The sequence below is a fragment of the Actinoplanes sp. NPDC051388 genome, assembly GCF_055586225.1.
In genome coordinates this window covers 414,523-470,756 of sequence record NZ_JBVJIP010000003.1, presented here as the reverse complement: position 1 = coordinate 470,756, position 56,234 = coordinate 414,523, and the positions used below count along the sequence as shown (strand labels likewise).

Below are 56,234 nucleotides of genomic sequence, written 5' to 3'. Positions count from 1 at the left end.
CTGCAAGCCCTGCGCGATGACCTCCATGCCGAGCCGCCGGCCCAGCGTGACCGTCACGTCCATGATCGCGCCGAGCTGCGCGGACGCGTCGGCCGGCTGCCCGAACACGTCCCGGTCGATCTTCAGCAGGTCCACCGGCAGGATCCGCAGCCGGCTCAGCGAGGTCGGGCCGGTGCCGAAGTTGTCCACCGCGGTGCGGATGCCCGCCGCCCGGTGCCGGCCCAGCTGACCGGCCACGTCGGCGAGGGCCGGCCGCTGCGCGTCGGGCGCCTGCAGCAGGTCGTGCTCGGCGATCTCCAGGACCAGCGCGGACGGCGGAATCTGATAGGTCTCCAGCGCGGTGTCCAGATTGGCCTGGAAGACCGGGTCGGCCAGTTCGCTCGGGCGCACGTCGACGGAGAGCCAGAGATCCTCGTGCCCGCGCCGCCAGCGGGACAGCTGCCGGCAGGCCCGGTGCAGCACGAAGTGGCTGACGTCGCCGAGCAGGTTCAGGTCCTCGGCCAGGGTCAGCAGTTCGGCGGCGGGCACCGGGCCGAGCGACGGATGCCGCCACCCCAGCACCGCCTCGACACCGACCGGACGCCGCCCGGCCAGTTCGACGATCGGCTGGTAGGTCAGATCGAGCTCGCCCCGGGCGACGACTCCCGGCAGGTCCTGTTCCAGAGTGGACCGGCGCAGGAGGCGGTTCTCCATCTCCTCCTCGTACCACTCGACCGCGCCCGGCGGCCCGGATCGGACCGCGCGCACCGCCAGGGCCGCGCGGCGCAGCACCTCGTCGATGCCGGCCGCGTCGGCGGCCAGATCGATCAGCCCGGCCCAGGCGGACAGATGGGCCACCGTGCCGGTCGCGTTGTAGGGCGCGGTCAGCACGTTGACCACCTGGCTGGCCAGCATGTGCGCGCGCACGGCGCCGCTGCGGGTCAGCACCGCGAACCTGTTCTCCCCCACCCGGGCCGGCACATCCGTGGCGTCCACCCGGGCGCGCAACCGGCGGGCCGCCTCGACCAGCACCGCCTCGGCGAGATCGGGGCCGTGCACGTCGGCGATCGAGGTGAGGCCGCCGACCTCGATCACGATCAGCGCGCCCGAGTCCGGCACCGGGTCACCGGCCCGGCGCAGGCCCGCCCGGTTGGCCAGCCCGGTCTCCGGATCGAGATAGGCCTCCTGCCGCAGCGCCTGCTGCAGGTCACGCTGGTCGCTGACGTCGCGGACGTGCACCACCAGGTTGCGCCCGGGCTCGGCCGGGTCGGCGCCGTTCGTGGTCCACTCGGTGTCCCGCCACCGGCCGAAGCCGTCGCGCAGCCGCACCGGCAGCCCGCCCGCGGTGGCCGGCTCGTCCGGCCGGCCCAGTCGCCCGGTCAGATAGGCGTGCACCGCCTCGGCCTGCTCGGGATCCACCAGTGCGGTCGCCGGCCGGCCCAGGACGTCCTGATCGGACAGCCCGAAGTGCCGCGCCGAGGCCGGCGACTGCCAGCGCACGGCCAGATCCGCGTCCAGCACCATGGCCACGTCGGACGAGCCGAAGACCAGGCTGCGCAGCTTGTTGCCCTGGTCGGTGAGGTGGTTGGCGTGCCGGCGCAGCGCGACCGCCGCGGTGTACTCCCGCGCCGCCACGGCCATGATCGCGGTGGTGGCCAGGATGATCGCCACCGTGTCGATGTCCCGGCCGTTCATCAGGTGATAGGCCGTGACCAGCGCGGAGCCGAGCACCGGCAGCGCGAAGAGCGGGAAGCCGGCGGTCGGCTCGCTGCCCACCGGCGGCAGCGGGCCGGCGTCCGGATGCACCCGCACCGTGCCGTGCCAGAGCAGCCCGGCCGCGACGGTGGCGGCGACCGCGGCGGCCAGCGTGGCGATCGCGGCGTTGTCGTTCTCCGGGTGGTCCATGCCGACGGTCAGCGCGGTCAGGCTGACCAGCGAGAACGCGGCGGCGGGACCGCACCAGAGCAGCGCCGCGCGGTGCCGCACGGCGTGCACTCCGGCGACCGCCAGGGCGGCCGCGGCGCCGCAACCGAAGAGCAGCGCGGTGATCGTCGCGCCGCGCTTCTCGCCGTTGTTGCTGAAGATCAGCAGCCAGGGCAGGTAGATCAGGCAGGAGGTCACGCCGAGCATGTCCAGGCAGACCCGCACCCGGGACAGCGGATCGCGGACCTGATGCGGGCGGGCCACGCTGGGCAGATAGACCAGCGCGACCAGGAAGATGGCGACCAGCGGGATCTCGGCGGCCAGCGGAACACCGTTGGGCAGCAGCGCGCCCGGCTCCAGCAGCAGCGAGATGCCGCTGCCCAGCCCGGCGAGCGCGACGAGCAGCACGCCGGCGGCCATGGTCACGGTGCGCAGACGCGGCCCGGCGGAGCGGCCCCGGATCGACGCCCGGATCATCGCCACGGCGAAACCGGCCGAGCCGGCCGTGAGGAGACCGGCGACCGCGGGGACGAGGGAGTTGTGCGGCACCACTTCTGCACGGTACCGGTCTACAAGTGACCCTCGTCAGGGTGGTCGGTCAGTTACTGCGCGTCAATCTGTCCGACATGAACGTGATCCCCCACAACACGATGCCGATCACCAGCAGGATGCCGGCCACCCGGTAGTCGTCGGCCGCCCGGCCGGACAGCGGACTGGCCAGGTAGGCGCAGACCACGGCGCCGATGACCGGGATCGCGGTGGGCGCCTTGAAGTGCTTGTGCTCGACCCGGTCGCGGCGCAGCACGAGCACCGCGATGTTCACCACGGTGAAGACGCAGAGCAACAACAGACTCGTCGTGCCGCCCAGCGCGGTGAGATCGGCGAACCAGATCAGGCCGAAGGCGATCAGGGTCGTGAAAACAATTCCCACCCATGGGGTACGCCGCGTCGGGTGCACCTTGCCGAGGATCTTGGGAAGCACCCGCTCGTTCGCCATGCCGTAGAGCAGGCGGCTCGCCATCAGCATGTTGATCAACGCGGAGTTGGCGACCGCGAACATCGTGATGAACGCGAAGATCCACAGCGGGAAGCCGGCAGCACCGGCCTCGACCACTTTGAGCAGTGGCGCGTCGCCCTCACCGAGCTCACTCGGCGCCACCAGGGCCACCGAGGAGATGGAGACGAGCACGTAGATCACGCCGGTGATGCACAGGCCGGTGAGCATCACCTTGGGGAAGATGCGTACCGGATCCTTGGTCTCCTCGGCCATGTTGACCGAGTCCTCGAAGCCGACCATCGCGAAGAACGCCAGCGCGGTCGCCGCGGTCACCGAGAAGAACGCACTCTCCCCCTCGGCCGCGGTGAAGTCGGTGAGCCGGGACAGATCGCCGTTGCCGCCGCCGATCGCCCACGCCCCGATGCAGATCACGATCAGCAGGCCGGTCAGCTCCACGCAGGTGAGCAGCACGTTGAGCTTGACGCTCTCGCCGACGCCGCGAAAGTTGATCAGCGCGACCAGGGTCATGAAGCCGAGCGCGACCGCGGTCAGCCCGGCGCCCTCGCCCAGCGTCAGGTCGAACGCCTCGGCGAAGTTGCCGGCGAAGGCCTTGGACGCGCTGGACGCGGAGGTGAGCCCGGAGCACATCACCGCGAACGTGACGATGAACGTCAGGAAGTGGATGCCGAAGGCCTTGTGCGTGTAGAGCGCGGCGCCGGCCGCCCGCGGATATTTGGTGACCAGTTCCAGGTAGCTGAACGCGGTCAGCAGCGCGACCACGAACGCGCACAGGAACGGCAGCCAGACCGCGCCGCCCACCTCGGCGGCCACCCGCCCGGTCAGCGCATAGACCCCGGTGCCGAGAATGTCGCCGACCACGAAGAGCAGCAGCAACCCCGGGCCCATGACCCGCTTGAGCGCAGGTTCACCCTGCTCGGTGGTGTCCTCGACCGGGGTTTCCGCATCCGCCATAACCGCGAGAGTGGTACAAAAGACTGGTGTTGTCGAGACTTGCTATCGACGGAATGCGATCGAGCGGGTAGAAATTCGTGACATGCGCATCGTGGTAGCGGCAAAGCCCGACGCCGAGCAGCCGTGGGTCGCCGACGCGGTCATCGGTCTGGCGAAACAGACCGGCGCCTCGGTCGCGGTGGTCTCGGTGGATCAGGTCGAGCTGGAGCGCCTGGCGGCGGCCCCGCGCAGCGTCTTCACCCAGGCCGCCGAGCAGGCCGCGGCCGCCATGTCCCGGCGCATCGCCGAGGCCGGCGTCGAGGTCACCCACGCGGTGGTCCCGGGCCGCCCGACGCAGGGCATCATCGACTACGCCGACCACCACGAGGCCGACCTGATCGTGGTCGGCGCGACCACCCGCCCGGCGGTCACCGAGCGACTGCTCGGCAGCGTCCCCCTGGCCCTGGTCAAGAAGTCCACCCGCCCAGTCCTGGTGATCACCCACCCCACCCAGGCCGGCTGACCACCTCCGCGATCCGGGCTCTGCTCTCCGCCAGCCAGGTAAGGTCGGCCGCCTGCCGGTCGGCCATGCCGAAGTCGTTCCACATCGCGACGAAAGAAGGCTCGCCCGCCTCCACCTTCGCTCGGACCCAGGCCTGGCCCTGCCGGGTCGCGGCGAGCAGGATGTCGGCGAAGTCCTCGCCGTCCGCGGCGCCATGTCCCCCGGCCAGCAGGCCGAGCCGGCGCCACACGTCCGGGCGGCCCGGCCACGACATGCTCGAGCCGGGCACCGCCATCGGCACCCACATCCGCGCGGTCCGGGCCAGGTCCCACAGCGGCCGGCCCGGCGCGCCCAGGTCGAAATCGAGCAGAGCGACCGCGCGGCCGTCGCGGAAGACCACGTTCTCCGGGCAGACGTCGTTGTGGCAGAACACGTCGCCGCCGTCCGGATCGGCCAGCTCCAGCGACCACAACGACCCGGCGTCGAAGCCCCGCATCGCCGCGTGGAAGTCGCGCAGCAGCGCACCCACCTCGCGGAGCAGTTCGTCGCGCCGAGCCCACGAAGGGTACGGCGCGACCGCCACGTCGCCCTCGATGAAGGTGAACACGTCGCGGCCCTCGTCGTCCGGCCCGAGAAAGCGCGGCGCCGCCTCGAAACCCACCTCGGCGAGGTGTGTCGCCACCGCGCGTACCAGTGGGTTGCCCGGGCGGCGCACCGTGTCGCCCACCCGGACCACCGCTCCGGCGTTGCCGACCCCGCCCGCCAGCGGGATCTCCGGATCGGGCATCAGCTCGTCTCGCCGGCCATGCTGAAGCTGCGCAGGCGGTCGACCGCCAGGATGGTGCAGCCGACCGTGAAGAGCACGGTCATCACGATCGCCAGCGGCAGCCCGACCTGGCCGGTGAGCAGATCGGTCGGGGCGATCCGGTCGGTGAAGGTGATCACGTACTGCTCGATGGAGAGCACCCGGGTGCCGCTCACGAAGCGGGCCAGCAGGCCCTCCCAGACCAGGATGTAGACCAGGCCGAGCAGCACCGGGCGACGGGTCAAAAGACTCAGGAGCAGGAAGAACGCCGAGTACGCGCACGCGCCCAGCGCCGCGCCCGCGGCCAGTCCGGCGCCCAGCCGCCAGGAGTCCGCCATCCACCCGGCCACGAACAGCGGCACCGCCGCGGTCACCGCGGTCACCACCACGGCGACGCCGAGCTTGGCCAGGATGATGTCGCGCCGCGGCAGCGGCTTGGTGAGGATGTGCACGATCGTGCCGTCGTCCACTTCGGACCCGAGCACGCCGGTGCCGACGATCAGCGCGATGACCGGCAGCACCACGGCCAGCCCGAGGCCGACCAGCACCGGCTGTCCCCACTCCGCGGGCTGCACATCATATGCCCGGCACAGCGCGGCCAGGCCGATCAGCAGAAGGGGCAACGGCAGCAGGAGCAGTGCCCGGCGGCGGCCGAACAGGCCGCGCGTGGTGATGTAGGCGACCGTGGACATCATGCCTCCAGCAGATAGGAGAAGACGCTCTCCAGCGACTCGTCGGAGGGCAGCAGCTTGCGCAGCCGGATCCCCTCCGCCAGGGCGATCCGGGGCAGTGCCCGGGTGAAGCTGCCATAGTCCGACGCGCGCACGGTCATCCCGGCGCCGTCGATCTCGACGCCGCTCACCGACTTCTCGCCGATCAGCGCGACGGCCAGCCGGCGGTCGTCCGAGGACTGCACCGCGAACACGTGCGGGCGGTTGGTCATCAGGCGGCGGATCTCGCGGTAGTCGCCGGAGGCCGCGAGCCGGCCCGCCACGATCACCTGCACCGTGCCGGAGACCTGCTCGACCTCCTCCAGGATGTGCGAGCTGAACAGGATCGTGTGGCCGCGGTCGCCGAGCGAGTGCAGCAGGGTCATCATGTGCATCCGCTGCCGCGGGTCCATGCCGTTGAACGGCTCGTCCAGCAGCAGCACCTGCGGGTCGTGCACCAGCGACGCGGCCACCCGGGTGCGCTGCCGCATGCCCTTGGAATAGGTGCCGATCCGCCGGTCCTGCGCGTCGGTCATCTCGACCAGCTCGAGCGCCCGCTTGGCCGCGCCGGCCGGGTCGGCGAGCTTGTGCATCTTGGCGCTGGCCAGCACGAATTCATATGCGCTGAGGAAGCCGTGCACCGCCTCGCGCTCGTTGACCAGGCCCAGCTGCCGATAGACCGACGGGTTGCGCCAGGTCGAGACGCCGTCCAGCTCGACCTTGCCCTTCGACGGCGACAGGAAGCCGGCCATCATGTGCAGCACGGTGGTCTTGCCGGCGCCGTTCGGGCCGAGCAGCCCGGTCACGCCGGGGCCGAGCGTCAAGCTGATGTCGTTGACCGCGACCACGTTGCCGTACCAGCGGGAGACGTTCTGCAGGTCGATGGTGCTCACAGCGAGGCCACCTTCCGGTATCGGGCGAGCAGCAGCAGGAGGCAGGCGGCCACGACGGTGACCGCTTCGATCGCGTAGACCGGGCCGAACCGGCCGACCACCAAGTCGCTCAACTGCCCGGGGAACAGCCAGATGCCGACGCCGCTGACCAGCGTCATCGGGCTGGCCAGGCCGGCCAGTTCCTGGGCGGTGCGGGACGGCAGCACGGAGAGCACGCCGAAGATCGGGGTGGTCATCAGGAACAGCGCCACGATGCCGCCGGCCGCGAACGCGCGCTTGCCGGTCAGCGAGGCGATCAGCAGGCTGATCGAGGCGAACAGCACGGCCCACATCAGCGAATATCCGAGCGCGGGCACCACGTCTCGCACCTCGTCCCACACCCCGGACATGCCGGTCTTGGTGGTGAACGCGGCGCCCAGGAACATCACCAGCTGCGGGACGCCGAGCACCATCCACACCGCGGTGGCCAGCGCGACGAACTTGGCGCCGATGTAGTCCACCGCGCGCAGCGGCCGGCTGAAATAGAGCGGCAGCACCCCGGAGCGCATGTCCCGGGAGACGAGCTCGGGCGCCACGATCGCGACGAAGAAGATCACCAGCCAGCTCATCGCGTCGGCGAACTCGAAGTAGTTGAGCGCGATGATGCCGGCCTGCGAGCGCACCGCGGCCAGGATCACCGCCACCAGCAGTGTGATGCCGAAGACGAGCCAGGGGAAGATCTTCGCCTTGGCGCTGCGGCCGAACCCGAAGGCGGAGCGCAGCCCGTGCACGTAGATCGCTCCGAGGACGGCGCGGCGGCCCAGGCGTGGCCCGGTGTACCGCTGGTAGCCGATGTCATGGATGACGCTGGCCTCAGACATCGGCCATCTCCCTCTGGGCGAAGAGCTCGGCGACGCGATGCCGTCGCAGGTCGAGGCGGTGCAGCGGCAGATCCAGGTCGGCCACGGCCTTCAGGATCCGGTCGTACGAGTCGTCCGACTCCAGTTCGACCAACAGCAGCCGGTCGTCACGGCGTACCGGAAGATTGAGGTTTTGGAGGGCGGCGAGGAGCTCGTCGGTGCCCTCGGACACCTCGACGGCCAGGATGTCGGACGCTTCCGTCATGGCCGAGATGCGATCGGCGCGCAGCAGGCGGCCACCCTCGATGGCGATCAGCGAGTCGCAGATCCGCTCGACCTCGCCGAGCAGGTGCGAGCAGACCACCACGGAGATGCCGAACTCGGTGCCGATCCGGTGGATCAGCGCGAGCATGGCGTCGCGCCCGGCCGGGTCGAGACCGTTGGTGGGCTCGTCCAGCAACAGCAGATCGGGGTCGTGCACGAGCGCCTGCGCCAGCTTGACGCGCTGCTTCATGCCGGTGGAGTAGCCGCCGATCTGCCGATAACGCTCCTCATAGAGCCCGACGTGCCGCAGCGCCTCGGAGGCCCGCTCCCGGGCGGCGGTGCGCGGCAGCCCGCTGATCCGGCCCAGATGGGTGACGAACTCGGCGGCCGACACGTCCGGCGGCAGGCTGTCGTGCTCGGGCATGTAACCCACCCGGGCGCGCACCCGGTCCGGATCGACGGTCGGGTCGGTGTCGAACACCCGGACGCTGCCACTGGTCGGCGCCAGCAGGCCCAGCATGATCTTGATGAAGGTCGACTTGCCGGCGCCGTTCGCCCCGACCAGGCCGATGACACCCGGCTCGATGTCGACGGTGAGATCGGAGAGGGCGGTCACCCGCCCCCCGTAAGTCTTGGTCAGTGCCTCTGTCGCGATGATTCCCACGAGCACAGCCTAGGAAGGCCGGACACCCCCGCCGATCCGGAATGACCCTGAGTGCCCCCTGACCCTCTCAGCCTCCTCTCAGCTTGCACCTGCGGCGGCCATCCCGGACTGCTATTGTCATGCGTCACCCGGGGGGTTTGAGGAAGTCAGGCTTACCAAAACCCGGGGGGTTTTAGTAAGATCGCATGGTGCGAGATGACGAGATCCGCGCCCGCCTGGGCCAGATAAACCCCTGGTGGCGGGCAGCCGCGGCGGGTGGCGATCCGGGCGCCTGGGCGGCCGAGGACCGGACACTCCGGGATCGTGCGCAGCACGACCTGGGCTACCGCTCGCCGGTTCTGTCGGATCTGACGTCGGCCCCGATCGATGACCGGCTGATCCTGCTGCGCGGTCCACGCCGGGTCGGAAAATCGGTCGTCCTCAAGGACACCGCACTGGCGCTGTGCCGGCGGCCGGACATCGACCCTCGGCAGATCATCTACCTGCCCGCTGACGCGATGAACGCACGCGACCTGACGCGGGCAATCGTGCTCGGCCGCGAGCTCACCCGGTCTGTCGATGTCGCGTCGCCGCAGGCCCGCCGGGTGTGGTTGCTGGACGAGGTGACCGGCATCGCCGACTGGACCAGCACCCTCAAATACCAGCGTGACAACACGCCATTCGGTGACGACACCGTCGTGTGCACCGGCTCGTCCTGGAGCGACACCGGCGACGTCGAGCGTGACCTGCTCGCCGGCCGATCGGGGTCCGGCTCGTCTCGACGAGTGCGGCTCCTGCATCCCATGCGGTTCCGCGACGTGCTTGCCGCGACACGTCCGGAAGTCCCCCGCCCGGCACGGATCGACGCGTGGCGGTTGCAGGACGAGTCCGCGCACAAGTTCGCCACCGATCTCGAACTCTTCGCCAACGACCTCGACCTGGCCTGGCAGTCATACCTGACCAGCGGTGGCTTTCCTCGCGCGGTCGCCGAACACACTCGCAACGGACTGGTCGGGCGGTCCTTCCTGGAAGATCTCGAAGCGTGGCTCCATCGCGACGTCGACCGCGACGGGCCGATCGACTCGATCCCGCGTCTGCTCGGGGAATTGCACGCGAGGTCGACCGCGCCGTTGAGCCGGGCGGCGGTGGCGAACACTCTGGGCTATGCGAGCCGGCAGAACTTCGACCTCCGGCTCAATCGGCTGGTGCGCAACTTCGCGGCAATCTGGTGCCACCAGATCACCGACACCGGCGAACGCGTGAGCGGCGCCCAGTCGAAGCTCTACCTCACCGACCCCCTGCTCTCCTGGCTCGGCTTTCATCTGCGGGCCGGCTCACCCCCACCGGACATGACGGCACTGACCGAGGCCGCCCTGGCGATCCACCTGGCCATCGCCGTCGACGACCGGCAACCCGGTCGCTGGATCAACGGCGACACCATCGGGCATGTCCGGACCGGCAAGGGCAACGAGATCGACTTCGGCCCGGTGCCGGTGCCGACCTCGGGCGGTGACGCACACACGACGCCGCTCGAGGCGAAGTGGGTGAGCCGCGGGTGGCGGTCGGAGGCGCTGGTGACCGAGAACAAGTTCGGTGGTGGCGTGCTGGCGACGAAGAACATCACCGATCTCGCCCATCCCGCCTGGGCCGTGCCGGCTCCGGTGGTGGCCCTGATGCTCGGTTGAGCCGTCAGGAGAGGCCGTTGGTCACCTCGACCTGGAAGATGGGCATGCCGCCGAGCTTTCGGTACGCCGTCAGGGACTCCTTCGTCGCGTCGACTCGCGAGTCCAGGCCCTTCTGGTTGTGCGGCGTGTCGAAGTGGACCATCGCGCGGACGTTGGGGAAGTTGTCGATCTGGCGGCCGACCTCGCGATAGAACTCGGCCTTGTGGCCCGGGTTCTTCTTCGACGACCAGACGCCCCACTCGGCCACCATCAGCGGCTTGTCGCGGTGTTTCGTGACCGCCCAGTTGTAGAAGCCGGGCCAGGACGGCCGGCTCTCCATCCGCCGGTTCAGCAGCTCGGCGAAGTCGCCGTGGCCGTAGCCGGGGTCGCTGTACGCGTAGGTGTCGAAGCCGATCCAGTCGACCACGTCGTTGCCCGGGTACATCTCGTCGAACCAGCTCTTCGTCGTGTGCGGCACGTAGGCCATGTGCACCAGCACGGTGACCAGGTTGTCCACGCCGTGCGCGCGCAGCCGCTTCACCACGTAGCGGTACATCGCGGAGTAGTTCTCGGCGGTGTAGCCCGAGCCGGCCTTCTCCTTGACGTTGTCCTCGGCCTCGTGGTGCACGGTGAAGAAGAACTCCTCCGGATAGTTCTTCTTGATGTGCGTGGCGAGCCGGTCCAGGAACGCGTCGGTCGGCCTGTCGCCGGCCGCGATCTCGGCCCAGGTCGCGCCGGCCGGCTTCCAGTTCAGGAACAGCAGGCGCTCGCGGCCGGACTGCCGGGCGATCGCCATCTCCTCCCTGGTGGGGAAGAGCTGCCGGTTCCCGCGGTGGTAGGCGTGGTAGATGTCCTGGTGCCGCTCGGTCTTCTGCTCGAACGAGGCGAGCGCCACCGAGCCGCGGTCGTCGGTGAACGCGCCCGGCGCCACGCCCCAGAGGATGCCGCAGGTGGGCACGAGCTTCTCGCCGGTGCGGCAGCGTCGCGGGCCGCCGCCGGGCTCGCCCGGCCCGACCGGTCGCGGGCCGAGGGCGGTCTTCTTCGGCCCGGGCGCGGCGGAGGTGGAGGGCTCGGCCGAGGCGCTCGGCTTCGGGTCGCCGGGGCTCCGGGTCTTTCCGGGTACGCCCGGCTCGGGCACCGTGACACCGCCGGGCGGGTCGATCATCACCGGGCGCTCGGCCGGTGGCCGGAAGGGCAGGCCGATCTGATCGACACCGCCGGTCCACGCCCAGGTCAGCGTCGTCACCACGGACAGCGCGAACACGGTGGTCACGGCCAGGAGGTGAAGTGTGCGGCGTCTCACGATCGCCCAGTATTAGACTTAAAGTCCGTTTTGTCTAATAACTGACCCGCGGGAGTGACCGCCGAGCCCGTCTCGACCCGTTGGGCCCATGCTGCGAAACTGTCTTCCAGTCTGCTGCAGGGGGATATGACGGTGAACGGTTCGATGCTGCCCGAGGACGTGTTGCGCGACGCGCCGTCGTTCACGCCGCGTCCACACGAGCTGGCTGATCTCGAGCTGTTGCTGTCGGGGGCGTATGCGCCTCTCACCGGCTTCCTCGGGCGGGCCGACCTGACCGCTCTGCGGCGCACCGGCAAGCTCGCGGACGGCACCTCGTGGCCGGTCGCGGTGACGCTGGAGATCCCGGCCGAGATGGCCGCCGGGCTGATCCTCGACGACCCGCTGCACCGCACGGTGGTGATCACCGACCCGGAGGGCGCGCCGGTCGCCGCGATCGAGGTCACCGACGCCTGGCCGACGTCCGACGGGCTGTCCGCGATCGGCGGCATGGTCCGCCGGATGGGCGACGGCGGGCACGGCCCTTTCCAGCGTCTGCGGCGCACTCCCGAGGAGGTCAAGGCGCTGCTCCCGCCGGGCCGTGTGCTCGGCGTCATCGCGGACCGTCCGCTGCACCGCCCGCAGCTCGCGCAGATCGCGCACGCGGCCCGCACCCTGGCCGCCCACCTGCTCATCTTCATCCCGGTGACCGGTCCCGGCCCGGACGGGTTGCCGCCCGAGTCGCTGGTGCGGTCGATCTTCGCGGCCCGCGACCGGATGCCACCGGCGACCATCGTGGCGGTGCCGCTGACCCCGCGCGGCGACGAGATGCGCGACGCGCTGCTGCGGGCCCGGGTGGCGCAGGCATACGGCGTCACGCACGTCCTGTCCACCGGCGACATGCTCTCCGGCGGCGGCCTGCGGGTGCTGGTGCCGCGCGAGCTGGCCTATGACAACCGCGACGGCCAGTGGCGCTGGCGCGACGACATCCCGCCGCGCAACCGCCGGCTCGCGATGACCACCGCAGAGATCGACGACACGCTCGACCGAGGCTTCCCCCTGCCGGAGTGGCACACTCCCCCGGCGGTCGCCAAGGAATTGGCCCGCATGCACCCCGCCCGCCGTTTCCGCGGCCTGGTCGTCTTCTTCACGGGCTTCTCCGGAAGCGGCAAGTCAACGATCGCCCGAGGCCTGGCCGACCGCCTCCGCGAAGACGGCGAACGCACGATCACCCTGCTGGACGGCGACGTGGTCCGCCGCGAACTTTCCGCGGGCCTCGGCTTCAGCAAGGCCGACCGAGACCGAAACGTCCGCCGAATCGGCTGGGTGGCAGCAGAGGTGGGCCGCCACCACGGCATGGCCATAGCCTGCCCCATCGCCCCCTACGAAACCGCAAGGTCAGACTCCCGAAGACTGGCAACGGAAGCAGGCGCCGGCTTCGTCCTGATCCACGTAAACACCCCCCTGGAAATCTGCGAACAACGAGACCGCAAGGGCCTGTATGCCCGCGCCCGAGCCGGCCAGTTGCGCGGCATGACCGGCATAGACGACCCCTACGAGGTCCCGACAGACGCCGAACTCACCCTCGACACCACCGCCATGTCAGTCCCCGAAGCAATCGACGCGGTCCTCGCCTACCTGGTAGAGAACGGCTGGGTAGAGCCCAAGCTCTAAGCCAGACCCACAATGGCCCGGACCGACGCTCGTCAGTCGCCACGGGTGCCCTGACGACTTCCACGTTCTCTGGGGACTCGGTCCGCACGGTTGCCCCGCGAATCGCCGCCGGTGACTCAGGGTCAAATTTCCACGTCAGCGGGGTGTGCTGCCGTGGAAATTTGGCCCTGAGTCACCGGTCATCAGGCGATTCGCCGGAGGAGCGGAGCGACGACCAGCCAGCTCAGCAGCCGTGTGCACCCGCCCAGCCCCGCGCGGGTCAAACCCCATGCAAAGGCCGGTCAACCTCAAAATCACCAACACCCAAACCCCAACCCCTCCCGGGTTGCGCCCTGAGCACGTGGCGATCCACCTCAAATCACCAACAGCTAAGCCCAACCATCTCGGGTTGAGTTCCAGGCAATGCGGTCAATCTCAAATCCCCAAATCCCAAGCTCAACCCTTGCGGATTGCGAGTGCCGGGTGCGGGTTGGCGGGTGCGGGTTAGCGGGCGGGGTCGCGGGCGCGGGGTCGCGGGCGCCGGGGCGCGGGCACGGGCACGGGGTCGCGCTAGACCATTCTCCAAGCTCAACTCACCACGGGTTGCGCCAGACCACTCCCCAAGCCCAAGCCACCACAAGTTGCCCTCCGACCACCAACAAACACCGACTTCGGCGCAAGTGAGTTACGTCCAGGCAACCCGGCCGTTTACCCCTCGTGGGGCGAAACGCCCGAATGCCGCAACTCACGAACACCCTCGAAAGGGCCGCCGAACCGATGGAAGCGCCTTCCGCCGACCTCACGCACTACGTCGGCATGTTCCGCCGCCACTGGTGGGTCGTTCTGGCGGCCACCGGCGCCGGCCTCGGCCTCGGCGTCGCGATCACCAGCACCATGCCCAAGGTGTACGAGTCGAGCACGTCGGTGCTGGTGCAGGCGGTGGAGCAGGACACCAACCAGTCGGGCGGCCGCACCAAGGGCTCGATCAACCTGGACACCGAGGCACAGCTGGTCGGCTCCGGCGCGGTCGCCGTGCGGGCCGCCGCGCTGCTGCGTTCGGCCACCAACCCGCTCGAGCTCGCCCACGACGTGTCGGTGGAGGTGCCGGCCAACACCACCGTGCTGGTGATCCGTTTCGAGGCGGACACTCCGGCCAAGGCGCAGGCCGGCTCGCACGCGTTCGCCGAGGCGTACCTGCGGAACCGGGAGGCGACCGCGCGGTCCGGCCTGGACCAGCAGATCAAGTCGCGGACTGTCAAGGTCAAGCAGCTCACCGCCATGCTGACCGGCATCAACGGCCGGCTGGCCAAGGCGAAGCCGGGCAGTTCGGACCGCAGCAACCTGGAGAGCCTGCGGAACAACTCGCAGAACCAGCTGAACGCGCTGACCGGCCGGCTGAACGAGCTGACCACGACCACTGTGGAGGCCGGCAGCATCATCAGCGACGCTCGGGTTCCGGAGGAGCCGACCAGCCCGAACGCGATGCTGAACCTGGCCACCGGCGCGATGCTCGGGCTGCTGGCGGGGCTGGCGCTGGCGTTCGCGCGGGAGCGGCTGGACCGCCGGCTGAAGACCGCCGCGGATGTGCGGGACCGGGCCCGGATGCCGGTCCTGGCTGTTCTCGACGAGCGCACCACGCCGCATTTCGACGACGTGCTGCAGCCGTACGGGCCGGGTGGGCGGGTGTTCAACCGGCTGCGCAACGAGGTGCTGGCCAGCCTGGAGACCGGTGACCAGATCATCGTGGTGACCGGGGCGAGCCGTGGCTCGGCGAGCACCCTGGTGGCGGCGAACCTGGCGGCGGCGCTGGCGCGTACCGGAAGTGATGTGGTTTTGATCGGGGCCCACCTGCCGGACAGCATGGTGGACGCGGCGCCGCTGGCCCGGATGCTCGGCGTGTCGGCCATGCCGGGGCTGTCCGACCTGCTGGCCGGCCGGGTCTCGCTGGCCCGGGCGATGCAGCGGACGCCGCGCATCCCCTCGCTGCGGGTGATCACCACCGGCGGCGCGGCGACGGCGGCCGGGCTGATGCAGTCGCAGCGGCTGCGGGACACTCTCGAGTCGCTGCGCCGGCAGACCGGTTACGTGGTGATCGAGGCGCCGTCCACCAGCAGCAGCGCCGACGCGCAGAGTCTGGCCAGCCTGGCCGACGCCGCGATCCTGGCGGTCGAGCTGCGCAAGGCGCGCCGGCCGATGCTGTCGGACGCGGCCGAGCAGCTGCGCCGGGTGGGCACTCCGCTGCTGGGCGCCGTGGTGTTGCCGCGTCTGGCCGGGCTGCGCAGCGACGAGGTGGATCTGCCCGCGGTGGCGCTGCAGCCGGTGAACACGAACAAGGGGCCGTCGCCCGAGGACACCGCCGTGCTGGACGCGGAGAAGACCATGCGCTTCCCGACCGGCACGTCGTCGCGGCCGGCGCCCCGGCAGGGCGGCGACAACGGCGACGAGGCGACCGCGGTGATCCAGCTCGCTCCCGCGGAGAAGGACGGCGAGAAGAAGAGCGACGACTCGTGACGCTGGTTGCCCCTCGGCCCGCACACACGACTTCCTCGCAGAAGCCACTCACGCTTCCGGCTTGGCCGATCACCGCGCTGCTCGCGCTCTATCCACTGTGGTGGGCGCTCGGCCTGGGCGTGCTGATCTTCCCGTTGATGGCGGCGCCGATGCTGGTGCTGCTGCTCCGGCGGCGCGCGGCCGGGCGGCCGTTGCGGTTGCCGCCGGGCTTCGGCTGGTGGGCGCTGTTCTTGGCCGCGGTGCTGGTCAGCGTGGCGGCGCTGGGGGTGGACCCGCCCGGCACGGTGGCCGAGCACGCGAGCGAACGGCTGGTCGCGGTCGGCTACCGGTTCGCGCTCTATCTGACGATGACCGTGCTGATGCTCTACGCCGGCAACCTGACCGCCGCCGAGCTGCCGGTCCGCCGGCTGGTCAAGCTGCTCGGCTGGCTGTTCGTGGTGACCGTGGCCGGTGGGCTGCTGGGCATGTTCGCCGGAAGTTTCGAGTTCACCTCGCCGGTGGAGTGGCTGCTTCCGGGCAGTGTGCGCAACAAGGGTTTCGTGCAGTCGCTGGTGCACCCCTATGCGGCGCAGATCATGGATCTGGTCGGCGGCGAGAAGCCCCGCCCGGCCGCGCCCTGGGGTTACACGAACACCTGGGGCAACAACTTCTGCCTGCTGGCCGGCTGGCTGGTGGTGGCCGCGTGGAGCTCGCGCCGGGCCGGCGCCAAGGCCTTCGCGGCGGTGGTGCTGGCCGTCTCGATCGCGCCCGCGGTGGTCTCCCTCAACCGCGGCCTGTGGATCGGCCTGGGCGTGCTGATCCTCTACGTCGCGTTCCGCTATGTGCTGCTGGGCCGGATCTGGATCCTCGGCGCCGTCGCGGTGGCCGCGGGTGGCCTGGTGGTGGCGCTGCTGGCCAGCCCGCTCGGCGACGTGGTGAACGCGCGGCTGGACAACGGCAAGTCGAACGGCGTGCGGTCGTTCCTGATCGAGCGCGCGGTGGACGGCTTCCGGGATTCGCCGGTGGTCGGCTACGGCTCGACGCGCAACACGATCGGCGGCCGCAACTCGATCGCCGTCGGCGAGAGTGAGGGCTGCGAGCGCTGCGGCAACTTCACCGTCGGCGGCAACGGGCAGCTGTGGCAGTTGCTCTACGCGCACGGCGCCGCGGGCACGCTCGGCTACCTCGGCTTCTTCGGGTACGGGTTGTGGCGCTTCCGCCGGGACCGCAGCGCGATCGGCATCGCCGCCGCCGCCGCGATCGTCACGTCGTTCAGCGCGATGCTCTGGTACAACTCGCTGGCCACCCCTCTTGCCTTCATGGTTCTGGCCTTCGCGCTGCTCTGGCGCAACGACCTCGAGGGGGATGCATGAGTCCAGTCAAGACCGCGCCGGCGGAGCTGACCGCGGGTGATTCCGCGCTCCGCACGCAGTACCTGCGCGAGGTCGTCGCTCTGCTGTATCCCACAGAGCTGCCAGACGAGGCGAGCGAATCCACGGAGTACTACGTCATCCCGGATGCTCGCCGCCCGCGGCTGCTCGTTCCCGCCGGTTCCCGCCGGGTGGCCGCGGCGGCGGTCCGGCGCTATGCCGAGCCGCAGTCCCGGGCCGCGAAGCTCAAGCGGGACGCGGTGGTCGCGGCGTTGCGCACCGGGGCTTCCGGCGTGCTGCTGCGCGACCGCATCCACGTGGGCCGGGCGGGCAGCATCGACGAGCACCTCAGCGAGGCGCTCGGCCGCGAGCTCGCGGTCAGCATCCACATCGGACCGGCGCGGGCCAACCGCAAGCCGGTGCTGCAGCTGATCAGCCCGGACGGCGAGACGTTCGGCTTCGCCAAGCTGGGCACCGGGCCGCTCACCCAGCGCCTGGTGCGGGCCGAGACGAACGCGCTGATCGCGCTCGGCCGCTCCGGACTCACCAGGCTGACCGTGCCGTCGGTGCTGCACGCCGGGCAGTGGCGCGGCCTGCAGGTGCTGGTGCAGTCGGCGCTGCCGGTGTGGCTGCCGCGGGCGCCGCTGACCCCGCGCCGGTTGGCCGCCGCGATGGTCGACATCGCCGGGTGCTGCGGTTACACCGCCGGGCCGCTGGTCGGCAGCCCGTACTGGACCGAGCTGCGGGGGCGGCTGGGCTCGGTGCAGGACCGGCCCGAGGGGGTCGCGCTGGGCGCGGCCGCCGAGCTGCTCGTGCAGCACGCCGGGAGCACCACCTTCCGGTACGGGGCGTGGCACGGCGATTGGGCCCCGTGGAACATGGCGAACCTGACCGACGCCCTGCTGGTCTGGGACTGGGAGCGGTTCGCCCAGGGCGTACCGGTCGGCTTCGACGCGGTGCACCACGATCTGCAGCGGCGCATCCAGTCCTCCGGCGACGCGTCCGCCGCGGTGGAGGCGACCGTGCGGCAGGCCGCCGAGCTGCTCGCGCCGTTCGCGGTGACGCCCGAAGCGCGCGAGCTGACCGCGCTGCTCTACCTGGTCGATCTGGCCGCCCGTTATCTGACCGATCGCCAGGCCGAAGCCGGCGCCCGCCTGGGCGTGCTCGGCACCTGGCTGCTGCCGGTGCTGATCCGCCGGGTCGAGGAGCTGTGAACATGGACGTCCGCAAGATGCCCGCACCGGTGAAGCGCATGGTGCACCTGGGCTCCCGTTCCTACGGCCGGATCACCGCGCCGGCCCGGATGACCCCGTCCTTCCTGATCTGCGGGGGGCAGCGCTGCGGCACCACGTCGCTCTACCGCGCGCTCGCCGCCCACCCGGTGGTGCTGAAGGCGGTGCTGCACAAGGGCGTGCACTACTTCGACACGTCCTATCGCCGCGGCATGGCCTGGTATCGCGCGCACTTCCCGTTGCAGCGCAGCGGCGACAAGATCCAGCAGAAGTACGGCGTGCCCGCGCAGACCTTCGAGTCCAGCCCGTACTACATGTACCACCCGCAGGCGGCGTCCCGGATCGCCCAGGATCTGCCGGACACCAAGCTGGTGGTGCTGGTCCGCGACCCGGTCGAGCGGGCCTATTCGCAGCACGCGCACGAGGTGGCCCGCGGCTTCGAGCAGGAGCGCGACTTCGGCAACGCGCTCGCCCTCGAGCCGGCCCGGCTGCACCGCCAGGAGGAGAAGCTCGCCCAGGACCCGGCGTACTACAGCTTCGCGCACCAGCACCACGCCTATCGCGGCCGCGGCGAGTATGCCCGCTACCTCGGCGGGATGGCCCAGCACGTCGGCCGCGACCGGATCCACGTGGTGGAGAGCGAGCGCTTCTTCAGCCGCCCCGAAGAGGTGTACGACGAGGTGCTCGACTTCCTCGGCCTGCCGACGAACCTCGGGCACCCGCCGTTCGAGCGGCACAACGCCCGGCCCCGCCCGGCCGGCATGGATCCGGGCCTGCGCGCCGAGCTGAGCGCCCACTACGCGCCGCACGACGAGGCGCTGGCGATGTGGCTCGGCCGGCTGCCGATGTGGCGCCGGGGGTGACCACGACCACCACCGCCGGCCCGCACCGGGGCACGCGCGGCGCGGCCCGCGGCGGACTGGCCAACATGGCCGGTTCGGCGCTGGCCGGCGGCACCGGCGTGATCGTCACCTGGGTCGTCGCGCGGGCGCTGGGCGCCGAGCAGGCCGGCGCGTTCTTCGCCGCCACGGCCGCCTTCGTGCTGGTCGGCGGCATCGCGAAGCTCGGCACACAGACCGGTCTGGTCTTCTGGCTGTCCCGGCTGCGGGCCACCGGCGACCACCACCTGCTGGGCGCCTGCCTGCGCACCGCGCTGACCCCGGTGATCGTGCTGTCCGGCGGGCTGGCCGTCGCCATGTGGCTGACCGCGCCGCAGATCGCGCATCTCACCGCGGACGAGACGCCGCACGTGATCGCCGAGCACACCGCCGGGCTGCGGGTGCTCGCACTCTTCCTGCCGCTGCTCGTGCTGACCGACGCGATGCTCACCGCCACCCGCGGCTACAAATCCATGCGCCCGACCGTGATGCTCGACCGGGTCCTCCGCAGCGCGCTGCAGTTGCTGCTGGTGGGCGCCGTCGGCGTGGCGACACTGTGGACCGCCGCCCGGCTGCCGGCCTTCGCGCTGGCCTGGGCGCTGCCCTACCTGCCGGTGACGGTCCTGGCCTGGTACGCGCTGCGGCGCACGTACCGGGCGGCCCGGCCGGAGGGCGCGCGCAGCCGGCGGGTCGAGCGGCGGGCGCTGCGCCGGAAGTTCTGGCGGTTCACCGGGCCGCGGGCGGTGGCCAGCGTCGCCCAGCTCGCGTTGCAGCGGGTGGACGTGCTGCTGGTCGCCGCGCTGGGCGGTCTCGCCGCGGCCGCGGTCTACGCCGTGGCCGGCCGGTTCGTGATCGCCATCCAGTTCGCCAACCAGGGCATCTCGCAGTCGGTGCAGCCGCGGCTGGCCGAGGCGCTGGCCACCGGCGACCGGGCCGGAGCGAACCACCTCTACCGCACCGCGACCGGCTGGCTGGTGCTGATCACCTGGCCGATCAACCTGCTGGTGATCCTGTTCGCCCCGATCTATCTGGGCCTGTTCGGCGACTCCTATCGGGCCGGCGCGCCGGTGGTCGTGGTGCTGGCCTGCGCGATGCTGGTGGCGACCGGATGCGGGATGGTCGACATGGTGCTCGCGATGGCCGGGCGTACCTCATGGAATCTTTTGAACGTGCTGCTCGCCCTGGGCGTGATGGTGGGGCTGGACGTGCTGCTCATCCCCCGTCTCGGAGCCCTGGGCGCGGCGATCGGCCTGGCCTGTGCGGTGGTGGTGAACAACCTGCTGCCGCTGCTGCAGGTGGCCCGGCACGCCCGGCTGCACCCGTTCGGACCCGGCACCTTCGCGGCCGCGATGGTCTCGCTGGCCTGCTTCGGCGTGCTGCCGCGGCTGGTCACCGCCGTGCTCGGCACCGGGCCGGCCGGGCTCTCCCTGGCGCTCGCCGTCTCGGTGCCCGCCTTCTGCTTCGGGGCGTGGCTGCTGCGTGAGCGGCTCGCTCTCAACGCCTTCCAGATCCGCCGTAATCCTTCAAAGGGGGAACGTTGACCGCCGACTACACCAAGGTGTTCCAGGATGCCGACGCCGTCGAGAAGTACGAGACCGTCACCTACGCGCCGGACACCTACGCGTCCCGCATCAACGAGCGCCAGCGGGCCTACCTGCGCGGGCTGGTGACCCGCGAGTTCGGTGACCGGGCGCCGGTGCAGCACGACTTCGCCTGCGGCACCGGCCGGGCGATCCGCACACTGCACGGGCTGGTCCGGGCCGCGCACGGCTACGACACCTCGGCCGAGATGATGGCCAAGGCCGCCGAGGTCGGGTCGCAGGCCGAGTTCCACCAGGTGCCGATGGACGGTCCGGTGCCCGAGCCGGTGCCGGCCGGGCTGCCGGCGATCGTCACCATGTTCCGCCTGCTGCTCAATGTGGACGGCGCGGTCCGGGATCGGGCGCTGGCCTTCGCGGCCAAGGCGCTGCCCACGCCGGAGGCCGGGATGCTGGTGGTGGAGAACCACGGCAACGCCCGCTCGGTGCGGCACCTGCGGGCGCGGCGGCACTCCGGGCAGCGCTGGTTCGCCGAGCTCTCCCACGACCAGGTGGCCGAACTGCTCGGCCGGCACGGCTTCGAGGTGGTCGAGCGGCGGGGCTTCTCCATGCTCACGCCGTCGCTGCACACCAATCCGCTGGCCCGGGCGGCCGACGCGGCGGCCCGCAAGCTGCCGGGCTCGGACGCGTACGCGGTGAACGTGCTGTACGCCGCGCGCCGGGCATGATCCGGCGCCGCCTGGCGCTGCTGACCGCCGCGGCGCTGGTGCTCACCGGATGCACCGCGCCGCGACGGGACGCGCCCGAGCCGACGCCGTCTCCGGACCTGACCAGCGCCCCCTCCGGCGTCGCGGTGAACCGGGGGCCGTTCCGGGCCGGGCCGTTCGAGCCGCCGTCCGAGGGCGCCTACCTGGGCGCCTGGATCAAACCGGACGAGCTCACCCACGTCGGGCGGGTGGCCGCGGTCGGCGGGCTCGAGCAGGAACTCGGCCGCCCGCTGGACATCCTCAACACCTATCGGCGCTTCGAGCAGATGGTCGGCACGAAGAGCGATCGCGAGTTCCTCGATCAGGGTCAGCGGCTGATGATCAGCTGGGCCACCGGTGACAACCGGTCCATCACCACGGGGGCGCACGACCGGGTGATCCGGCAGCAGGCGCGGGCGATCCGCAAGGTCGGCGATCCGGTGCTGCTGCGGATGCGCTGGGAGATGGACCGGCCCAACCTGCGCGCCACCATGTGGTCCGGCCCGGACTACATCGCGGCCTGGAAGTACGTGCGCGCCATCTTCGCCGAGGAGAAGGCGACGAACGTGTCCTGGGTGTTCTGCCCGACCGCGGAAGGCTTCATCCGGGGCGACGCGCCGGCCTTCTATCCGGGCGACGACCAGGTGGACTGGACGTGTGTGGACGTCTACGCCGGCAACCTGTTCCAGCCGATCGGCACGCTGATGGGCCCGTTCCTGCAATGGGCCGCGGCCCGGCCCAAGCCGATCATCATCGGCGAGTTCGGCGTGGCCAGGGCGTGGGGCTCGACCGGCCGGGCCGCGTGGCTGCGCGACGCCCAGCGCACCTTCAAGGCGAACCCGCAGATCAAGGGCGTCGTCTATTTCGAGTCCGATCCCGAGGGCAACGGGCCGAAGCAGCAGTTCCAGCTGGCCACCGACCGGAACGCCTTCAAGGCGTTCCGGAAGATGACCAGGGATCCGTACTTCAACCCGGAGCCTTCCGAGGAGACCGGCAAGAAGAGGTCAGCGGCGGGTCGCGGACGAGGTGAGTAGCCGGAGCGCGTAGGGCGCATCGTGCTTGAGGTAGCGGCCGGCCAACCGGCGCGGCTCGCTGCCCAGCCGGTGCGCCCACTCCAGCCCGGTGCGCTGCATCCAGCGCGGCGCCCGGTCGATGTCGCCGGCCACGAAGTTGACCGCCGCGCCACAGCCGATGAACCAGGTGCCCGGCAGCTCGGTGCGCAGCCGGGTGATGACCTTCTCCTGCTTGGGGAAGCCGATGCCGACGAAGACCAGGTCCGGTTTGGCCTCGGTGACGGCGGCGCAGAACTCGGCGTAGACGGCACGGTCGCGCTCGAACCCGTACTCCGGGCAGAGCGTGCCGGCGATCCGCAGGCCCGGACACTCGTCGGCGAGCCGGCGTGCCGCGCGGGTCGCGCCGTCCGCGGCCGTCGGCGTCGCGGCGTTGCCGCCGATCACGAAGATGGACCGGCCGTCGCGGCCCAGGCCCTCGGAGAGCGACCAGATCAGGCTGCTGCCGGCCACCCGCTCGGGCAGCGGCGCGCCGCTCAGCTTGCTCGCCCAGACCAGCGGCATGCCGTCGGCGACGATCAGGTCGGCGTCGTCGAGGTACGCCCGCACCCGCTTGTTCACCTGCGCCTGCCGCAGGATGTCGATGTTCGGCGTGATGATCCGTCCACCTCGGCCGGACGCGATCGCCTCGCGGACGACGGCGACCACCTCGCCCTCGGTGATCCGGTCGAATCCCGTTCCGTCGAGGTGCACGCGGTCGAAAGCTTCGGCTGTCACTCAACGCCTCCTTCAGGCTCGTTCGCTCGTTATACGAACGAAACGAGCGAAGGCGGGACAAAGTGGCACGAGTGCTCTACCTCGGGGGTTTGGGACGAAGCGGGACAACGCTCGTCGAGCGCCTCCTCGGCGAGCTGCCATCGGTGTGCGCGCTCGGCGAGGTCGTGCATCTGTGGCAGCGCGACATTCTGGACAACGAGCGGTGCGGGTGCGGCTCGCGGTTCTCCGGCTGCGCGTTCTGGAAGCGGGTCGGCGAGAAGGCGTTCGGCGGCTGGGGCAATGTGGACGTGCTCCGCGTGCACGCGCTGCGTGACCTGGTCGAGCGCACCCGGCACATCCCCCGGCTGGCGGCCGGCCGGATGCCGATGGACCAGGTACGGGAGTACGCGAACTTCTACGCCCGGATCTATGCGGCGGCGGCCGAGGTGTCCGGCGCCGCGGTGGTCGTCGACTCGTCCAAGCACAGCGCGCTGGCACACGTGTTGCGCTGGGCGGACGACCTGGATCTGCGGGTCGTGCACGTGGTCCGGGACGCGCGCGGGGTCGCGTACTCGTGGACCAAGACCATCGCCCGGCCGGAGACCGACGGCGAGGAGGAGATGACCCGCTACTCCCCCGGCCGCTCGGCGATGCTGTGGAACGCGCACAACGCCGCCTTCGGGCTGCTCGCCCGGCGCGGCGTGCCGGTGCGCCGGGTCCGCTACGAGGAGTTCCTCACCGACCCGCGGGCCGCGCTGATCCACCTCGCCGACTTCGCCGGGCTCTCGCTGCAGCAGACCGACCTCGGCTTCCTGCAGAACGGCCACGCCGACCTGGGCGTCGGGCACAGCGCGGCGGGCAACCCGATGCGATTCACCGTGGGCCGGCTGACGTTGCGCCAGGACGACGCCTGGCTGCAGAAACTGCCGCCCGCCCAGCGCCGGCTGGTCGGTGCGGTCTGCGCGCCGCTGCTGCGGGCGTATGGCTACCCGGTTTTGAAGGAGGCGTGATGAACTGGCCGTCCGTCGGTGTCGTGATCCCCACCCGCAACCGTCCCGAGCTGGTCCGCAAGGCCATCGCGGCGGTCCGCGAGCAGCGCTACCCGGGCGAGATCAAGGTGGTCGTGGTCTATGACCAGACCGAGCCCGACTACCTGCTCGCCCGCACCGAGGCGACCCAGGTGCTGGTGCTGACCAACTGGCGCACGCCCGGCCTGGCCGGCGCCCGCAACACCGGCATCCTGTCGCTGGAGACCGAACTGATCGCCTTCTGCGACGACGACGACCAGTGGCGGCCGGACAAGCTGCGCCGCCAGGTCGCCGCGCTGCTCGCCGAGCCGGACGCCGAGTTCGCCACCTGCGCGATCGAGGTGGAGTTCGAGGGCAAGACCACGCCGCGGCTGGCCGGCCGCAGCCGGGTCACCACCGACGAGCTGGCCCGGTCGCGGATGGCCATGCTGCACTCGTCGTCCTTCCTGGTCCGCCGCGAGGCGCTCACCGAGGACGCCATCGGCCTGGTCGCCGAGGACGCGCCGGGCAGCCAGAACGAGGACTGGGACCTGCTGCTGCGAGCCGCCCGCCGCACCCCGATCGTGCACCTGGACGAGCCGCTGGTCCGCGTCTTGTGGGGCCGCAGCAGCCATTACGCGTACGAGTACGCCACCAAGATCTCGTCGCTGCGCTGGATGATGCAACGGCATCCGGAGATCAGCGGATGCCGGCCGGGCGCCGCGCGGGTCTATGGTCAGTTGGCCTGCTGGTCGGCCGCGTCGGGCAACCGCAGCGCCGCCTGGCAGTTCAGCAAGGAGGCGGTGCGGGCCAACTGGAAGGAGCCGCGGACCGCCATCGCGTTGGCCGCTATGACCGGAGCTGTCAAGGTAGAGAACGTTCTCTCGGCTCTGCACAAGCGCGGCCGGGGAATCTAGCCACACAAGGGCAAAGGTCACTCTTTTCCGCACAGCCGATCGCCAGGTAGTGTTCACCTGTGTTCGAAATAGTTCGGAACCTTACCTGGGTGTGTGGCTGATGCTCGCGCAGCAGCGGCAGGCCGCGATCCTCGACCGGGTCCGCGCCGCAGGTGGCGTGCGGGTCAGTGAGCTCGCTTCGGAGTACGGCGTCTCCGACATGACGATCCGCCGCGACCTCGAGTCGCTCGCGGACCGCGGTCTGCTGGCGAAAGTACACGGCGGCGCGACCACGGTCAGTCCGGGCTCGGCGCACGAGCCCGGCTTCGCCGCCAAGTCCGTGCGGCAGCGGGAAGAGAAGGCCGCGATGGCGGTCCGGGCCGCGGCCCTGGTCTCGCCGGGCGATGCGATCGCTCTTTCCGCGGGTACGACCACAGCAGGCCTCGCCCAGCGACTGGTCGACGTGCCCTCCCTGACCGTCGTCACCAACTCGATCCCGGTGGCGGACATCTTCTACCGCACCGGCCGTCCCGATCAGACCGTGGTGCTGACCGGCGGCACGCGCACCCCGTCCGACGCGCTCGTCGGGCCGGTGGCGGTGGCCGCGATCGGCACGCTGCACCTGGACATCCTCTTCCTCGGCGTGCACGGCATGAGCGAGCGCGCCGGCTACACCACCCCCAACCTGATGGAGGCCGACGTCAACCGCGCCCTAGTGGAGGCGGCCGAACGACTGGTCGTCCTCGCCGATCACACCAAGTGGGGCACCGTCGGCATCTCGTCGATCGTGCCCCTGTCCCGTGCGGACGTCCTGATCACCGACGACGAGCTCGATGAGGGGGCCCGCGCGATCCTGCTCGAGCAGGTCGCCGAGCTCGTGGTGGTGAACCCCCGGTGACGATCGAGAAGCGGGAGGCGATCCGCCTCTCCGACGGCCGCGAGCTGATCTACTTCGACGAGAAGTTGTCCTCCTCGCGGGCCGACTGGCCGGACACCCGTGACCTGCCACCCCCGCCGCCCACCTCGCAACTGCGGCACGACCCGCTGGTCGACGAGTGGGTGGCGGTGGCGGCGCACCGGCAGACCCGCACGTTCCTGCCGCCGACCAACATGTGCCCGCTGTGCCCGTCCACTCCGGACTTCGCCACCGAGATCCCGGCGCCGGACTACGACGTGGTGGTCTTCGAAAATCAGTTCCCGTCGTTCAGCGACCGGGTCAAGCCGGACGAGATCACCCAGGTGACCGACATGGTGCCGGTCCGCCCGGGGGTGGGCCGCTGCGAGGTGGTCTGCTTCACCAGCGACCACAACAGCGCTTTCGGGTCGCTGACGCCGGCCCGGGTGCGCACGGTGGTCGACGCGCTGGCCGACCGCACGACGGAGATGTCGGCGATGCCGGGGGTGGCGCAGGTCTTCCCGTTCGAAAATCGCGGCATCGAGATCGGCGTGACGCTGAGCCACCCGCACGGCCAGATCTATGCCTATCCGACGATCCCGCCGCGCACCCAGTCCATGCTGGCCGCCTCCGCCAAGCATCACCGAGCGACCGGCAACAGCCTCTATGCCGATGTGCTGGCCGCGGAGCAGAAGGCCGGCGAGCGCGTGATCGCCGCCAACGAGCACTGGACGGCCTATGTCCCGGCGGCCGCCCGGTGGCCCTTCGAGGTGCACGTGGCGCCGCACCGCAGGATGCCCGACATCCCCGCGCTGTCGGACGCCGAGCGCGACGCGTTCGGCCCGCTCTACCTGGACATCCTGAAACGATTCGACGGCCTCTTCGGCAAGCCGATGCCCTATATCAGCGCCTGGCACCAGGCGGTCACCGGCGAGGGTCGCGACCTCGGTTACCTGCACCTGCAGCTGTTCAGCATCCGGCGGGCGGCCGACAAGCTGAAATATCTGGCCGGCAGCGAGTCCGCGATGGGCGCGTTCGTCAACGACATCGTCCCGGAGAAGGCGGCGGCCCTGCTGCGATCGGCCTCATAAGTTAGGGGGCGGGGGGCCCGGGACAAGGCCCCCCGCAGGGAAGGGACGGCAGACGCGCGAAGCGCGCCTACTTTCGGTCGCGCTGGGACAGCGAGAGGAACCGATCGGCGCCCGGGACGAGGCAGCCATACCGGCGGGCGACCCCTCAGCGTCGCGACCGTCATCCGTTCTGCACTAAGAAACGACGCGCGTATCCCCTGGTTACGACAATAAACATGCAATTTGTCGCATGGGTGATGCACAGAAGGGCCGGCCCTCCCGGACCGGCCCCTGCGCGGAAGATCAGCCCAGTTTGCGGGACAGGTTCTCGTCCAGGGCGCTCATGAACTCGTCGGTGGTCAGCCACGGGGCGTCGCGCGAGATGAGCAGCGCGAGGTCCTTGGTCATCTGTCCACCCTCGACGGTTTCGATGCAGACCCGCTCCAGGGTCTCGGCGAACTCGGTCACCGCCGGGGTCTTGTCGAGCAGGCCGCGGTGCTTGAGGCCGCCGGTCCAGGCGAAGATCGACGCGATCGGGTTGGTCGACGTCTTCTCGCCCTTCTGCCACTGGCGGTAGTGCCGGGTGACCGTGCCGTGGGCCGCCTCCGCCTCGACGGTCCTGCCGTCCGGGGTCATCAGCACCGAGGTCATCAGGCCCAGCGAGCCGAAGCCCTGCGCGACGGTGTCGGACTGCACGTCGCCGTCGTAGTTCTTGCAGGCCCAGACGTAACCGCCCTCCCACTTCATCGCGGCGGCGACCATGTCGTCGATCAGCCGGTGCTCGTAGGTCAGGCCGGCCTCGCGGAACTTGTCGGCGAACTCGGTCTCGAAGATCTCCGCGAAGAGGTCCTTGAAGCGGCCGTCGTAGGCCTTCAGGATCGTGTTCTTGGTGGAGAGGTAGACCGGGTAGTTGCGGGCCAGGCCGTAGCGGAACGAGGCGCGCGCGAAGTCGCGGATCGACTCGTCGAAGTTGTACATGCCCATGCCGACACCGCCGGCCGGGAAGTCGGCGACGTGGAACTCGATCGGCGCCGAGCCGTCCTCCGGGGTGAAGGTCATGGTGAACTTGCCGGCCTTGGGCGCGACGAAGTCGGTCGCCTTGTACTGATCGCCGTGCGCGTGCCGGCCGATGATGATCGGCTTGGTCCAGCCGGGCACCAGGCGGGGCACGTTCGACATGATGATCGGCTCGCGGAAGACGACACCGCCGAGGATGTTGCGGATCGTGCCGTTCGGCGAGCGCCACATCTTCTTCAGGCCGAACTCGTCGACCCGCGCCTCGTCCGGCGTGATCGTCGCGCACTTGACGCCGGCGCCGTGCCGCTTGATCGCGTTCGCGGCGTCGATGGTGACCTGGTCGTCGGTCTCGTCCCGGTATTGGATCGAGAGGTCGTAGTACTCCAGCTCGACATCGAGGTAGGGCAGGATCAGCTGCTCCCGGATCTGCTTCCAGATGATCCGGGTCATCTCGTCGCCGTCGAGCTCCACCACCGGGTTGTTGACCTTGATTTTCGCCATCGGCCGGCGCTCCCTCTTCCGCTCTTCCGCTTCTTGCTTCGTAAGCAGTACGAGCGTACTGCATGTTGGGGTGCCGCCGCTGGCGGCCTTCTTCCAGCATCGGCCCTGACGGCAGGCGACGAAGACCTCGTCCTCCGCAACCGGTCCGAGTCCACCGTATCGACCGAGAAGAACGGCACTCGCGCTCCCCCATGGCTGCGCGGTCGCCCCGAGTGATGAGTTCTCGCGCCGGCACCCGTCATACCTAGGTCGGGACACGATGAGGCGGAGGATGACGTGATGGGTGCGGAACTGGCAGGGCCGGAGTTCTCGGGGGCGGAGTTCTCGGGGGCGGAGTTCTCGGGGCCGGCGTTCACTGGACTGGCCGAGCGGCACCGGCGGGAGCTGCACGTGCACTGCTACCGGATGCTCGGGTCGTTCGAGGACGCCGAGGACACGGTGCAGGAGACGTTTCTGCGGGCCTGGCGTCGGCGGGAGACCTTCGAGGGGCGGTCCACGTTCCGGGCCTGGCTCTACCGGATCGCCACCAACGCCTGCCTGGATCTGCTCGCCAAGATCCGCCCGGAGCCGGCGACCGGCGGCGAGGTGCTCTGGCTGCAGCCCTACCCGGACCGGCTGCTCGACGAGCTGCCCGCGGGTGACGCGGACGAGCCGGAGACCGTCGCCGTCGCGCGGGAGACGATCGAGCTGGCCTACCTGATCGCGGTCCAGCATCTCGCGCCGCGTCCGCGGGCCGTGCTGATCCTGCGCGACGTGCTCGGCTGGCCGGCGAAGGACGTGGCGGAACTCCTCGGGGACTCCGTCAACTCGGTGAACAGCGCGCTGCAGCGGGCCCGTGCCGGCATGCGGGAGCACCTGCCCGCCGAGCGGCAGGACTGGACCGGCAACGCGGATGACGCCGGGACGCGTGAGCTGGTGCGCCGCTTCACCGACGCCAGCGTGGCCACCGACATCGACGGGCTCGCCGCGCTGCTGCGCGACGACGTCCGCTGCTCGATGCCGCCTACGCCGGGCCTGTTCGTCGGCCGCGACGCGGTGGTGCGGGACTGGACCGAAAGTGGTTTCGCGGACATGAAGGGACTGCGCGCGGTCCCCGCCTCGGTGAACCGGCAGCCCGCCGTCGCCTTCTACCACTGGCGGGAACGGGACGGCGCCTACCTGCCGCTGACGATCGACGTCCTGCGCGTCACCGGCGGGGCGATCACCGAGATCGTCACGTTCCCCGGCGACCGGTTCCCGCGGCTCGGGCTGCCGGAGCGCCTGCTCGCGGACGGCACGGAATGATCCCGATGCGGCTCCTCGGATTCATCGGCACCGGACTCCTCGCCACGCTCGCGGCGATGATGGCCACCGTCCTCGCCGCCGCGCTGGCCGGGGCAGCCGGCGTCGACTTCGAGATCCCGGCCGGCGGCGAGACGATCCCGTTGCCCGGGTTCGCCGTGGTGACCGGCTTCTTCTCGATCGTCGGCGTCGTCATCGCCGTCGCTCTGTTGCGGTGGAGCGCCCGCCCGGACAAGCGGTTCGTGGGGACGGCGGTGTCGCTGACCGCAATCTCGTTGGTGCCGCCCGTCCTCTCCGGAGCTGCCACCGCCACGATCGTCGCCCTCCTCGCGCTGCACCTCGTCGCCGCCGCGGTGATGATCCCCACCCTGGCGCGGGGCCTGCGCGCCCGATCCAGGTCAGCTGTTCGCGCGACATCCGGGTCGCGTCGGGGGTGACGTAACCGGCCGCGGACAGCATCTACTGCAGACGCATCCGGGGCCCGGGGTCGGATCTCGCCGGCTGGCCGGCCGGCTGGCCGGCTGGTCCGCCGCACCCGCACCGCGCCGGCGGCCTGCGCACGCCACGTTCCCGTGGATCGTCACTTTCGACCACCACGCGGTGGACGACAACTGGGCGGACGAGATCCCCGCAGGATCCGGCGCCCAAGACCCCGGAGGCGTTCCGGGCGCGGCGTTTCAGGCCCATTGCGAGCACCTGCCGCTGCGTCGTGGCTCGCTCCCGCGGGCTGAACATGCGGGTCTACTGGCGGTTCCGGTTCGGCGACCTGACCAGCCACGAAGGCCGGCCCGGTCTACGAAGTCACCGACGACCAGGTTCGGCGACCTGACCGGCCGGTAAGGCCGGCCCGGTCTACGAAGTCACCGACGACCAGGACACGTTCCCCCTGCGCGGCTAGGTTTGCGGGATGTCGATCAGCAGGACCGTCGGGCCGTTGACCGTGACCGCGTTGCTCGACGGTGAGGGGCCGTTCTTCGAGCCGCGCGAGGAGGCGTTTCCCGCGGCCACGGCCGCGCAGTGGGCCGCGGCGGACGCCTTCGATCCGGCCGCGCGATCCGCCGCCGGTGGGTGGTGGTTGCGCTTCCGGAGCTTCGCCATCCGGTACGCGGACGGCCCGGTCACGCTGGTCGACGCGGGCATCGGCCCGGCCACGGCGCCGGCGAGGAGCTGGGCGCCGGTGCCGGGCCGGCTGCCGGACGCGCTGGCCGAAGCGGGCATCGACGCCGGCGACGTGACCGCCATCGTGCTGACCCACCTGCACACCGACCACATCGGCTGGGCGATGCCGCTGGACACCCCGTTCCCCGAGGCCCGGGTGGTGGTGCAGCGCGGTGACGTGGAGGCCTTCGCCGCCGCCCGCGAGGAGGACCTGTTCAGTCCGCTGCGCGCGGCCGGTCGTCTGCACATCCTGGAGGGTGACGCCGAGATAGCCCCCGGCATCCGCGCGATCGCGTCGCCCGGACACACCCCGGGCCACCAGTGCGTGCTGGTCGGCGACGAGTTGCTCGTCACCGGCGACCTGCTGGTGCACGCGATCCAGCTGCTGCACCCGGAACTGGCCTACGGCCACGAGATGGACGCCGCGGCCGCCCGCGTCAGCCGGGAACGCCTGCTCGCCGAGAACCACCCGCTGGCTTCATCACACCTGGGCTCACCGTTCACCCAGCTCACGCCCTGACGGCGGCGGGTCCAATTTGCCGCGCCAGCGGCGGCCGGGGTTTACCGCGACAGCGGGTGGGGCCGGGTTTGCCGCGACAGCGGGTGGGGCCGGGTTTGCCACGCCAGCGGGTGGGGCCGGGTTTGCCACGCCAGCGGGTGGGGCGGGGTTTGCCACGCCAGCGGGTGGGGCGGGGTTTGCCACGCCAGCGGGTGGGGCGGGGTTTGCCACGCCAGCGGGTGGGGCCGGGTTTGCCACGCCAGCGGGTGGGGCCGGGTTTGCCGCGTCAGCGGCGGGCGGGACCACTCACGCACGTCGCCGGGAGGGCGGCCGCGGAAGCGCAGCGTGCGGCCGCCCGGACCGGTCCCGGCGGGAGCGGCGGTCGGTAACCCACCACCCCGCCACGACCGGATCTTGATCTTGGTTGTGCCTAGAGATCCGCGACGTCCGCCTGCTTGGCGCGGACCGCCTCGGCCGCGTCCTTCAGGCCGGAAAGCTCCGACGGCGTCAGATCCGTCTCGACGACCTTCTTGATGCCGGTTGCGCCGATCTCCGCCAGCACGCCCAGGTAGACGCCGTTGATGCCGTATTCGCCATCCACCCAGGCGCAGACCGGCAGGGTCGCGCCGGAGTCCTCGGCCACCGCCTTGGCCATGCGGGCCGCCGCGGCCGACGGCGCGTAATAGGCCGAACCCGTCTTGAGCAGCGCGACCACCTCGGCGCCGCCGTTGCGGGTGCGGGTGACCAGCTCCTCGATCTTGTCGGCGGGCAGCAGGTCGGACAGCGGCTTGCCGTTCACCGTGCACTTCGAGGGCACCGGCACCATGGTGTCGCCGTGCGAGCCCAGGGTGAGCGCCTCGACGCTCTTCACCGGCACCTCGAGGGTCTCGGCGATGAAGTTGGTGAAGCGGGCCGTGTCGAGCACGCCGGCCTGGCCGAAGACCCGGTTGCGCGGGAACTGGGTGGCGAGCTGGGCCAGCGCGGTCATCTCGTCGACCGGGTTGGAGACCACGATCACGACGGCGTTCGGCGCGTACTTCGCGATGTTCTCCGCCACCTGGCGGACGATCTTCGCGTTGACCTCGAGCAGGTCCATCCGGCTCATGCCGGGCTTGCGCGGCAGGCCCGCGGTGACCACGACGACGTCCGAGCCCTCGATGGCCTCGTAGCCCTCGCCGTTCGGGCCGGTGGTGGCGCCGACGACCTTTGTCTCGAAGCCCTCGACCGGACGCGACTGGTTGAGGTCCAGCGCGATGCCGGCCGGCTTGCCGTCGATGATGTCGGTGAGCACCACGGTGTCGAAGATGTCGTACTCCGCCAGCCGCTGTGCGGTCGTGGACCCGTAGAAACCGGCGCCTACGACGGTGACCTTCTTGCCCATGCTTCCCACTCCCAGTTCGCGTTTTTTGGAACCTATCAGCCGCTTACCACGGCTCCGTATGCCGAGGCGAACATCGCCGCCTGTGCCAGATCGATCTTCGCCCCGCTGAGGTCCACGCCCTTGAGCGCGACCCCGCCCAGGTCCGCCCCGCGCAGGTCGGCGCCCTTGAGCACGACGTCCTTGAGCCGCGCATTCGACAGGTCGGCGCCCTGCAGGTCGGCCCGGGTCAGGTCGGCGCCGGTCAGGTCCGCCTCACGCAGCCGCAACCCGGCCAGCTTGGCCGAGGTCAGATTCTGCCCGCGCAGCGACACGAACGCCCAGTCGCCGCCGTCGATCGTCATCGGGCGCAGTGAGCAGTCCAGGAACTGCGTGCCGGTCAGCTTGCAGTCGGTCAGCGTGGCGTCGAAGAACGAGCACCGGGTCATCGTCGACTGCAGGATGGCGCAGCGGGTCAGCGCGACGGCGTTGAAGCGCACGTTGCCGAACTGGCAGTGCGTGAACGTGCAGCCGCTGAGCAGCGACTCGGACCAGTCGATGTCGTGGAACGCGCAGTCCTCGTAGTGGACCTTGCTCTCCTCGGCCAGCGCCCAGTCCTTGCCGCGGAAGGTCTCGTTGTGCACGACCCGGATGTCGGTCATCCGTGGAAGAAGTGCCGGGTTCCGGTGTGGTAGAGCGTGATGCCCGCCTTCTCCGCGGCCTCGACGGCGAGGTTGTCGCGCATCGACCCGCCGGGCTGCACCACCGCCTTGACGCCGGCCGCGATCAGCACCTCGAGCCCATCGGGGAACGGAAAGAACGCGTCGCTCGCCGCCACGCTGCCGCGGGCCCGATCGTCACCGGCGCGTTTCACCGCGAGGTGTGCCGAGTCGACCCGGTTGACCTGGCCCATGCCGACGCCGACGGTGGCGCCGTCGTGCGCGAGCAGGATCGCGTTGCTCTTCACACTGCGGATCGCCCGCCACGCGAACGCCAGGTCGCGCATCGTGGCCTCGTCGGCCGCCGGACCGGTGGCCAGCGTCCAGCCCTCCGGGTCGTCGCCGACCGCGTCGATCCGGTCGGCCATCTGCACCAGCACGCCGCCGCCGACCTGCTTGATCTCGGCCGGCGCGGGCGCCCACGCCGGGGCCACCAGCACGCGGAGCTTCTTCTTCTCGCGGAAGATCTCGAGCGCGCCGACCGCGTAGGACGGCGCCACGATCACCTCGGTGAAGATGCCGTCGAGCTGCCGGGCCATCGCCTCGGTCACCTCGCGGTTGGCGGCGATGACCCCGCCGAACGCCGACACCGGGTCGCAGTCGTTGGCCTTGCGGTGCGCGTCGGCGATGTCCGCGCCGACCGCGATGCCGCACGGGTTGGCGTGCTTGATGATCGCCACGCACGGCTCGGCGAAATCGTTCGCGCTGCGCCAGGCGGCGTCCGCGTCGACGTAGTTGTTGAACGACAGCTCGCCGCCGTGCACCAGCTCGGCCTGCGCGAGACCGGGCGGCGCCGCCCGGTCGAGATAGAGCGCCGCCTCCTGATGCGGGTTCTCCCCATAACGCAGCGGGGTCTGCCGGCGCAGGGCCATCCCGGCGAACTCCGGCCACTCCTCCGGCGCGAGCACGGTGGCGCACCAGTTCGCCACCGCGACGTCATATTCCGCGATGTCCGCGAAGGCGCGAGCCGCGAGCAGCCTGCGCTGCGTCAGCGAGAATCCGCCCTCGTCGAGGGCCTGCAAGATCAGCGGGTACGCGGTGACGGCGGTGACCACGGCGACCGAGGGGTGGTTCTTGGCGGCCGCCCGCACCATGGCCGGCCCGCCGATGTCGATCTGCTCGACGCACTCGTCCACACTCGCGCCCGAGGCGACCGTGGCGGTGAACGGATAGAGGTTGCTGACCAGCAGGTCGAACGGCTCGATGCCGAGCTCGGTCAGCTGGGCTTCGTGGGCCGGCAGCCGCCGGTCGGCGAGCAGACCGGCGTGCACCTTGGGGTGCAGCGTCTTGACCCGGCCGTCGAGGGTCTCGGGGAAGCCGGTGACCTGCTCGACCCGGGTCACCGGCACGCCGGCCGCCTCGATCGCGCCGGCCGTGGAACCGGTGGAGACCACCTGCACCCCGGCGGCGTGCAGTGCCTGCGCGAGCTCGACGAGTCCCGTCTTGTCGTACACGCTCAACAGCGCGCGCTTGATCGGGCGACGGTCCTCAGCTGTGCCGCTACCCAAGCCTGGACTATCAGTCGGCGGAGCTGTCACGGGATTCGTACCTTTCTGTCCTCGATGGTCCAGCCCTCGCGGACCAGGCGGCCGACCTGCTCGACCAGTTGGGCGCGCTCGGCCACCTTGATCCGCTCGGTCAGCGTCTCCTCGGTGTCGTCCTCGAGCACCGGCACGCTGACCTGGGCGATGATCGGCCCGGTGTCGACACCGGCGTCGACGAAGAAGAGCGTGGCGCCGGCGATCTTCACGCCGTAAGCCAAAGCGTCGCGCGGGCCGTGCATGCCCGGGAAGGACGGCAGCAGCGCGTTGTGCGTGTTCAGATAACGCCCCTCGAAAGCGGCCAGGAAGACCGGGCCGACCAGCTTGAGAAAGCCGGCCGAGATGACCAGGTCGGGCTTGTGCTCGGCGACGAGAGCGGTGAGTGCGGCGTCCCAGTCGTCGCGGGTCGTGAACGCCTTGACGGACGCCACGAAGGTCGGCACGCCGGCGTGGGCGGCACGGTCGAGCCCGGCGATGCCGTCACGATCGGCGCCCACGGCGACCACCTGCGCGCCCCACGCGGGGTCGGCGGATGCGTCGAGCAACGCCTGCAGGTTGGAGCCGGAACCGGAGACGAGGACGACCAGGCGGGCGGGCGCGGGGTCGGTCACCTGAGCACCCTATCTCCGCTTCTGCGACGCGCCGCGGACGGGTCGGCTCGCGGACAACACAAACCACTGATCATCAGTTACGCTGCCCGTCTTTCAACTTGTTCTCAGGAATCGTTTTTCAACACGGAGGATTCACGTGACGCCACCCCCTTACTACGGACAGCAGCCGCCCGCGGCGGCCGGCAATGACAAGGTGACGCTCTGGGGCGTCCTGGGCATCGTCTTCGCGATCTGCTGCCCGATCCTCGGCATCGTCTTCTCCGTGCTCTGCCTTCTGGAGTCGCGGAAGGTCGGGAAGCCGCCGACACTGGCGTACGTCGGCTTCGGCATCGCGGCGCTGAACATCGTCGTCAACATCATCCTGGCGGCGACCGGCGCGCTCGGTGGCCTGTACGGCACCAACTGATCCACCCCAGCTGAGAGGACGCCCCGGCCGATGGCCGGGGCGTTCTCCTTCTCTCTGTTCCCGGCTGCTCTGTTCCGGCTGCTTCGCTGCCTGCTATTTGGCTTTGCTGCGGAACTGGCGCACGGCGGCCGCGCCGAGGCAGGCGGACACGCCGACGACGACGGCCGCGACCACCCCGACCGTCCACGGGTTCGGGCCGAGGTCGGACAGCCGGCCGTCGCCGAGCGCGCCACCGGAAATCGCCGCCAGCAGGCCCAGCACCAGGCCGGCGACCGGGCCGGCGAGCACCGCCGAGCCGAGGATCGTCGGCCAGCCGAGGTTGGCGCGCTCGGACTTCGCGGGCAACGCCGCATCCCGGCGCAGCCGATAGGTCAACAGGCCGCCGGCCAGCAGCCCGGCCAGCACCGGGACGGCGAGCAGCAGCACGCCGGCCGAGCCCATCGGTCCGGCGGGCAGGCCGGCCAGCAGCGGCAGGGTCGGCAGCGGGCCCACCGTCACGTCGGTCAGTCCCACCTCCGACCCGGCGCCCAGCGCGAATCCCGGGCCGAGCAGATAGGCGGTGGCCCAGATCGCGCCGTTCGCGCCGAACGCCAGGCTGACCAGCGTGATGCCGGCCTGACCGGCCACCCCGGTGCGGTAGGCGGCGATCATGTCCGCCGCCTGGCCGCCGCCGATCGCCACCGAGAGCCCGGCCGCGCCGGCTCCGGCGGCCAGGATCAGCAGCGTGGCGACCATGCCGGTGCGCAGGGCGTGGCGGGCGGCGGCGGGCAGCCGGCGGGCCAGGACCACCACCGCGTCGGTGCCGCGCAGGGAGCCGACCAGGGCGCCGCCGACGCCGACCACGAAGAAGTGCGTCGCCGCGCGGAGTGCGGACACCTCCAGGCCGGGACCGCTGATCAGCATCGCGGACAGGGCGCCGAAGACTGCGTACCAGAGACCGACCGTGCCGGCCACCACGAAGGCGGCGCGCGGGGAGCCGCTGCGGCGGGCGCCGATCGCGCGGGTGACGTGCAGGCCGGCGCGGTTGAGCCGCCAGCCGGCCAGCAGGGTGAGCAGCAGCGGGGCCAGCGACACGGCGCCGATCGAGGTCTGCAGCGGCACGCCGTGGCCGAGCAGCCAGGCGGCCAGCCCGCCGGCCGCGGCGCCGCCCAGGCCGCCGGCGCCCTCGAAGGTGCGGGCCAGGCCGATCACCGCGGCGACCGGCAGATAGGACAGCAGCGCGGCCCAGAGCGTGGCGAAGCCGGCCGCGACGATCAGCGGGGCGCGGCCGGCGCGCTCGGCCGGGCGACGCTGGCCGGGCAGCTTGACCGTCTTGCGGTCGAGGGACACGGTCTCGCGCGGGTCGCCACGGCGAACGTCGACCCGCCGCGTCGGATGGTTCGCGACATCGATCTGCACCGTTTCGCGGGCGGCAGCATCCTCCACTCCGGCGGCGCCCTCGTCGGGGCCGTCCGAGCCGTCGGGATGATCCGGCGTGCTGGGCATCGGCGCCTACTTTTCCACGCCGGGGCCACCGGAGCGATGCAGATACGACGGCGCGCCGTCACCCGGATTGCTCCGAGTGCGGCGCGCCGCCTTCTGCGTACTGAAAATCAGCTCATGACCTCGCGCATCAAGCGCGCGGTCTCGCTCGGGGTCTTGCCGACCTTGACCCCCGCGGCCTCGAGCGCGACCTTCTTGGCGTCGGCTGTGCCGGCCGAGCCGCTGATGATCGCACCGGCGTGGCCCATGGTCTTGCCGACCGGGGCGGTGAAGCCGGCGATGTAGCCGACCACCGGCTTGGTCACGTTGGCCTTGATGAAGTCGGCCGCCCGCTCCTCGGCGTCGCCGCCGATCTCGCCGATCATCACGATCGCGTCGGTCTCCGGGTCGTCCTGGAAGGCCTTGAGCGCGTCGATGTGGGTGGTGCCGATGATCGGGTCGCCGCCGATGCCCACTGCGGTGGAGAAGCCGATGTCCCGCAGCTCGTACATGAGCTGGTAGGTCAGCGTGCCGCTCTTGCTGACCAGGCCGATCCGACCGGCCGGCGTGATGTCGGCCGGGATGATGCCGGCGTTGGACGCGCCCGGTGAGGCGATGCCCGGGCAGTTCGGCCCGATGATCCGGGTCCGCTCGCCCTTCGCGACGTTGTACGCCCAGGCCGCCGCCGAGTCCTGCACCGGCACGCCCTCGGTGATCACCACGGCCAGCGGGATCTCGGCGTCGATCGCCTCGACGATCGCGGCCTTGGTGAACGCCGGCGGCACGAAGATGACCGACACGTCGGCGCCGGTCTCCTTGATCGCCTCGGCGACGCTCGCGAAGACCGGAAGCTCGGTGCCGTCGAAGCTAACCGTCGTGCCCGCCTTGCGCGGGTTGACGCCGCCCACGACGTGGGTGCCGGCGGCCAGCATGCGGCGGGTGTGCTTGGAACCCTCCGAGCCGGTCATGCCCTGGACGATGACCTTGGATTCCTTGGTGAGCCAGATAGCCATGTCGTCACTTCCCCGCAGCCGCGAGCTCGGCGGCGCGCTCGGCCGCTCCGTCCATCGTGTCCACCCGCTCGACCAGCGGGTTGTTCGCGCCGTCGAGGATCGCGCGACCGGCCTCGGCGTTGTTGCCGTCCAGCCGGACCACGAGCGGCTTGGTCACCGCTTCGCCACGGTCGCCGAGCAGCGCCAGGGCCTGCACGATGCCGTTGGCCACCTCGTCGCAGGCGGTGATGCCGCCGAAGACGTTGACGAACACCGACTTCACCGCCGGGTCGGAGAGCACCACCTCGAGGCCGTCGGCCATCACCTGGGCGCTCGCGCCGCCGCCGATGTCGAGGAAGTTGGCCGGCTTGACTCCGCCGTGGCCTTCGCCCGCATATGCCACCACGTCGAGGGTGGACATCACCAGGCCGGCGCCGTTGCCGATGATGCCGACCTCGCCGTCCAGCTTCACGTAGTTGAGGTTCTTGGCCTTGGCCGCCTGCTCCAGCGGGTCGACCGCGGACTGGTCCACCAGCGCCTCGTGGTCGGGGTGCCGGAAGCCGGCGTTCTCGTCCAGCGTGATCTTGGCGTCCAGCAGCAGCACCCGACCGTCGCCGACCTTGGCGAGCGGGTTGACCTCGACCAGGCTGGCGTCCTCGGCCACGAAGGCCTGCCAGAGCTTCACCGCGATGTCGACGACGTGCTCGGCGACCTCGGCCGGGAACTGAGCGGCGGCGACGATCTCGCGCGCCTTGGCCTCGTCCACACCCCGGTTCGCGTCGATCGCGATCTTGGCGACCCGGTCCGGGTCGGTCTCGGCGACCGTCTCGATCTCCATGCCGCCGGCCACGCTGGCGATGCAGAGGAAGGTGCGGTTGGCGCGGTCCAGCAGGTAGGAGAAGTAGTACTCCTCCTTGATGTCCGCGGTCTCGGCCAGCATCACCTTGTTGACGGTGTGGCCCTTGATGTCCATCCCGAGGATGTCGGCCGCGCGGGCCTCGGCCTCGTCCGCGCCGTCGGCCAGCTTGACGCCGCCCGCCTTGCCGCGGCCGCCGACCTTGACCTGGGCCTTCACGACCACCTTGCCGCCGAGCCGCTCGGCGATCGCGCGAGCCTCCTGCGGGGTCTCCGCGACGCCGCCGCCCAGCACGGGCAGCCCGTGCCGTTCGAACAGGTCACGCCCCTGATATTCGAACAGGTCCACGTGTCTCCTTCCGACCCGTGTCCGCGGCGCGTGATGCCAGGCGCCGTCCGCATGAGAGGAATGTCCGGTCGCCACCTCTCGTGGGACGACCTCTTCTGGAGACTAGTCACCCTGCCGGGTGCCGCACCGGCGCGGGTGCGCGGTGTGCAAGACGGCACACACCGGCCACTTCAGAAAGTTCCCCGAACTCGCGTAACCCCCGTTGAAGGGCGTCGTTGAGTGTGGTGTCGGAGCGCTCAGCGAGCCGGCGTAAAGCGGCCGATGCCCTGTCGGTCGAGGGGTGGCGGCGGGGCATCGTGCATAGAGGGGCCGGACGTGTGAGGGGTGCGTCCGGCCTCTCCCTTTACCTCTGCACAAGCCCGCATTGACCGGCGTCTCCGCCTGTTTCGATCGGCGTCTCAGCCGACCTGCGAAGCCACATTGGCGCGAACCCATTCGATGATGGATGCCGTGGTCGCGCCCGGGGTGAATATCTTCGCGACGCCGAGCTTCTGCAATTCGGCGATGTCGTCCTCCGGAATGATGCCGCCGCCGAACACGACAATGTCGCGTGCGTCACGTTCCGCCAATAGCTCCATCACCCTGCGGAACAGCGTCATGTGCGCGCCGGAGAGCACGGAAAGGCCGACCACGTCGGCGTCCTCCTGGATGGCGGTCTCGACAATCTGTTCCGGAGTCTGGTGCAGGCCGGTGTAGACGACCTCCATGCCGGCGTCCCGCAGGGCGCGCGCCACCACCTTCGCGCCGCGGTCGTGGCCGTCCAGGCCCGGTTTGGCCACCACGACCCTGATTCGTGCCTGCATCTGCGACCCCTCCTCGACGAACGGCCCTGCCCATGCCACCTGAACGAACGGTAACCCCACCCGCGCCCGCAGCGTAGCCGCCCTGCCGAACCCAGTGCAGCACATCGATTACTCCGCGCATTTGATTAGTCACATAACTTTCTGCTCGCCGATCCGTTACAGACTGTTGGCAGCTAGTCTCTCCCGAAAGCAGCGAAGTCGGACATTCGCGCCACAGGGCTGATACAGAACTGTCAGGGAATTGGCGGTGCGACTTGTGACACGGACGCCGCTTCGTTACCGTGGCCCACGGCTGTCAACCGGTTAACCCCGGAAGATGCCCGGCTCGACCACTGAGCTTTCCCTTAGGGGAAGGCGTTGAGCCGGCCTGTCAATGAGGTGTCGTCGGAGGGTCGTACGTGCGTCAGCGCTTGTCGTCCGAGCCCGATCGCTATCGCGGTCGCCGACGCGTAGCCACACCCCCACGCAGTCGTTACGCGGTGGTTGGCGCCGCCGCATTCGTCGGAGCCGGGGTCGTCGCCCTGGGCGCCGGCAACTTCCCGGACGCCAAGGCGGTCAGCCCCTCCGTCCTGCACGACCTCGAGACCTCCAAGATCTCTGACGACATCGCGGCTCGTAACAACGACGCCGCCCGCGCCGACCGCGGGACCGACCGTGGCGCCGATGATGTCACCACCAAGCAACTCAGCGAGGCTGAGGCCGAGCGCCAGGCGTGGCTGCTCCCCCTCGACGACTACACGTTCACCTCCGCGTTCGGGGTGCGGCTCAACAAGCTGCACGCGGGCATCGACCTGGCGGCCCCCGAGGGGATGCCGTTCAAGGCGGTGCACGGCGGCGAGGTGACCAAGGCCGGCTACGACGGCGGCTACGGATATGCGATCACGATCAAGCACGACGACGGCTCCGAGGCGATCTATGCGCACTCGCGGCGGCTGCTCGTCAAGCAGGGCGACAAGGTCAAGGCCGGCCAGGTGATCGCCGAGGTCGGCAACACCGGTTACTCCTACGGCACGCATCTCCACCTGGAGATCCACGTCAACGGCAAGCCGGTCGACCCGATCCCGCTGCTCCGCCAGCACGGCGTCGACATCAAGCTCAAGATCGAGTCGGTGTACGGCAACCTCGCCGCTTCCTGACCCACTCGCTCCTTCCGACCCACCCGCCACTTCCGGCACACAGCCGACGTCTGCGCGTGGCCCGGGTCACGATCGCCGCCTCGCCCGAGGCCCCGCAGGTTGCAGCTTGGTTGGTTGCGACCGATCCCCCTTCATGCCCTCCGGGCCGTGCCGACTGCTCAGGTGTCGGTCACCGCTAGTTCGGAGCTTTGGAGGGTCACCCCGTCGTGCAGCATCGCGCCGTAACCCCAGCAAGCGGGCCCGAGCCCGCCACCGCCGAGGGCCACTCCAACGACGCCGCCATGCGGACCAACCTCGACCTGTTCACTTCCACCGATCCGCTGCCCACCGCGACCACGGTGGCTGCCCCGGAGCGCGCCTACCTCGACTTGCTCGCCTCCACCGGCCCGCTGTCCAGCGCCACCGCTGTCTCCGCCGCCGTGCCGGTCACCGACTCGCCTGCGGTGGGCTCACCGACCGCCGGAGCGGTGATGGTCGCTGAGCGGCCCGCGGATCCGCGGATCTCGAACGAGGCGGCCCACCTTGCGCTGATCTCTTCCGATGCGCCGCTGGCGCCGGACGCCGCGGCCTCGGCGTACCTGGCTCTGCTCACCTCGGACGCACCCCTCACGCCGACCGACCTGCTCCCGGCGGAGGCGAGCGCCGCCGGGCGGCCTCGCCCCCGGCGGACCAGCTACCGCGCGATCTCCCCGGCCCTGCTCGGCGCCCGCGGCCAGCGCGTCGCGATGGCCGCCGCCCTGATCGCCGGCATCAGCGTGGCCGGGGTCGGCATCGCCGCGACCGCCTCACCCAGCCGCGCCGACGTGACTTCGCTGCGCTCGCACACCGTCTCGCACACACCGACCGACCCGACCGCCGACATGCCCGGCACCGCCGCCGGCCGCCTGGTCGAGCAGGATCCCGCCTACTTCGACCCGTCGATCACCGAGGCCACCCCTTCGGGCGCGCCCCACCTGTCCTCCGCCAAGGTCTCCCGCAAGGTCAGGCCCAAGCCGGTCGTCGCCGCCGCGGCCTGGGTCAACCCGATGCCGCAGGGTTCGACCACGTCCTGCTTCGGTCAGCGCTGGGGCCGGCTGCACGCCGGCGTCGACCTCGCCGCGCCGAGCGGCACCCCGATCCGGTCGGTCGGCGCGGGCTTGGTCGTCTCCGCGGGCGAGGCCGACGGGTACGGCAACGCGGTCCTGATCGACCATGGCAACGGCTTCCTCACGCACTATGCCCACATGTCCGCCATCGCGGTGCAGGTGGGCCAGCGCGTCAAGGCCGGCGAGCAGGTGGGCAACGAGGGTTCGACGGGCCACTCCACCGGCCCGCACCTGCACTTCGAGGTGCACGCCGACCACTACAAGAACCCCATCGAGCCGACCGCCTGGCTGCGCGCCCACGGCATCGAGATCCCCGGCTGCACCACCGCAACCGAGGACGACCACGAGGAGCGTTAGGGTCCGTCTCGCGGATCGACCAGGGCTGCGGCGTGACAGGCCCTTAGAGCTTTTCGATGGGGGCGTGCCGGAGGATCAGCCACATCACCTGGTCACCGAAGTCGATCTGGGCTCGGGCTCCCGGGCCGTGGCCCTCGACCGTGAGCACTCGGCCCAGGCCGTAGCGCTGGTGGTTGACCCGGTCTCCGGTCGCCACCTTGGGCGCCTGCGGAAGGTCGCTGGCGGTCGCCAGCTTGCTGCCGTCGATGCCCAGCCGGTCGGCGAGACGCTGCGCCTTCGGCGTGCCCCCGGCGAAGCCACCGCCGCGGGACCGGTCTCCCCCGCCGCGGCCACCAACGCCGCCCCCGGTGCCGGACCAGGACGTGTATGAGCTGCCGGTGCGCTCCCAGCGCACCAGCTCGGTGGGCAGTTCGTCGGTGAAGCGCGACGGCGGGTTGTATTGCGGCTGTCCCCACGCGGACCGGGTCACCGCACGGGAGAGATAGAGCCGCTGGCGGGCGCGGGTGATCCCGACATAAGCCAACCGGCGCTCCTCCTCGAGCTCGGTGTTGTCGCTCATCGCCCGCATGTGCGGGAAGACGCCGTCCTCCAGCCCGGTCAGGAAGACCACCGGGAACTCCAGGCCCTTGGCCGTGTGCAGGGTCATCAGCGTGACCACGCCCTGGTGCTCGGGGTCGTCGCTGGGCAACTGGTCGGCGTCGGCCACCAGCGCCACCTGCTCGAGGAATCCGGCCAGCGTCGCGGCCGGCGCCTCCTCGTCCTCGGCGGCCTGCGCCTCGACGCGCTCGGTGTATTCCCGGGCGACGCTCACCAGCTCCTGCAGGTTTTCCACCCGGCCCTGGTCCTGCGGGTCGATGCTCTCCTCGAGCTCGGCCAGCATGCCCGAACGGCGCAGCACCGCCTCGAGCACCTCCTCGGGCGGCGCGGTCTGCGACATCTCGCGCAACTCGTCGAGCATGGCCACGAAGTCGGCGATGAGGCCCACCGCACGCGACGGGATGCCCGGCGCCTCCTTGGCCCGGCGCAACGCCTGACCGAACGAGATGCGCTCGCGCGACGACAACGCCTCGACGCACGCCTCGGCCCGGTCACCGATGCCGCGGCGTGGGGTGTTGAGCACCCGGCGAACGCTCACCGTGTCGTCGTCGTTGGTGATCGCACGCAGGTAACCCAGCGCGTCGCGGACCTCCTTGCGCTCGTAGAAGCGCACGCCGCCGACCACCTTGTAGGGCAAGCCGACCCGGAGGAACACCTCCTCGAACACCCGGGACTGGTTGTTGGTGCGATAGAAGACGGCCACGTCGCCGGGGCGCACGTCCTCGCGGTCGGTGAGCCGGTCGATCTCGCGGGCCACCCAGTCGGCCTCGGCGTGATCGGTGTCCGCCACATAACCCACGATCTGCTCGCCGGCGCCCTGGTCGCTCCACAGTCGCTTGGGCTTGCGCGAGGTGTTGCGGTCGATCACCGCATTAGCCGCGGAGAGGATCGTCTGGGTGGAGCGGTAGTTCTGCTCCAGCAGGATCGTGCGGGCGTCCGGGTAGTCGCGCTCGAACTCGAGGATGTTGCGGATGGTCGCGCCGCGGAACGCATAGATCGACTGGTCCGCGTCGCCGACCACACACAACTCGCCCGGAGCCGGATCGCTGCCGGCCTGGCCGACCAGCTCCTTGACCAGCATGTATTGCGCGTGGTTGGTGTCCTGGTATTCGTCGACCAGCACGTGCCGGAAGCGACGGCGGTAGGCCTCGGCGACCAGCGGATGCGACTGCAGCAGGTGCACGGTGCTCATGATGATGTCGTCGAAGTCGAGCGCGTGCGCCTCTTTCAGCCGGCGCTGATAGAGCACATAGGCCTCGGCGACGGCGCGCTCCTGCGGACCCTTGGCCCGCTCGGCGAACTCCTCGGGCTCGACCAGCTCGTTCTTCAGGTTGGAGACCTGGGCGGCCAGGCCACGCGCCGGATAACGCTTGGGGTCGAGGTCGAGCTCGCGCGCCACCAGCTGCATCAGCCGCCGCGAGTCGTCCGCGTCATAGATCGAGAAGGTGCTCTTCAGCCCCGCGTGCTGGTGCTCGGCACGCAGGATGCGCACGCAGGCCGAGTGGAACGTGGAGACCCACATCAGCCGGGCGCGCGGCCCGACCAGCGCGGCCACCCGCTCCTTCATCTCGCCGGCGGCCTTGTTGGTGAACGTGATCGCGATGATCTCGCCGGGGTGCACGTTGCGCTCGGCCAGCAGATAGGCGATGCGGTGGGTCAGCACCCGGGTCTTGCCCGAGCCGGCGCCCGCGACGATCAGCAGCGGCGACCCGGCATGGGTCACGGCGTCGCGCTGCGGACCGTTGAGCCCCTCGAGCAGGGCGGCGGCGTCGAGCCGCCGGGCAGACGGACGCGGCGGCTTGTCTTCCTTGACGGGAGGCGTGCCGAAGGGCAACTGGGGGTTTTCCGGGAGCGCTCGCATGACGGCGTGAAGTCTATGCCGCCCCTACGACAACTTCGGGGGCCTGTGGATGGCGGGTCGGGGCGCTGGCGGCGAGATGTTCCTGCAGCCGCAGGTGGCGGAACTGATAGACGGCCCCGACCTGCCGCAGCACTCCACGGCGGTGCGCGTCCTCGAGAAATGTCATCTGTCCGAGTGGCATCTTCCGCCACGCGGCCAGCCACACCCGAGCAACAGCGAACCGGAACCAGGCCGCCCCGGACCACCCGGCTAAGAGGAGCAACGTCAACACAGATCCGACGATCACCAGCATGACCCCGATTACCGAGATCCACCTGCCCGTGGCCTGCACTAGAACGATGGCCGTGACGTAGATCAGGATGCTTCCCACCAAGATCGTCAAAAAGCCACTCCGGTCGCCTCGCAGTGCCGCCAGCGGAGAAGCGAGGTCGGCAAGACGGGACGAACGGCCGGTGCCGAACCCGAGGCCAGCCAGCGCGATGACGACCATCCCGGCGGTGGTGCTGGCCTCGTCGAGTCTGATGCCGTCGAAGAGAAGCAGTGCCCCTGCGATCGCCCCTGCGGCGGTCCCACCGGCCAACGCACGGAGAACATTGAAGTCGAAGGCATGCGGCCTACCGTTTCTTTCCAACCCGCCCAGTGCGATGAACGGAACGATCAGGGATGTCAGAGAGAACGCCCAGAACTCGGCGCCCGCCAGAGCCGCGATGGCCAGACCCACGAACGCCATGACCACCGCACTGACCAGCAGCCGTTCGACTGATGCGCGCAGCCACTGAGGGGTTCTCCACCAGACGATGTCGATCTCATGCCTGCCCGTCAGCTCCGTCGCCACGAACCGCAGCCACCGCTGCACATCACCGATCTCGTATTCGCGTCGCCGCGTCCGACCCGAATGAGCTGGCACTCCACGGCGATACACCGCAGGGAGATAGGCATCGAGGAGATGCACCTCCAGGTCGGCGACCGACGGCATCCGCAATAGCTCCGCGGGATTCGTCTGCGGTGACTCATAGACCTTCCGAGCTAGCGAGATCATCAGCGGCGTGGAGAGCACCTCCGCCAGCGCGCCGTCCGGATGCGCCCTGACCTCCTCCACCACCGCCGCCCACCGCTTCCCTCCACCCATCTGGCCGCCGGGCAGATAATCCGCCACCGCCACAGGGGTGACCGGCTCCAACTCCACCACGGCAGCGCGCGCCAGCGGGGTGTCCGTCCGCTCGATCAGCTCGGTGAACTCCCGAGTCCGGCAGGTAAGCACGAACGGACGATCCACCTCGACCGCCGCCGCGAACGAGTCCAGCGCCGCTGCCCGCACGCCGTCCGGCATCTCGTCCAAGCCGTCCAGGATCGGCAACACCCGACCGCTCGAGATCAACCGAGCAGCCATCCCCACACCGAATCGCCGCCGATCCCGCAGCAGCGGATATTCCTCCTCCATCCGCCGGGCGAACCAGTCGTCCAGATGCTCGCCGTGCGGATCCCACCCCACCAGATTGAGCAGGACCGGCACCGGCTCCTCCGCCGGACGATCGGCGAGCAATCCACACACCAGCAGCGCGGCCAGCGAAGACTTCCCAGACCCGGGTTCGCCGATCACAACGAGACGCCGGGCCGGCAGCTTGCGGAAGCGGGCCGCCGCCTCGGTCACCTCCCCGGTCCACCGCAGCTTGGTCACCTTGCTGCCGTCGGCCGGGACAATCGTGGCCGCGTCAGCCTGGATCGCGCGCGACGTGGACGCCCACCGCACGCGCAACGCGTTGGTGAGCAGCCCGCGCCCCGACGCCTCCGCCCTCCACTGAGCACGGACGACATCGGCCAGGTCGCGCTCGGCACCAGGCATCGCCGCCGCCGGATCAGCCGGCGGCAACCGCTGCGCCCTGACCGTCAGACCCACACCCACCAACGCCACCGCAAGGCTGCAGAACCCGACCAGGTCCTTGACTTTCGCCAGGGTCGGCTGACGCAGAAACAGGAAGACGAGCAACGCACCGAAGGCCAGCGTGAAGCAGACGACCGCGGCCGTGATCAACCGTGTCCGCACACTCACCCGCTGCGACGCCACGGGTCCATCATGGCGAGCCGGACGCAGTGCCGCGACAGCGGTGGGGGTGACCACTCACGCACGCCGCCGGGAGGACGGCCGCGGAGCGCAGCGTGCGGCCGCCGGACCGGCCCGCACGGGAGTGACGGTCTGCACCACCCGCCCCGCTACGAGACGAAAAATTCCTCGTGCAATCAAGCTGTCACCCGGAAGTAGTAGCGCTGACCAGCGTCGATACAGAAGAGTGTTGGCGTTGACGAACGGAACCGAACCCGATCGGGAGACCGCATAACATGGATCGACCCCGCCGCTGGGCCGCGCTGCGCCACCTCGCCGTGCCCGCCCTCGCCCTGGCCGTCGTCGCCACCCTGCCGCTGGCCCGGCCCGCCCCGGAGCCCGCCGCGAAAGCTCCGACCGGGCTGACGCCGGCCAGTGTGAGTTACGGGCTGCACGGCGCCACCGTCAAAGGCCAGTTCCTCAGCTACAACGACTTCCACGGCGCCATCGACCCGCCGGCCGGCAGCGGCGCCGCGGTCAACGGCACCCCGGCCGGTGGTGTCGAATACCTGGCGACCTACCTCAAGCGGCTGCGTGCCGAGGCCAAGGCCGAGGGCCGCACCACCACCACGGTCGGCGCCGGTGACCTGATCGGCGCCACCCCGCTGGTCAGCGCCGCGTTCCACGACGAGCCGACGATCGAGCTGATGAACGAGGTCGGCCTCGAGGTCAGCTCGGTGGGCAACCACGAGTTCGACGAGGGTGTCGACGAGCTGCTCCGCATGCAGCGCGGCGGCTGCCACCCGACCGACGGCTGCCAGGACGGCGACGGCTTCCGCGGGGCGAAGTTCCACTACCTCGCGGCGAACACCATCAGCAAGCGCACCGGGCTGCCGATCCTGCCGCCGATCGACATCAAGTTCATCGGCGGCGTGCCGGTCGGGTTCGTCGGCATGACCCTGGAGGGGACCCCGGGGATCGTCAACCCGGCGGGGATCCAGAGTGTCACCTTCGCGGACGAGATCGAGACCGCCAACAAGTGGGGCAACCTGCTCAAGCTGCTCGGCGTGAAGGCCCAGGTGCTGCTGGTGCACGAGGGCGGCCAGCAGGCGAGCACCGCCGACCCGAGCGGTTGCGCGGGCTTCACCGGGCCGATCGTGCCGATCGTGGCCGGGCTCAACCCGGAGTTCAGCCTGGTCGTGTCGGGGCACACGCACCGGTTCTACTCGTGCACGCTGCCCAACAAGGCGGGCACCTCGGTGGTCACCAGCGCCGGCACCAACGGTCAGCTGGTCACCGACATCGACTACTCGCTGGACCGTCGCACCCGGCGCTTCGCCGAGGTCACGGCGCAGAACGTGATCGTCGAGAACGGCGTCCGCAACCCCGACGGCTCGTGGCAGGTCGGCGCCGGCGGCGCCTTCGTCAAGAACCCGGACACGGTCGACCCGCAGGCCAAGCGGCTGGCCGACAAATACCGCACCGCGGTCGCCCCGATCGCCAACCGGGTGATCGGCTCGATCACCGGTGACATCGTGCGGGACGCGCGGCCGAGCGGCGAGAGCCCGCTGGGTGACGTGATCGCGGATGCCCAGCTGGCGTACACGAGGACCAGCGCCTCCGCGCAGATCGCCCTGATGAACCCGGGCGGCATCCGGGCCTCGCTGGCCTTCGCACCGAGCGGCGCCGAGGCGCCGGGCCAGGTCACCTATGGCGAGGCGTTCACCGTGCAGCCGTTCAACAACCTGGTGGTCACCCAGACCTTCACCGGGGCGCAGCTGAAGAACGTGCTCGAGCAGCAGTTCGTCGGCTTCGGCGGGCAGACCACGCAACGCATCCTGCAGCCGTCGGCCGGGCTGACGTACACGTACACGGCGTCCGCGCCGGCCGGCTCCAAGGTCAGCGCGCTGGCCCTGAACGGCACGCCGATCGACCCCGCGACCACCTATCGGGTCACCACGAACGACTTCCTGGCGAACGGCGGCGACGGCTTCACCAACCTGACCCAGGGCACCGACCGGGTCACCGCGCCGGGCTTCGACGTGGACGCCTTCGCGGCGTACCTGACCTCGGCCGCTCCGGTCGCTCCGGGCCCGGCCAACCGCATCACGCTGGTCCCCTGATCGGGTTCCCACGCTTCGGGCTGTTTCCTTGCGAACCAGCCCGAAGCGAGGGCATACTCGGCTCGTGATCCAGCAGACGCGGCGATTTTTTGCCTATGGCACCGGCAGTCCGGCGGCCGTAGGACGCGTCTGAACGACATTCCTACATCAAGCCCCGGGCTCGTCGGCCCGGGGCTTGATGCTGCCCGGGCCGGCCCCACCGAGGCGCAAGCACCCGAGGAGCACGACATGAACGCCGATGTGATCGACCAGCCGACCGGCGCCGGTGAGGGCCTCGCCGCCGACGAGATCCGCGCCATGCGCGAGCGGATCGACGAGATCGACCAGGCCATCATCGATCTCTGGCTGGAGCGCGCCAACCTCTCCCAGCAGGTCGGCAAGACCCGCATGGCCTCCGGCGGCACCCGCCTGGTCCTCTCCCGCGAGCGCGAGATCGTCGAGCGCTTCCGCGAGGCGCTCGGCGCGGACGGCACGCAGGTCGCGCTCATGATCCTCCGCGCCGGCCGCGGGCCCCTCTAAGTTCTCCGGTCGCAGCCGACCGTGAAGAAGTGGTTGCTGCTCTACGCGGCGATCCTGCTCGAGGTGACGGCGACGCTCTCCCTGCGCGCCGCCCTCGACCACCCGGCCTGGTACGCGCTCGTCGCGGCCGGTTATGTCGGCTCGTTCGCGGTGATGACGGTCGTCCTCCGGATGGGGATCGGCGTCGGCGTCGCCTACGGCATCTGGTCCGCGTCCGGCGTGGCTCTCACGGCCGTGCTGGCGACGCTCCTGTTCGGCGACCCGTTCACCGCGCTGATGGGCGCGGGCATCGCCCTGGTGATCGCCGGCGTCCTCTGCGTCGAGTTCGGCTCGCAGGCCGCGCACGCCCCCGACCGGGAAGCCGCCTGATGGTCTGGCTCTATCTGGCGGTCGCGATCGGCACGGAGGTGACCGCCACGTTGGCGCTGCGCATGGCGGCACAGCCCGGCGGCTCGAAGAGGTGGTACCTGGTGGTCGCCACCGGCTATCTGGCCGCGTTCGCGTGCCTGACCCTGGCCCTGAGCGGTGGCCTGGCGCTGGGCGTCGCCTACGGCATCTGGGCCGCCTCGGGCGTGGCCCTGACCGCGCTCGCCTCCCGCATCCTCTTCAAGGAGCCGCTGACCCGGGTCATGCTCGTCGGCATCGCCCTGATCATGGCCGGTGTCCTGCTCATCGAGCTGGGCGCCACCCACTGACCGACCCGCCTAGGATCACGAGCTGTCAGGCGTCGGGGTCTCGCAGACCCACGCAGTCGTAGGTCCAGAAGGTGGCCGCGTAGACCAGCGTGCCGGTCATCCACGGTTCGTAGGCGGCCAGCTTCCAGACCTGGAACGCCGCGTCCGGGATGCGCAGCGACGGCTTGCGGAAGCCGTCGTCGCCGCCGGCGGTGAAGCCGATCCGGCTGTAGTAGGACGGGTCGCCTTCGAGGAAGACCAGCGGGACGCCCTGCTTGTCCAGCTCGGCCAGGCCGTGCTTGATCAGCGCCCGGCCGGTTCCCTGTTTCTGGAACTCCGGCGCCACCGCGAGCGGGCTCAGGACCTGCACGTCGACCAGCCGGCGCGGGGCGTCCAGCAGGCTGGTGGTGAACATGACGTGCCCGGTCACCTGCTCGGCGTCCACCGCCACGAACTCCCTGGCCGCGGGCTGGTCCGCGCGCAGCGCGTCCACCAGATCCGCCACCACGTCACCGTGTGCGCCGAACGCGCGCCGCACCACCTCGCGCACGGCGTCGTGGTCTCGCGCCGAGGCATCCCTGATCTCCATGCCGCGCACGATAGACACCGGGCGGCGGGCGAACCACTCAAATTCCGGCAGTACCGACGTCTCGGAATCTGGTCATCGGCTTGGCGACAGTCCTCGTGCCGGGTTGCTCATAGGATGCATCGATGAGCGACCCTCGCGCCGTCCGCAGCCGGGTCCGCATCGTGGCGGCAGCCCGGGCGCTGCTGCGCGAGAGCGGGCCGGCGTCGGTGACCTTCGCCGCTGTCGCGGACCGGGCCGGGGTCGGGCGAGCCACGGTCTATCGGCACTGGCCGAGCATCGACGCCCTGCTGGACGAGGTGATGGACGAGTACGACCTGCCGTACTTCCGCGATCCCCGGCAGCCGCTCGAGCCCTGGCTGCACACCGAGCTCCGCAGCCTGGCCGACGATCTCCTCTTCCCCGCGGTGGTGCGCATGACGACCGCCCTGATCCAACGCGACGCCACCGGCAGCGACGAGCGCAGCAAGCGCCGCGAGCGCATCTTCGGCGAGCTGGAAGGCCGCCTCGGCGCGCTCCCGATCCAATCTGGCGACGACATCCGTGCCGCGTTGCCGGCCGAGGAACGGGCCGCGCTCCTGATCGGCCCGTTGCTATATCTGGCCCTGGCGCGAGGAACCGCCGTCCGAGACACCTTCATCGACCACCTGATCGCCGCGCACCGACCGGACGAATGAGGCCAGTGGCGGAAGGCGCACTCAGTGGGTGTGCAGGATGTCGCGGACCTCGGCGAAGTGGCAGGCGCTCGGGTGTGCCGAGCGGTCGCGGATCTGGAGCAGCGGCTCCTCCTCGGAGCAGATCGCCTCGGCCTTCCAGCAGCGGGTGCGAAAGCGGCAACCCGACGGCGGGTTGGCCGGAGACGGCACGTCGCCCTCCAGGACGATCTGGTCCTTGCGGCCGCGCAGGCGCGGGTCGGGCACCGGCACCGCGGACAGCAGAGCCTGGGTGTACGGGTGGGTCGGCTGCTCGTAGATCTCCTCGTCGTTGCCGATCTCGACGATCTTGCCGAGATACATCACCGCCACCCGATCGGAGATGTGCCGCACCACCGAAAGGTCGTGCGCGATGAAGATGTAGGACAGGCCGAGCTCGTTCTGCAGGCTCTCCAGCAGATTGATCACCTGGGCCTGGATGGACACGTCCAGCGCGCTGACCGGCTCGTCGCACACGATGATCTCGGGCTTGAGCGCCAGCGCGCGGGCGATGCCGATGCGCTGGCGCTGGCCGCCGGAGAACTGGTGCGGATAGCGGTTGATGTGCTCCGGGTTGAGGCCCACCAGGTCCAGCAGGTCCTGCACCGCCTTCTGCCGGCCCTTACGCGGGGTCACCTCGGGGTGGATCGCGAACGGCTCGCCGATGATGTCGCCGACGGTCATCCGCGGGTTCAGGCTGGTGTACGGGTCCTGCAACACCATCTGGATGTGCCGCCGCGCCCGCCGCAACGCGCCACCGTGCATGCGCACCATGTCCTCGCCGCGCACGTTGATCGCGCCGGCCGTCGGCCGCTCCAGCCCGACCAGCAGTTTGGCCAGTGTGGACTTGCCGCAGCCGGACTCGCCCACCACGCCGAGCGTCTCGCCGCGCCGCAGCGTCAGGTTCACGCCGTCGACCGCGCGGACCGCACCGACCTTGGTCTTGAAGACGATGCCCTGCGTGATCGGGAAGTGCTTGACCAGGCCGGTCGTCTCGAGCACGACGTCACTCATCGCCCATCACCTCACTCCAGAAGTGGCAGCGGGCGGTGCGGCCCGGTGCGACGGCATATGCGGGCGGGGGCGGATCGGCCCGGCACGTGTCCTGGGCATAGGCACACCGCGGGTGGAATGCGCAGCCGGCCGGGATCGCGGTCAGCGCCGGTGGCAGGCCGCGGATCACGTTCAGCTCCTGCCCCTTCATGTCCAGCCGCGGAATCGATTCGAGAAGAGCCTTGGTGTACGGGTGGGCCGGCCGCGCGTAGATGTCGTAGACCGGCGCCTCCTCCACCACCTTGCCCGCGTACATCACCGAGATGCGGTCGGCCACGTCCGCCACCACGCCCATGTCGTGGGTGATCAGGATCAGGCCCATGTTCCGTTCGCGCTGCAGGTCGGCGAGCAGGCCCATGATCTGCGCCTGCACGGTGACGTCGAGCGCCGTGGTCGGCTCGTCCGCGATCAGGATCTCCGGGTCGAGGGCAAGCGCCATCGCGATCATCACGCGCTGCCGCATGCCGCCGGAGAACTGGTGCGGATAGTCGCCGATGCGCTCCTTCGCGGCCGGGATCCGGACCAGGTCGAGCAGCTCGATCGAGCGCTTCTTGGCGTCCGGCCGGCTCATCCCCCGGTGCGCCCGGAACAACTCGCCGAGCTGGAATCCGACGGTGTAGACCGGGTTCAGCGCGGACAACGCGTCCTGGAAGATCATCGCGATCCGGTTGGCGCGCACCTTGCGCCGCTGCGACTCGGGCAGTTTGAGCAGGTCCAGCCCGCGGTAGCGGACCTCGCCGGCGGTCACGAACCCGGGCGGGGTGTCCAGGATGCCCATCACCGCCTGCGCGGTCACCGACTTGCCGCAGCCGGACTCGCCCAGGATGGCCAGCGTCTCGCCGGGCTGCAGGTGGAAGTTCGCGCCGTTGACCGCGTGCGCGACGCCGTATTGCGTGCGGAACTCGACATGCAGGTCGGTCACCTCGAGCAGGTTCGCACCCGGGTCGAGGCCGGGCAGCACGTCCATCTCGGCTCTGATATCGGTCACCGGTTCACCGCAGCTTCGGGTCGAAGGCGTCGCGCACGGCGTCGCCCAGCATGATGAAGGCCAGCACGGTCAGGGCCAGGAACACCGACGGCCAGACCAGGGGCCCGGCCGCGGTACGCACGTACGGCCCGCTCTCGTTGATCATGATGCCCCAGCTGATCGCGTCGCCCTGCAGCCCGACGCCGAGGAAGGACAGCGTGGCCTCGGTGGCGATGTTGACGCCGAGCAGAATGGTCAGCACCACCACGAAGGACGCGACCGAGTTCGGCAGCACGTGCCGCATCATCAGCCGGGCCGGGCCGGCGCCGAGCATCCGGGCGGCCGCCACGTAGTCCTGGTTCTTCGACGCGATCACCGACGACCGCATCACCCGGGCCGCGGTGGTCCAGCCCAGGCACCCGAGGGTCAGGGTGACCGCCCAGAACCCGCTGCTGCTCGGATCCGTGGTGAGGCGCCGGGCCAGCACGATCGCGGCGAGCAGGAAGGGCAGGCCGAGCACGATGTCGATGAAGCGGGACAGCAGCGCGTCCACCCAGCCGCCGAAGTAGCCCGCCGCCAGCCCGATGAGCAGGGCGACGATGCCGGAGATCGCGGTGGCGAGCACCCCGACGAAGATCGAGTTGCGGGCGCCGTAGATGGTGCGGGCATAGACGTCGCAGCCCTGGAAGTCGAAGCCGAAGAGGGCGCTGCCGCTGGCGCCGGCGTGTTGCCGGTTGAGCGCGCAGTCCCGTGGATCGCTCGCGCCGAACAGCTGCGGCACGATGGCCATCACCACGAACACCAGGACCAGCACGGACGCGACCCAGAAGATCTTGTTGCGACGCAGGTCGTTCCAGGCGTCGCCGGCCAGGCTGCGCGGCTTGTCGCGGCGCTCCCCCGGAGCCGGCGCGGAAGTGCCGCCGACCCCCTCGGCCGCGGTCACCGCCTCGATGTCACTCATAGCGGATCCTCGGGTCGAGCGCGGCGTAGAGCAGGTCGACGAGCAGGTTGACGCCGAGGAACACGATCGTCAGCACGCTCACGAAGCCGACCACCAGCGGGCCGTCCTCGGTGTTGATGCCCCGGAAGAGGTTGAAGCCGACCCCAGGGATGTTGAAGACGCCCTCGGTGACGATCGCGCCGGACATCAGGTTGCCGATGTCCACGCCGATCAGCGTGATCACCGGGATCAGCGAGTTGCGCAGCACGTGCACGCCGATCACCCGCCGGCGGGTGAGGCCTTTGGCCCGTGCGGTGCGCACGTAGTCGGAGCGCAGGTTCTCGGCCACCGACGATCGGGTCACCCGGAGCTCGGTGGCCACCACCAGGCTGCCCAGCACCAGGGCGGGCAGCAGCAGGGTGAACAGTGACGCGTCGCGGCCGGCGGTGGGCGGGAACCAGCCGAGCTGGATGCCGAAGACGAGCTGGGCCAGCGGCGCCAGCACCACGATCGGCAGCGACAGGATGATCAGCGTGCCCAGCAGGGTGACGTTGTCGAAGGCGCCGCCGCGGCGGATGCCGGAGATGACGCCGGCCAGAATCGCGACGAAGGCCGCGATGATGATCGAGAGCAGCGCCAGCCGGATCGTCACCGGCCACGCCTGCTCCATCATGTCGGAGATCTTGCGGCCGGTCAGCGAGGTGCCGAAGTCGCCGGTGAGCAGGCCCTTCATGTAGTACCAGTACTGCATGAAGAACGGCTCGTCGAGGTGGTAGCGCTCGGTCAGCACCTGCCGCTGGGCAGGCGTGATCGGCCGCTCACCGGCCAGTGCCTGGATCGGGTCGCGCTGGTTGGCGAACATCAGCGCGTAGACGATGAAGGTGGCTCCGAAGAAGGTCAGAACCATCTGGAGAAGACGCCGCACGAGGTAGCGGAACATATGGATTCGGCCTCTTCCACTGAAGGGTGGTGGGGGGGGGGGGGGGGGGGGGGGGGGGGGGGGGGGGGGGGGGGGGGGGGGGGGGGGGGAGGGCGGCGGTGGGATTTGGTGTCTGGTGGAGTG

General features: G+C 70.5%; 51 protein-coding genes (1 of these 51 running past the window's edge). 26 read left to right on the top strand and 25 right to left on the bottom strand.

The window, feature by feature from the left end; translation table 11 throughout:
* Together ACZ6TI_RS10665 and ACZ6TI_RS10660 are read right to left on the bottom strand one after the other, a co-directional pair.
* Positions 1-2,454, bottom strand: the 5' portion of a protein-coding gene (locus ACZ6TI_RS10665) for a putative bifunctional diguanylate cyclase/phosphodiesterase (RefSeq protein WP_465344748.1). Its footprint begins 153 nt before the window's first position; 2,454 of the gene's 2,607 nt are visible here — the first part of the coding sequence; the start codon lies at positions 2,452-2,454; the stop codon falls past the left edge of the window.
* 46 nt (positions 2,455-2,500) lie between these two features.
* Positions 2,501-3,871, bottom strand: coding sequence for an APC family permease (locus tag ACZ6TI_RS10660; protein ID WP_465344747.1), 1,371 nt, complete (start codon positions 3,869-3,871; stop codon positions 2,501-2,503).
* Positions 3,872-3,953: 82 nt separating this feature from the next.
* Here ACZ6TI_RS10660 and ACZ6TI_RS10655 point away from each other — a divergent pair, with 82 nt between their 5' ends.
* Positions 3,954-4,373 carry a universal stress protein gene (locus ACZ6TI_RS10655; RefSeq protein WP_465344746.1) on the top strand — a complete coding sequence of 140 codons (420 nt, stop codon included), beginning with the start codon at positions 3,954-3,956 and terminating at the stop codon, positions 4,371-4,373.
* Here ACZ6TI_RS10655 and ACZ6TI_RS10650 read toward each other — a convergent pair.
* From ACZ6TI_RS10650 to ACZ6TI_RS10630, 5 genes are read right to left on the bottom strand one after another with little or no spacing between them, the layout of a single operon-like run.
* Positions 4,348-5,139: a phosphotransferase gene (locus tag ACZ6TI_RS10650; RefSeq protein WP_465344745.1), complete on the bottom strand. Its 792-nt coding sequence runs from the start codon at positions 5,137-5,139 to the stop codon at positions 4,348-4,350. The two genes, ACZ6TI_RS10655 and ACZ6TI_RS10650, sit on opposite strands and share 26 nt — an antisense overlap.
* Complete coding sequence (locus tag ACZ6TI_RS10645; RefSeq protein WP_465344995.1) at positions 5,139-5,849, bottom strand: ABC transporter permease subunit; 711 nt, start codon at positions 5,847-5,849, stop codon at positions 5,139-5,141. Before ACZ6TI_RS10645 ends, ACZ6TI_RS10650 begins: the two co-directional genes overlap by 1 nt.
* Positions 5,849-6,760 carry an ABC transporter ATP-binding protein gene (locus ACZ6TI_RS10640; RefSeq protein ID WP_465344744.1) on the bottom strand — a complete coding sequence of 304 codons (912 nt, stop codon included), beginning with the start codon at positions 6,758-6,760 and terminating at the stop codon, positions 5,849-5,851. The genes ACZ6TI_RS10645 and ACZ6TI_RS10640 overlap by 1 nt, the downstream gene beginning before the upstream one ends.
* Positions 6,757-7,620, bottom strand: coding sequence for an ABC transporter permease (locus ACZ6TI_RS10635; RefSeq protein ID WP_465344743.1), 864 nt, complete (start codon positions 7,618-7,620; stop codon positions 6,757-6,759). The genes ACZ6TI_RS10640 and ACZ6TI_RS10635 overlap by 4 nt, the downstream gene beginning before the upstream one ends.
* Entirely contained in the window at positions 7,613-8,527 is a 915-nt protein-coding gene (locus ACZ6TI_RS10630) for an ABC transporter ATP-binding protein (RefSeq protein WP_465344742.1), read from the bottom strand. Before ACZ6TI_RS10630 ends, ACZ6TI_RS10635 begins: the two co-directional genes overlap by 8 nt.
* A gap of 185 nt (positions 8,528-8,712) precedes the next feature.
* Between ACZ6TI_RS10630 and ACZ6TI_RS10625 the strand changes: the two genes are divergently transcribed.
* On the top strand, positions 8,713-10,191 hold the full coding sequence (locus tag ACZ6TI_RS10625) for an AAA family ATPase (RefSeq protein ID WP_465344741.1): 1,479 nt from the start codon (positions 8,713-8,715) through the stop codon (positions 10,189-10,191).
* A gap of 4 nt (positions 10,192-10,195) precedes the next feature.
* Here ACZ6TI_RS10625 and ACZ6TI_RS10620 read toward each other — a convergent pair whose 3' ends face one another.
* Entirely contained in the window at positions 10,196-11,443 is a 1,248-nt protein-coding gene (locus ACZ6TI_RS10620) for a glycosyl hydrolase (protein WP_465344740.1), read from the bottom strand.
* A 156-nt stretch (positions 11,444-11,599) separates the two neighbouring features.
* On the opposite strand from ACZ6TI_RS10620, the gene cysC reads away from it, so the two are divergent.
* The 8 genes from cysC (at position 11,600) to ACZ6TI_RS10580 (ending at position 22,390) form a co-directional block, all read left to right on the top strand.
* Positions 11,600-13,123 (top strand): adenylyl-sulfate kinase, encoded by a 1,524-nt coding sequence (cysC, locus tag ACZ6TI_RS10615; protein ID WP_465344739.1) that lies wholly within the window; start codon positions 11,600-11,602, stop codon positions 13,121-13,123.
* A 756-nt stretch (positions 13,124-13,879) separates the two neighbouring features.
* Entirely contained in the window at positions 13,880-15,613 is a 1,734-nt protein-coding gene (locus ACZ6TI_RS10610) for a Wzz/FepE/Etk N-terminal domain-containing protein (RefSeq protein WP_465344738.1), read from the top strand.
* On the top strand, positions 15,610-16,965 hold the full coding sequence (locus ACZ6TI_RS10605) for an O-antigen ligase family protein (protein WP_465344737.1): 1,356 nt from the start codon (positions 15,610-15,612) through the stop codon (positions 16,963-16,965). Before ACZ6TI_RS10610 ends, ACZ6TI_RS10605 begins: the two co-directional genes overlap by 4 nt.
* Positions 16,962-18,176 (top strand): hypothetical protein, encoded by a 1,215-nt coding sequence (locus ACZ6TI_RS10600; RefSeq protein WP_465344736.1) that lies wholly within the window; start codon positions 16,962-16,964, stop codon positions 18,174-18,176. Before ACZ6TI_RS10605 ends, ACZ6TI_RS10600 begins: the two co-directional genes overlap by 4 nt.
* Positions 18,177-18,178: 2 nt before the next feature.
* Positions 18,179-19,057 carry a sulfotransferase gene (locus ACZ6TI_RS10595; protein WP_465344735.1) on the top strand — a complete coding sequence of 293 codons (879 nt, stop codon included), beginning with the start codon at positions 18,179-18,181 and terminating at the stop codon, positions 19,055-19,057.
* Positions 19,054-20,613, top strand: coding sequence for a lipopolysaccharide biosynthesis protein (locus ACZ6TI_RS10590; RefSeq protein ID WP_465344734.1), 1,560 nt, complete (start codon positions 19,054-19,056; stop codon positions 20,611-20,613). Before ACZ6TI_RS10595 ends, ACZ6TI_RS10590 begins: the two co-directional genes overlap by 4 nt.
* Complete coding sequence (locus ACZ6TI_RS10585) at positions 20,610-21,338, top strand: class I SAM-dependent methyltransferase (RefSeq protein ID WP_465344733.1); 729 nt, start codon at positions 20,610-20,612, stop codon at positions 21,336-21,338. Before ACZ6TI_RS10590 ends, ACZ6TI_RS10585 begins: the two co-directional genes overlap by 4 nt.
* Entirely contained in the window at positions 21,335-22,390 is a 1,056-nt protein-coding gene (locus ACZ6TI_RS10580; protein ID WP_465344732.1) for a glycoside hydrolase family 26 protein, read from the top strand. The genes ACZ6TI_RS10585 and ACZ6TI_RS10580 overlap by 4 nt, the downstream gene beginning before the upstream one ends.
* Here the strand turns inward: ACZ6TI_RS10580 and ACZ6TI_RS10575 are convergent.
* The gene (locus ACZ6TI_RS10575; protein ID WP_465344731.1) at positions 22,361-23,143 is read right to left on the bottom strand and encodes a WecB/TagA/CpsF family glycosyltransferase; all 783 of its coding nucleotides are present in this window, start codon (positions 23,141-23,143) and stop codon (positions 22,361-22,363) included. The genes ACZ6TI_RS10580 and ACZ6TI_RS10575 overlap by 30 nt on opposite strands.
* 62 nt (positions 23,144-23,205) lie before the next feature.
* Between ACZ6TI_RS10575 and ACZ6TI_RS10570 the strand changes: the two genes are divergently transcribed.
* The 4 genes from ACZ6TI_RS10570 (at position 23,206) to galT (ending at position 27,011) form a co-directional block, all read left to right on the top strand.
* Positions 23,206-24,132, top strand: a complete 927-nt coding sequence (locus tag ACZ6TI_RS10570) for a sulfotransferase domain-containing protein (RefSeq protein ID WP_465344730.1) — start codon at positions 23,206-23,208, stop codon at positions 24,130-24,132.
* Positions 24,132-25,046, top strand: a complete 915-nt coding sequence (locus ACZ6TI_RS10565) for a glycosyltransferase family 2 protein (protein WP_465344729.1) — start codon at positions 24,132-24,134, stop codon at positions 25,044-25,046. Before ACZ6TI_RS10570 ends, ACZ6TI_RS10565 begins: the two co-directional genes overlap by 1 nt.
* A gap of 100 nt (positions 25,047-25,146) precedes the next feature.
* Positions 25,147-25,923: a DeoR/GlpR family DNA-binding transcription regulator gene (locus tag ACZ6TI_RS10560; protein WP_465344728.1), complete on the top strand. Its 777-nt coding sequence runs from the start codon at positions 25,147-25,149 to the stop codon at positions 25,921-25,923.
* Complete coding sequence (galT, locus tag ACZ6TI_RS10555) at positions 25,920-27,011, top strand: galactose-1-phosphate uridylyltransferase (protein WP_465344727.1); 1,092 nt, start codon at positions 25,920-25,922, stop codon at positions 27,009-27,011. Before ACZ6TI_RS10560 ends, galT begins: the two co-directional genes overlap by 4 nt.
* 282 nt (positions 27,012-27,293) lie before the next feature.
* Here the strand turns inward: galT and ACZ6TI_RS10550 are convergent, their stop codons facing one another.
* Positions 27,294-28,508 carry an NADP-dependent isocitrate dehydrogenase gene (locus tag ACZ6TI_RS10550; protein WP_465344726.1) on the bottom strand — a complete coding sequence of 405 codons (1,215 nt, stop codon included), beginning with the start codon at positions 28,506-28,508 and terminating at the stop codon, positions 27,294-27,296.
* A gap of 279 nt (positions 28,509-28,787) precedes the next feature.
* On the opposite strand from ACZ6TI_RS10550, the gene ACZ6TI_RS10545 reads away from it, so the two are divergent.
* The 4 genes from ACZ6TI_RS10545 (at position 28,788) to ACZ6TI_RS10530 (ending at position 31,467) form a co-directional block, all read left to right on the top strand.
* The gene (locus ACZ6TI_RS10545) at positions 28,788-29,792 is read left to right on the top strand and encodes an RNA polymerase subunit sigma-70 (protein WP_465344725.1); all 1,005 of its coding nucleotides are present in this window, start codon (positions 28,788-28,790) and stop codon (positions 29,790-29,792) included.
* A gap of 5 nt (positions 29,793-29,797) precedes the next feature.
* Complete coding sequence (locus tag ACZ6TI_RS10540) at positions 29,798-30,226, top strand: DUF6069 family protein (protein ID WP_465344724.1); 429 nt, start codon at positions 29,798-29,800, stop codon at positions 30,224-30,226.
* The gene (locus ACZ6TI_RS10535) at positions 30,192-30,629 is read left to right on the top strand and encodes an alkaline phosphatase D family protein (protein ID WP_465344994.1); all 438 of its coding nucleotides are present in this window, start codon (positions 30,192-30,194) and stop codon (positions 30,627-30,629) included. Before ACZ6TI_RS10540 ends, ACZ6TI_RS10535 begins: the two co-directional genes overlap by 35 nt.
* Before the next feature lie 67 nt (positions 30,630-30,696).
* Positions 30,697-31,467, top strand: a complete 771-nt coding sequence (locus tag ACZ6TI_RS10530) for an MBL fold metallo-hydrolase (RefSeq protein ID WP_465344723.1) — start codon at positions 30,697-30,699, stop codon at positions 31,465-31,467.
* Between the two features lie 409 nt (positions 31,468-31,876).
* On the opposite strand, the gene mdh is transcribed toward ACZ6TI_RS10530, so the two are convergent.
* From mdh to purN, 4 genes are read right to left on the bottom strand one after another with little or no spacing between them, the layout of a single operon-like run.
* Positions 31,877-32,827: a malate dehydrogenase gene (gene mdh, locus ACZ6TI_RS10525; protein WP_465344722.1), complete on the bottom strand. Its 951-nt coding sequence runs from the start codon at positions 32,825-32,827 to the stop codon at positions 31,877-31,879.
* Between the two features lie 35 nt (positions 32,828-32,862).
* Positions 32,863-33,465, bottom strand: a complete 603-nt coding sequence (locus tag ACZ6TI_RS10520) for a pentapeptide repeat-containing protein (RefSeq protein WP_465344721.1) — start codon at positions 33,463-33,465, stop codon at positions 32,863-32,865.
* Positions 33,462-35,030, bottom strand: a complete 1,569-nt coding sequence (gene purH, locus ACZ6TI_RS10515; RefSeq protein WP_465344720.1) for a bifunctional phosphoribosylaminoimidazolecarboxamide formyltransferase/IMP cyclohydrolase — start codon at positions 35,028-35,030, stop codon at positions 33,462-33,464. The genes ACZ6TI_RS10520 and purH overlap by 4 nt, the downstream gene beginning before the upstream one ends.
* 26 nt (positions 35,031-35,056) lie before the next feature.
* Positions 35,057-35,674 (bottom strand): phosphoribosylglycinamide formyltransferase, encoded by a 618-nt coding sequence (gene purN / locus ACZ6TI_RS10510; protein WP_465344719.1) that lies wholly within the window; start codon positions 35,672-35,674, stop codon positions 35,057-35,059.
* A 136-nt stretch (positions 35,675-35,810) separates the two neighbouring features.
* Here purN and ACZ6TI_RS10505 point away from each other — a divergent pair, with 136 nt between their 5' ends.
* Positions 35,811-36,080: a DUF4190 domain-containing protein gene (locus ACZ6TI_RS10505; RefSeq protein WP_465344718.1), complete on the top strand. Its 270-nt coding sequence runs from the start codon at positions 35,811-35,813 to the stop codon at positions 36,078-36,080.
* A gap of 93 nt (positions 36,081-36,173) precedes the next feature.
* Here the strand turns inward: ACZ6TI_RS10505 and ACZ6TI_RS10500 are convergent, their stop codons facing one another.
* From ACZ6TI_RS10500 to ACZ6TI_RS10485, 4 genes are all read right to left on the bottom strand, one after another.
* A complete protein-coding gene (locus tag ACZ6TI_RS10500; RefSeq protein WP_465344717.1) occupies positions 36,174-37,565 on the bottom strand; it encodes a cell division protein PerM in 1,392 nt (463 codons plus the stop codon).
* Between the two features lie 107 nt (positions 37,566-37,672).
* Positions 37,673-38,554 (bottom strand): succinate--CoA ligase subunit alpha, encoded by an 882-nt coding sequence (sucD, locus tag ACZ6TI_RS10495; protein WP_465344716.1) that lies wholly within the window; start codon positions 38,552-38,554, stop codon positions 37,673-37,675.
* 4 nt (positions 38,555-38,558) lie between these two features.
* Entirely contained in the window at positions 38,559-39,737 is a 1,179-nt protein-coding gene (gene sucC / locus ACZ6TI_RS10490) for an ADP-forming succinate--CoA ligase subunit beta (RefSeq protein ID WP_465344715.1), read from the bottom strand.
* Between the two features lie 398 nt (positions 39,738-40,135).
* The gene (locus ACZ6TI_RS10485; RefSeq protein WP_465344714.1) at positions 40,136-40,540 is read right to left on the bottom strand and encodes a cobalamin B12-binding domain-containing protein; all 405 of its coding nucleotides are present in this window, start codon (positions 40,538-40,540) and stop codon (positions 40,136-40,138) included.
* A gap of 398 nt (positions 40,541-40,938) precedes the next feature.
* On the opposite strand from ACZ6TI_RS10485, the gene ACZ6TI_RS10480 reads away from it, so the two are divergent.
* Both ACZ6TI_RS10480 and ACZ6TI_RS10475 read left to right on the top strand, forming a co-directional pair.
* Positions 40,939-41,676 carry a M23 family metallopeptidase gene (locus ACZ6TI_RS10480; protein WP_465344713.1) on the top strand — a complete coding sequence of 246 codons (738 nt, stop codon included), beginning with the start codon at positions 40,939-40,941 and terminating at the stop codon, positions 41,674-41,676.
* Positions 41,677-41,882: 206 nt separating this feature from the next.
* Positions 41,883-43,118 (top strand): M23 family metallopeptidase, encoded by a 1,236-nt coding sequence (locus ACZ6TI_RS10475; RefSeq protein ID WP_465344712.1) that lies wholly within the window; start codon positions 41,883-41,885, stop codon positions 43,116-43,118.
* 43 nt (positions 43,119-43,161) lie between these two features.
* Here the strand turns inward: ACZ6TI_RS10475 and pcrA are convergent, their stop codons facing one another.
* Both pcrA and ACZ6TI_RS10465 read right to left on the bottom strand, forming a co-directional pair.
* On the bottom strand, positions 43,162-45,576 hold the full coding sequence (gene pcrA, locus ACZ6TI_RS10470; RefSeq protein ID WP_465344711.1) for a DNA helicase PcrA: 2,415 nt from the start codon (positions 45,574-45,576) through the stop codon (positions 43,162-43,164).
* 13 nt (positions 45,577-45,589) lie between these two features.
* A complete protein-coding gene (locus tag ACZ6TI_RS10465; protein ID WP_465344710.1) occupies positions 45,590-47,641 on the bottom strand; it encodes an NACHT domain-containing protein in 2,052 nt (683 codons plus the stop codon).
* Positions 47,642-47,913: 272 nt separating this feature from the next.
* Here ACZ6TI_RS10465 and ACZ6TI_RS10460 point away from each other — a divergent pair, with 272 nt between their 5' ends.
* The 4 genes from ACZ6TI_RS10460 to ACZ6TI_RS10445 all read left to right on the top strand — a co-directional run bounded on the left by ACZ6TI_RS10460 (position 47,914) and on the right by ACZ6TI_RS10445 (position 50,954).
* Positions 47,914-49,740, top strand: a complete 1,827-nt coding sequence (locus tag ACZ6TI_RS10460) for a bifunctional metallophosphatase/5'-nucleotidase (RefSeq protein ID WP_465344709.1) — start codon at positions 47,914-47,916, stop codon at positions 49,738-49,740.
* Positions 49,741-49,968: 228 nt separating this feature from the next.
* Positions 49,969-50,259 (top strand): chorismate mutase, encoded by a 291-nt coding sequence (locus ACZ6TI_RS10455; RefSeq protein ID WP_465344708.1) that lies wholly within the window; start codon positions 49,969-49,971, stop codon positions 50,257-50,259.
* A 21-nt stretch (positions 50,260-50,280) separates the two neighbouring features.
* On the top strand, positions 50,281-50,628 hold the full coding sequence (locus ACZ6TI_RS10450) for a DMT family transporter (RefSeq protein WP_465344707.1): 348 nt from the start codon (positions 50,281-50,283) through the stop codon (positions 50,626-50,628).
* Positions 50,628-50,954 (top strand): DMT family transporter, encoded by a 327-nt coding sequence (locus ACZ6TI_RS10445; protein ID WP_465344706.1) that lies wholly within the window; start codon positions 50,628-50,630, stop codon positions 50,952-50,954. The genes ACZ6TI_RS10450 and ACZ6TI_RS10445 overlap by 1 nt, the downstream gene beginning before the upstream one ends.
* A 25-nt stretch (positions 50,955-50,979) precedes the next feature.
* On the opposite strand, the gene ACZ6TI_RS10440 is transcribed toward ACZ6TI_RS10445, so the two are convergent.
* Positions 50,980-51,522, bottom strand: a complete 543-nt coding sequence (locus ACZ6TI_RS10440) for a GNAT family N-acetyltransferase (RefSeq protein WP_465344705.1) — start codon at positions 51,520-51,522, stop codon at positions 50,980-50,982.
* A 122-nt stretch (positions 51,523-51,644) separates the two neighbouring features.
* On the opposite strand from ACZ6TI_RS10440, the gene ACZ6TI_RS10435 reads away from it, so the two are divergent.
* Positions 51,645-52,196, top strand: coding sequence for a TetR/AcrR family transcriptional regulator (locus ACZ6TI_RS10435; RefSeq protein WP_465344704.1), 552 nt, complete (start codon positions 51,645-51,647; stop codon positions 52,194-52,196).
* A 21-nt stretch (positions 52,197-52,217) separates the two neighbouring features.
* Here ACZ6TI_RS10435 and ACZ6TI_RS10430 read toward each other — a convergent pair whose 3' ends face one another.
* Genes ACZ6TI_RS10430 through ACZ6TI_RS10415 form a run of 4 tightly spaced genes read right to left on the bottom strand, consistent with a single transcriptional unit; the run spans position 52,218 to position 56,111 of the window.
* Positions 52,218-53,225, bottom strand: coding sequence for an ABC transporter ATP-binding protein (locus tag ACZ6TI_RS10430; RefSeq protein WP_465344703.1), 1,008 nt, complete (start codon positions 53,223-53,225; stop codon positions 52,218-52,220).
* On the bottom strand, positions 53,218-54,231 hold the full coding sequence (locus ACZ6TI_RS10425) for an ABC transporter ATP-binding protein (protein WP_465344993.1): 1,014 nt from the start codon (positions 54,229-54,231) through the stop codon (positions 53,218-53,220). Before ACZ6TI_RS10425 ends, ACZ6TI_RS10430 begins: the two co-directional genes overlap by 8 nt.
* A gap of 25 nt (positions 54,232-54,256) precedes the next feature.
* A complete protein-coding gene (locus ACZ6TI_RS10420; RefSeq protein ID WP_465344702.1) occupies positions 54,257-55,192 on the bottom strand; it encodes an ABC transporter permease in 936 nt (311 codons plus the stop codon).
* Entirely contained in the window at positions 55,185-56,111 is a 927-nt protein-coding gene (locus ACZ6TI_RS10415; protein ID WP_465344701.1) for an ABC transporter permease, read from the bottom strand. The genes ACZ6TI_RS10420 and ACZ6TI_RS10415 overlap by 8 nt, the downstream gene beginning before the upstream one ends.
* Between the last annotated feature and the right edge of the window lie 123 nt (positions 56,112-56,234).

What these genes read in the sequence shown, in the direction of transcription:
- ACZ6TI_RS10440 (WP_465344705.1), bottom strand. Translation starts at nt 51,522, where the DNA reads ATGGAGATCAGGGATGCCTCGGCGCGAGACCACGACGCCGTGCGCGAG.
- ACZ6TI_RS10415 (WP_465344701.1), bottom strand. Translation starts at nt 56,111, where the DNA reads ATGTTCCGCTACCTCGTGCGGCGTCTTCTCCAGATGGTTCTGACCTTC.
- ACZ6TI_RS10600 (WP_465344736.1), top strand. Translation starts at nt 16,962, where the DNA reads ATGAGTCCAGTCAAGACCGCGCCGGCGGAGCTGACCGCGGGTGATTCC.
- ACZ6TI_RS10580 (WP_465344732.1), top strand. Translation starts at nt 21,335, where the DNA reads ATGATCCGGCGCCGCCTGGCGCTGCTGACCGCCGCGGCGCTGGTGCTC.
- sucD (WP_465344716.1), bottom strand. Translation starts at nt 38,554, where the DNA reads ATGGCTATCTGGCTCACCAAGGAATCCAAGGTCATCGTCCAGGGCATG.
- ACZ6TI_RS10540 (WP_465344724.1), top strand. Translation starts at nt 29,798, where the DNA reads ATGCGGCTCCTCGGATTCATCGGCACCGGACTCCTCGCCACGCTCGCG.
- ACZ6TI_RS10650 (WP_465344745.1), bottom strand. Translation starts at nt 5,139, where the DNA reads ATGCCCGATCCGGAGATCCCGCTGGCGGGCGGGGTCGGCAACGCCGGA.
- ACZ6TI_RS10565 (WP_465344729.1), top strand. Translation starts at nt 24,132, where the DNA reads ATGAACTGGCCGTCCGTCGGTGTCGTGATCCCCACCCGCAACCGTCCC.
- ACZ6TI_RS10625 (WP_465344741.1), top strand. Translation starts at nt 8,713, where the DNA reads ATGGTGCGAGATGACGAGATCCGCGCCCGCCTGGGCCAGATAAACCCC.
- ACZ6TI_RS10430 (WP_465344703.1), bottom strand. Translation starts at nt 53,225, where the DNA reads ATGAGTGACGTCGTGCTCGAGACGACCGGCCTGGTCAAGCACTTCCCG.
- ACZ6TI_RS10635 (WP_465344743.1), bottom strand. Translation starts at nt 7,620, where the DNA reads ATGTCTGAGGCCAGCGTCATCCATGACATCGGCTACCAGCGGTACACC.
- ACZ6TI_RS10560 (WP_465344728.1), top strand. Translation starts at nt 25,147, where the DNA reads ATGCTCGCGCAGCAGCGGCAGGCCGCGATCCTCGACCGGGTCCGCGCC.
- ACZ6TI_RS10455 (WP_465344708.1), top strand. Translation starts at nt 49,969, where the DNA reads ATGAACGCCGATGTGATCGACCAGCCGACCGGCGCCGGTGAGGGCCTC.
- ACZ6TI_RS10530 (WP_465344723.1), top strand. Translation starts at nt 30,697, where the DNA reads ATGTCGATCAGCAGGACCGTCGGGCCGTTGACCGTGACCGCGTTGCTC.
- ACZ6TI_RS10660 (WP_465344747.1), bottom strand. Translation starts at nt 3,871, where the DNA reads ATGGCGGATGCGGAAACCCCGGTCGAGGACACCACCGAGCAGGGTGAA.
- ACZ6TI_RS10595 (WP_465344735.1), top strand. Translation starts at nt 18,179, where the DNA reads ATGGACGTCCGCAAGATGCCCGCACCGGTGAAGCGCATGGTGCACCTG.
- ACZ6TI_RS10420 (WP_465344702.1), bottom strand. Translation starts at nt 55,192, where the DNA reads ATGAGTGACATCGAGGCGGTGACCGCGGCCGAGGGGGTCGGCGGCACT.
- ACZ6TI_RS10460 (WP_465344709.1), top strand. Translation starts at nt 47,914, where the DNA reads ATGGATCGACCCCGCCGCTGGGCCGCGCTGCGCCACCTCGCCGTGCCC.
- ACZ6TI_RS10500 (WP_465344717.1), bottom strand. Translation starts at nt 37,565, where the DNA reads ATGCCCAGCACGCCGGATCATCCCGACGGCTCGGACGGCCCCGACGAG.
- cysC (WP_465344739.1), top strand. Translation starts at nt 11,600, where the DNA reads ATGACGGTGAACGGTTCGATGCTGCCCGAGGACGTGTTGCGCGACGCG.
- ACZ6TI_RS10550 (WP_465344726.1), bottom strand. Translation starts at nt 28,508, where the DNA reads ATGGCGAAAATCAAGGTCAACAACCCGGTGGTGGAGCTCGACGGCGAC.
- mdh (WP_465344722.1), bottom strand. Translation starts at nt 32,827, where the DNA reads ATGGGCAAGAAGGTCACCGTCGTAGGCGCCGGTTTCTACGGGTCCACG.
- ACZ6TI_RS10610 (WP_465344738.1), top strand. Translation starts at nt 13,880, where the DNA reads ATGGAAGCGCCTTCCGCCGACCTCACGCACTACGTCGGCATGTTCCGC.
- ACZ6TI_RS10655 (WP_465344746.1), top strand. Translation starts at nt 3,954, where the DNA reads ATGCGCATCGTGGTAGCGGCAAAGCCCGACGCCGAGCAGCCGTGGGTC.
- ACZ6TI_RS10435 (WP_465344704.1), top strand. Translation starts at nt 51,645, where the DNA reads ATGAGCGACCCTCGCGCCGTCCGCAGCCGGGTCCGCATCGTGGCGGCA.
- ACZ6TI_RS10645 (WP_465344995.1), bottom strand. Translation starts at nt 5,849, where the DNA reads ATGTCCACGGTCGCCTACATCACCACGCGCGGCCTGTTCGGCCGCCGC.
- ACZ6TI_RS10520 (WP_465344721.1), bottom strand. Translation starts at nt 33,465, where the DNA reads ATGACCGACATCCGGGTCGTGCACAACGAGACCTTCCGCGGCAAGGAC.
- ACZ6TI_RS10445 (WP_465344706.1), top strand. Translation starts at nt 50,628, where the DNA reads ATGGTCTGGCTCTATCTGGCGGTCGCGATCGGCACGGAGGTGACCGCC.
- ACZ6TI_RS10485 (WP_465344714.1), bottom strand. Translation starts at nt 40,540, where the DNA reads ATGCAGGCACGAATCAGGGTCGTGGTGGCCAAACCGGGCCTGGACGGC.
- ACZ6TI_RS10425 (WP_465344993.1), bottom strand. Translation starts at nt 54,231, where the DNA reads ATGGACGTGCTGCCCGGCCTCGACCCGGGTGCGAACCTGCTCGAGGTG.
- pcrA (WP_465344711.1), bottom strand. Translation starts at nt 45,576, where the DNA reads ATGCGAGCGCTCCCGGAAAACCCCCAGTTGCCCTTCGGCACGCCTCCC.
- ACZ6TI_RS10545 (WP_465344725.1), top strand. Translation starts at nt 28,788, where the DNA reads ATGGGTGCGGAACTGGCAGGGCCGGAGTTCTCGGGGGCGGAGTTCTCG.